Raw genomic sequence first — 54069 nt, 5'->3', positions numbered from 1 at the left:
TGGAGAAAATCGGCGGAAGGTTGTCGCATTCCGCAACGAAGGATGTCGCCGGGCGCACCCAAGAGAACCTTTTTTATAAAGTTGAGCGTGATGCGTTTGTGGGTAACCAGTTGTAGTGGATCAGGATGCGAGTGTGATTGTCGGTCGGCTGGACGCGGGGGGATTTGCGGAGGGCAAAACGAGAAGGAACGGCAGCTGTGGTTCGATCTCCAACAGAGACCTGCGTGCACAATGTGATGCTTTGAAGCGTTGATCGATGATCGAGAGAGTGAATTTACTTCCCGAAAAATGTAGAGGTGCCACCTCTAATACATCAGTTTTCGACACCGGCGATGCATTGGGAAAATACCCTTCCTGGGCGGCTTCGATGCCGCAAATGCTAAATTGCCGCCCAATCAAATAGGCGACGACATGCGGATTTTGATAGCGGCGGTAGGGGTTCAGGAGCTTCAAAATGGGATTCGCAACAACACTCTGGGAATGGTATGGGCAGGGGGAGTACAAGCGGGTGCTCGCCGTTTGTGAAACGTTTCCTGCGCTGGAATTTTTGGCGATGAGTGCCGATGAGCAGCGAGGAGCTATTCCGTCTTGCCCTGCCTGTGAAGCCTGGTCAATGACAATGCTGCCGTTGAACGATACGTTGGTCGTCTGTGGCACAGCAATGCCCAGCGAAGTTGGAAGCAATCTCCACAACCTATGGCAACTCTGCAGCAACCTGCCTGAACACGCTTTTCGTTGTGGCGACTGGGTGTTATTCGATCATCAAGAATGGCAGCCCATTCGTGATTACGCCCAGAAACTGCTGGGTCTAATGGAGTGCCTGGAAATACAGCCTCACCTGGACGACCTGACAGTTGATTGTTGCAACGAGGTAAAGGGGGACATCGTTGCCAATTTTAAGCGTACATAACAGCCGTCAATGCCCAGCCCCGCGCTGGGCTTTTTGCATCTGGCGAAAGCATACGTATAAGAAAGGCGCTCCGTAGAGCGCGTAATAGCTACTTAATCCAGGCTTACTTTAACGGAAAGGTAGCCATGAATGCTGTCCCACTTTCAATGGTTGAACTAACCGAAACCGTGCCGCCGTGTGCCTTCACGATTTCGCGAACAATGAAAAGCCCCAATCCAACGCTGCGACTGTCTTGCGCAAGATTGACACCACGGGTCATCGGACTGAAGACCGTGGCCAGAAAGTCTGGAGGAATCGGTATACCCCAGTTGTGCACCACCAACTCGAAACCTTGCTCCGTAATGGAGGAGGTTACTGTCACCGGGCGATCCACCGCTCCGTACGTAACAGCATTGGAAATAAGGTTGCCTGCAAGCTGCGTAAGCCTGTCGCTGTCAGCCATGCATAGACCCTGGCCATTGATAGAATGCAGAAACTCTCGTTTGGGATAAACGATTCGAAGCTGCTCGACAGCCGAAGCGATCAGCAGGTGTAGGTCGATAGTCGTTTTTGTTACCCCAATACCGCGCCCTATTCTGGCCTGCGTGAAATCCAACAAATCGTTGATAAGCCTGCGTGCCCTTTGCGCCGCTTCCTGAGTGTGCCGAACCAATTGTTGCTGCTTGGGGGACAGATCATTGCGCTCAAGCACCTCGGTGGCCATTGAGATCACTGAGAGGGGATTACGCAGATCGTGACTCACTATCCCAATCATTTGCTCAGAGAACAGAGCACGGTCTTCTGCTGCCGCCTGCTCCCGTTTTACGTCTGTAATGTCATGAAGAATACCGACAAACTGAACGAGCTTGTTATTTGGGTCGAATGCCGCACGCCCAGTGGAGAGTACCGTGCGCTGAACGCCATCAACGCCGTTCAATCTATAAGTGCAGCGATACTCCTGAGCAACCGATCCGAGAGCCGCCGAAAATAACTCGGCCTCTCTTGGGCGGTCATTAGGGTCTATTAGGTCTGAGTACACTGAGGCCGAAACATCCTGGTTTGACGGATAACCGAGCAATTGCGCCACGCTGTTATCGTAACGACGCTCAAGTGTCACCGGGTCGACGTCCCAAACGTGCATTTTGGCCGACTCCAGAGCAACCCGCAGCCTGGCATCGGCAACCGACAAATCCCGCTGAAGCGCCAGGTGAGCTTCGAGCGATTCCTCAGCTTGCCGTTTGGAAATCAGCACTTCCTGCTCGAATCGATGCCGCTCGATCACTACAAAAGCGCAAACCTCATCGAAAATGCCTCCAAGGTGCTCCCGCCTTGTTGCGTTGAGAATCATGGGTAATTTTTTACCCTCAGACGTCGCAAACTCAAGCTTTACCTCGCAGATGGAACGCTGCATCTCAAGCAAAGGCATCCAGTGAGTTTGATGGAAAATCCGTCCTCCGATAGTCAGCAACTCTTGAAGTTTACGTCGGCCAACCAACTGATCTTTGGAGTACCCCAGCCACTCGCAGAAGGTGGCATTTGCCCGAAGGATTAAACCGGCCTTGCTGGTGATAATGAGGGCGCAGGGAGCGTGCTCGTAAAGCAAGTCGGCATCAGGGAGTGGGTCGTCATTAGCCCCCATGAGCAATTCGACCCTGAACGCTTGCAATGAAGCTTTGGATCGCATTGATGCATAGATCAGGAGCACTCAGGTGCGGGCAATGCCCCACGTTTTCTATCACCTCAAGACGATTATCCGGGATCACCTTGTTGAGGTAACGACCGACTTCGACAGGTGCAATGATGTCGTCGGAGGACTGAATAATCAGCGCCGGCGCCAGTAACTTGGCCACGTCATTGCGGTTATCAGATAGGAAAGTCACCCTGGCGAATCGCTTCGCAATATCAGGGTCTGTCTGGCAGAAGCTATTGGTTAATTCGACACCAAGATGGGGCTGTCCAGGCGCGCCCATGATGGCGGGGGCCATGGAACTCGACCAGCCAAGGTAGTTGCTTTCCAACGTCTCCAGAAGTGAGTCGATGTCCTCCCTGCTGAAACCACCAAAATATTCACCATCGTTGATATACGACGGTGAAGGCCCAACCATGACATGCGCCCCAAATAGGTCAGGACGCTTATTGGCGGCGATTACGCCAGCCATAGCGCTGACAGAATGCCCGACAAATATGACCGGGCAGTCCGCAAACTCCTCAATAATCTCCACGATGTCTTGCGCGTACCCTTTTAATGATGAGTACCTCACAACCTCGTAGGCTGAGAGGTCTGACTTCCCACAGCCTACGACGTCGAAAAGAATCGTCCGAAAGTTTTCGCGGAATGCCGGCTCGACCAGTCTCCACATATTTTGATCACACCCAAAACCATGCGCAAACACTAGAGTGGCAGGGCCTGAACCGTGGACGCGTACATTGTTGCGAATTAGGACAGACATTTAAGCCTCCTGCGCTGATCACACATGGAATTTGAAAGGGCGAGTTTAACAGTCTATGTCATTAAGTGCCGTCGTCCGTCTTGCTTGGCAGCAAAAACCTGGACGATAGCAAGTCTCAACGGGCATGGTCCGGAGGCTTATCTGAAGGGGGCGGGCGAGCCCTTGGCTGAACGCTACATCGCTGACGAACTGCCGGTTGCACAGGCGGTCGAAGGCGGCACGCAAGGTAGGCATGCAGCGCCACCCATTTCAATCCTTAGGTCTCGGCGGTGTCCAGTATGTTGATACGCTGCGCAAGGACCGTCATTCGACAAATAAAGGAAATATTCGATTTGCCAAATTGATAGGAGTGTTTGCGGGTGAACGCTACGGTGGATTCGCACTTCGACTCGATCCCAGTCTCCTCCAGTACTTCGCGCTCCATAAAAACAAGCGCCTGGCCATCGATCAGGACCTTGCGGCCCAGGACCAGAAACACACTCGAGTATTGCACGCTGACGATTAAATCAATGAGTTCTACGTAGCCTGACAAGGACTTGCTGGCTTTTGTTCAGCAGCAAGGTTGGTGAAAAAAATGCAGCCTATTAACTTGGCGAATAAAACTAACGTCTCCTCAAGATCCGGGTCTTCAAACAAGATTGAGCGTGAGTCCAGCGCGCATAAAGCGCCAAAGAGGCGTCCATCAGGAAGGAAGATAGGCGCGCCTGCATAACTTTCCAGTCCGTATTGCTTGACGACATGGCGATCTGAATATCTGTGATCGCCACTGATTTTTGGAATGAAGAGGGCTTTGGGGTTTCTTCTCAGCTCGCTGCAGAGGGTGATTTCCAACTCCAGGGTATTTCCAGCCTCTATCCCTAAATGCGTTGGGTCGCACACTGAGCAAACTATCCAGTCCTTTTCCGTGAATTTGGCAATGCCTGCAAATCGCATCCCTGTCAGGCGCGTAACAAGCTGCAAAATAGTGCTCGTGGCCTCCAGTTCAGCTATTTCAGAGCGTTCATCTGCGCTCAGCACAGAGTGCAAGGCAATCTCATGAGAAGCCATTTTTATCCTCTGCTGTCTGTCGCTGAGCGTGTCACTGTTGATTTGTGAATCTGTGCCATGAACCCTGCACTGTGCTTGATCCAGCTTTTAAGTCCGGAATCGGAGAACCAAGTCGTTCAAGTTCACGGCTAGACGTGATAATTCATTGCTTGCAGTCAACGTCTGGCGAGTGCCCTCAGTGCTTTGAATTGCCAAGTCACGAATGCTTATAAGACTGCGATCTACGTCACGTGCAACGTGAGCTTGTTCCTCGGAAGCGGTCGCGATCTGAATATTGCGGTCGTTGATTTCCAGCACGGAATCAATAATTTGGCGCAGCGATTGGCCTGCTTGCTCTGCCGTATCTCGCGTGGTGTAAACCTCAGAAGTGCTCTTGTGCATCAACTCCACTGCGGCTGAAGAACCGGCTTGAATGGTGGATATCATCTGTTCAATTTCCTGGGTCGAAGTTTGGGTGCGGTGCGCCAACGCCCGAACCTCATCGGCCACCACTGCAAAACCACGGCCCTGTTCACCCGCACGTGCCGCTTCAATTGCTGCATTCAACGCCAGGAGATTCGTTTGCTCGGCAATCGCCCTGATCACACTCAGCACTTTGGTGATGTCTTGAGCCTGGCCTGCGAGTTCTTTCACCTGGTCTGAGGAGACTTCGACCAGTTCCGTCAGTCCGCGCATGGCCGTTAACGTTTCAGTCACTTTTTGATTGCCCAGATCAGCCGCCAAGCTGGACTGCATGGCCGCTTCAGATGTGGAGTTGGCATTGCGCGCGACCTCTTCGACGGCGACGCTCATTTCGGTCACTGCTGTGGCCGCTTGCTCGATTTCGCTGTTTTGCTGCTGAAGGGTGCGATCGGCACTTTCTGTGATCGAAGTCATTTCGACAGCTGCGGTACTCAATTGAGCAGACGCTCCCGAGATTTCTAAAATCGTGCTTCTGAGATTTTTCTGCATCCGATTGAGTGCATGCATCAAGCGCGAGGCTTCGTCTGAACCTGTCACTTCAAGGTCGTGGGTGAGGTCGCCAGACGCGATATCTTCCGCCAACTTCAGCGAGGCGCTGATGGGGCTGACGATGCTTTTAGTGAACAGGGTCGCCAGGACGATGGTTAAGATAAATGCGACTACCAGTACCGAAATCAAGACGTTAACGCTATGGGTATATACATCTGTCGCGTCTTGCCCCGACACCACCGCCTGACGCGCATTTTGCTCACGAAGAATGGTTAGCTGCTCCTGATAGGCGCCTGCTCGCTGTGCCTGCTCTGTGTTCGCAAAAAGAACAGCTTGGTCATGATCAGCAATATCGAGGGCAAGTACGTTCTTGAGGCCGTCGATGTAGACATTCATAGCTTGGCTTGTCTTCGAAAACTGCAGTTCATCCTGCTGGCCAGAAATCAGGTGTTCACGGTAAAACTCGGTCTTCGACTGGAGCGTCTGTATGGCGCCTTCGACCAATGACAGCGATTTATCATGCACATCCTTGGTCGTGCTCGACAGCATGCGGATACTTTCAAGGCGAGCATGGAGCAGGGCGATTTGAATGTCGTCAATGACCTGGATGCTGGGCAATGAGTTTTGCTCGATGTCCTGCTCTGCATTACGCAGGTGATCTATCTGCAGATACGAGAAGCCCGCCAAGCTGATGAGCAGGAGTGTGATTAGCCCAAAGCAGACGAAAGCCCTGCGCGCGATATTCAAGGATCTTAATTTCATATAGGCCTCCGAAGGCCGGGATTTATTGGCGTGGCAATCCACGTCATTTTGTTGAGCGCGAACAAAACAGACTGTTCATGCAGCACAGTGACTCTCGGCTGCAGCTTGGGGGGGCAGACGTAAATCCAGGAATACAAAAGAATGAATCGAGATAATAGGCGCGCTAAATAATTGCGCGCTTATGAGTTTGAGGTGCTCATGCCGTAAGTGGGCCGGAGGGGAGTTTTCGATTAATCCAAGCGGGGGTGTGCCGCAACGACGGGCTCACCGTTGCAGGCTTCGCGCATTGAACTACGCTTGCCGGGAGCGCTCTGACTTCGATCATTTTGGTAACTGATAGGGCATCATGGACAAGCGGCTTGCGGGTCTGTCAATACTGCTGACCCTCGGGTGGGTCGTCACGGTGGCGGCCGTCATGTGGTATTTCTACGACAATTAATCTGAAGGCCGAATCGATTCAGGCCTTTTAATCCTGACGTTCCCCAGGGCCGTATCGCCTTTGCACCCCGCGAAGACTTCTGATGGCATATCCCTGATGCAGTCACAACCTTACCCGTGGAATGGCTCGGGCTGCTCAACCGTGACCCTGAACTGCTTAACAGAGCGCTTTCTGGGTTACCCGAAGATATGCCTGTGCGCAGGATGCTGATCGACTTAGCGCTTGGCGGGGTTGGCCATGCCACCCATCATCTTGACGAATCTTCCTTCTTAGGCAGCGTTGACGAGGCGACCTCAGCGCTGGAGCGTGCCAGACGACTCATAGCAGAAGCCCCTGATCCCGAAGCGCTGGCGTATCTGACATCTGAAGTGCAGCATTTCGACCGCCTCATCGCGGACTGGAAAGCCTATTCGGAAAATCCCGTAGGCGGCTTCCCCGAATGGTGCGCGAAACTGGGACGAGACTACACAGATTCCGCCAAGGTCTACTACGAGAGATGAGGCGGCGACAGATCCAGCGCGCATCAGGTTTCCTCAAGAGCGAGTAGGTTTTCATAGCAGTTTGAGAGCGGCGAAGGATCACATCTGAATGTGGCATCGGTGTTCCTCCCTGAGGCGAACAGCGTAGCAGGGAGCTTCTTCGGTGTGGCGCCGTAGGTTGCCGCAGACACCGCAAAGAAATTGAACACGCCCTGCCAAGCGCAGGGCGTGTCTGACACTACTTGCCTAGCTTTTTACGAACGTCAGTCACCATCGGGCCTACGGCCTTAACCGCGTCTTTGAGCTGTTGCTCTGTTACCCCGAACGCCTTCGTCCAGTGCTTTAGCTCCCAAGGTTCTGATGTGTTCACTCGAGCACGATCTTGAGGCCCACGGTTTTTCAGATCATCAGACATACTCCACTCCCTGCGGGTTGGCCTGGAGGGCCCAGGCGACTCTCGATAGAGCATGGGAAAGTATGGGTAGTTCGATTGAGGTTACAGGAGGGTAAATTGCATTCGGCTGGACGCCGCAGGAGGGCAATTGCGGAACAGGTGTGTCAATTGCGGAAAAAAGAAAAGGCCTGCATGAGTTTCCTCATGCAAGCCCTTGATATCTATGGTGCCCGAACCCGGAATCGAACCGGGACGCCCTTACGAGCGGGGGATTTTAAGTCCCATGCGTCTACCAGTTTCGCCATTCGGGCGGTAGCGCGGTGCAGCAGGGTTGGGAATATATAGACCCAGGCGCTTGGATGCAAGGTCGAACGTTGTGTTTGTTGCATTCGCGCAAAGTTGAAAAAGCTTGCCAGATCAGTGCCCTACACGAGAAACCTGCCGTCGAGGTGAGGGTTTTGACACGCCACGACATGCTCCTGTCACTATCCGACGCAGCCCTGAATTAGAGTGCGCCTGCGCATTCCTGTCAGGTCGGCTCATGAAATTTGCATCTGATCCCATTGTCACTCAACAGTTTGAGCAACGCATACGGTTATTAAAACCGGTCGACTATCGAGCTGCGGCATCGTGCTGACGGTTTTGCCGAGATGGATTTCGAGGGTGTGGTTCTGGCGATAGGCGACGAGCGCTTGGTCCGCTTGCATCACAACGGATTGGCCGTCACTGCGAGTAACTGCTCGGCGATCCCGGCATTTCAAGTGGAGGAGGTCGAAGCTGTCCTGCTGCGGGTCAGCAGCACGCAAGTGGCCATGCCCGTGACAATCATGCCATGGGCAATACTTGCGCACTGCTGCAGGAACCCGACGGGAACCTGGTGAATATCTTCTCAATACCCGAACAGCTCAGACAAAGTGCTGCCCGCTGAACCCGCGTGGCAAGCGCTGCAACCCGGGCAGGTCGGTCAGGCGTTGCGTCCACGCACTGCGCCAGTCGCTGGCAGCGTGGGTCTGGGTTTTGCGCGCGGAGCGGCGGGCGGCATTGCGTTGTGTGCGGCGCGCTTCTTTGTAGGCTTCAGTATTGCGGCAGGTGCGGCATTTGACTCGGTTCAGTTCGGTGCTGGACGTAAGATTGCTGCCGTGATGGCCGCAGGCTAGATGCCCGGCGACCTTGAAGTGAGTGACCATGTAAGCGTCTCCTTCTTATGGGGGTACGCGCATCCCAGACCAGCAGGTGCACGTGAGCAGGGCGGGGCAATTAACCCCGGCGCCTCAGGGTTTTGACTCCAGGCGCGGCGCGGCGTTCGGTTTTGTTCCGCGGCGGGTTCGCGTTACCCTGTGAGGCCAACAATCATAAAAAGGAATGGATGATGACTGTCGACGTGTTGCCGCTGGAAGGCAGTTGCCGTTGTAACCGGGTGCGCTTCAGCGTGAGCCTGCCCCCAGTGATTACCATGGCTTGCCATTGCAGCGGCTGCCGGAAAATGACCTCAAGCGCGTTCTCCCTCAGCGCCTTGATCCCTGCCAGTGGCTTTACCGTGACCCAGGGTTGCCCAGTCATAGGCGGCTTGCACGGTGTGGACCGTCACTATTGCTGCCCGCATTGCATGAGCTGGCTGTTTACCCGTCCCCATGGCATTGACGAATTCGTCAATGTGCGCGCGACGTTGTTGGATGACGCCCACGACTACGTGCCGTTCATGGAAACCTGGACCAGCGAAAAGCTGCCCTGGGCCTCCACGCCTGCCGTCGAAAGCTTTGCGCAATTGCCAGCGCCGCAGGACTTTCCACGCTTGATGCAGGCCTATGCCGCGTTCAGCGCACGCTGAGTTCAGTCAATCAGTGCCAGCAGGTCGGTGTCGCCTACATCCACGCCCGCTTGGGTCAGCAGTGTGGTTGCCTGGCCTCGGTGGTGGGTCTGGTGATTGAAAAAATGCACCAGCAAGCCAAAGAACGGCTTGTGGTTCGCGGCGCCGCGCATGTTGTGATAACGCAGGTGCTGGTCCAGGTCGGAATCGCGCAGGCTGTGCGCCCACTCGATGATGAGCTGATCCAGCCATGCGCGATGGGCTGACAGCACGCGCAGATCGGCAAAGGCCAGCTGCTTGAGGTCGGTGGGTGTGGCAATCGCACTTAAGGGGGCCAGCGCCGAAAAGCCCGCGGGATGCTGGGCAAAACGTTTGAGCCAGACGGTATCCCCCAGCGCGAGGTGATTCAGCGTGCCGAGGATTGAGCCAAAAAACGCCTGTCGATCCGCCGCCAGCTCCGCGTCCGTCAGCGTGCTGGCGGCGTCGTAGAGTTTGCGGTTCATCCACTGGTTGTAGTTGGCCATCAACACGATGTGCTCGATACGGTTCACGGGTGCTCTCTCTCAACAGCGCAGTGGCGTCATCATAGAGCGTGCCTGCCCGGCGGTCATGGTGTTCCAGCAGCGGCGGGCTATGGTTGTTGAATGCCAACACTGCGCCCTGGGAGGGTAAGACCATGAACACCAGCGATCTATTGGAACAATTGCTGCGCGGGCAGTCAGGCAGCGCCTCCTCGGGCGGTGGCCTGGGCGGCCTGTTGGGCGGTTTGCTCAAAAACACCAGCGCCGGCAATGCCTCGGGAGGCGGTGGGTTGGGTGGATTGTTGGGTGGCCTCGGTGGGCTGCTGCGCGGCGCGCCCGCCAGCGGTACGACGCAGGCGCGTTCCGGCGGGATGAATTACGCGGCATTGGCGTCTCTCGGGATGGCCGCGTTTCAGGCGTATCAGGCCTGGCAACGACAGCAGGCGTCTGCACCCCAGCAAGCCATTCAGACGGTTGACCAGCTCGACGGCCCTGAGGCCGAGGCCCACAGCCATGCACTGTTGCGTGCATTGATTGCGGCCGCCAAGGCGGATGGCAAGATCGATGCGCAGGAGCAACAGATGATCAGCGCCGAGATTGGCCGCCACACCGACGACTCGCAACTGCAGCAATGGCTCGACGCCGAAGTGGCCAAGCCGCTGAATGCTGCGGATTTTGCCGAGTATGCGCGTGACCCGGCGGTGGCTTCGGAGATCTACCTGGCCAGCGTGATGCTGGTCAATGATCAGCAGCAGGAAGAGCGTAGCTACCTGGATGAACTGGCAGGGCAGTTGCAGATCGATCCTGATCTGCAACTGCACCTGGAACAGCAGGCCAAGGCTTAGAAACGTAGGGTGGCACCGGTCGTCAACCACTGATCGCGCGCGCCGCTCAGGCTCTGCCCGACGACGACATCCACATCCACCAACGCGCCGAGATGGAAGCGGGGCCCGGCCTGCCACGCCTGGTCGCCGCCTTCCTGGCCGTAGCGCTCACCGATCAGTGTCAAAGCATGCGCAAGCTCATATTCGAACCCCGTGCCCCAGGTCAGGCGGTGGTGTTGTTCGCCGCCGTTGTAGGCATGTGTCCAGCCGCCATTGAGGTTCAGGCGCAGCGCTTCGACAGGTTGCCAGGTCAATGGCACATTCAGGTCCGCGCCGTCGAACGCGTGCTGGCGGTCCAAGGCAAAATGCGACGTTGCCGAAACCGCCAGCTGTAGCCCAAGGTCCTCGCGTGACCACACCTGCGCCTTCACTTGCGGGCTGACCTGCGTTTGGGCATCACCGGCCTGGCTGGCGCGCGACAGTGCGGCGCTCCATTGCACCGAGGGCAGTGCACTGAAGGTACAGGCCGGGTTCAAGGTTTCGCTGTGGCTGTTGCCTTGGTGCCGATTGGCGGTGTACCAGGCGTCCACATTGCATTCGCCCGGAGCGTTGACCGCGCCGTCATCAACCACATAGGCACCACCGGCCGCGTGAGCTTTGGAAAGCAGCGCGATGAGCAGGACAAGGCCCAGGGTCACGCCGATAAACGTCAGGTTACGTTGCAGTGCACGCCGCTTGGCCGGCGGCAGCAGCAACAGGGTATGGCGAGCGCCGCGATAGTGACGTGCGCGATATTTGGCAAACCCGTCTTGGCGATGAGGGGTGTGTTTTTTGTGCATGATGCACCTCGCTTGAATTCAGCTTTCTACGGTCAGCACCGAAATGCCGCTGGCTTTGGCCTGGCAGACCAGCTCCGAGGTGTCGTCACCACCCGGCAGGGCGATGACCACGTCGGGGCGGCTGTCGGTCAGCATGAAATGGTTGCGTTGGCGTTCCGCCTGCTTGCCATGGCGTTGCCAATTGGGCGGGTAACGCACCACGTCGATGCCGATTTCCCGCGCCCATTCCTCAACGTCACTGCCCAGGAATTGGTTGCCGCCGTGAATCAATACCTGCACCGGGCGCAGGCGGTGGTAAGCGTCCAGCACTTGGCGGGACTTTTTGGTGTCGGCGTAATGACGACCTGCACAGATCAAGACGCGCATGGTGAGAATCCTTGTGTTGCACGGTGGCCGCCGGGCGACGGCCACCGTTTTCAGAGGCGGGGGATCAGTACCACTGCTTGAAGCGGCGGATGTAGATCGTTTTCATCAGTTGAGCCACGCAGCAGTAGGCCAACAGCGTGCCGACCAGCCATGGGAAGTACGCCAGCGGCAGCGGCTGCAGGCCGACCAGTGTGCCCAGCGGCGAGAACGGCACGTAGATCCCCAGGCCGATGACGATGGCGGTCATCATCAACACCGGCCAGGCGGCCGTGCTCTGGAAGAACGGGATCTTGCGAGTCCGCAACATGTGCACGACCAGGGTTTGCGAGAGCAGCCCCTCGATAAACCAGCCGGACTGGAACAGGGTCTGCATTTCCACACTGTTGGCGCTGAACACGTACCACATCAGCGCAAAGGTGGTGATGTCGAAGATCGACGAGGTCGGCCCGATCCAGATCATGAAGCGGCCGATGTTTTTCGCATCCCACTTGCGCGGTTTGGCCAGGTATTCCTTGTCCATCTTGTCCCACGGCAGGGCCAGCTGGGAGATGTCGTACATCAGGTTTTGCAGCAGCAGGTGGATCGCCAGCATCGGCATGAACGGAATGAACGCACTGGCTACCAGCACCGAGAACACGTTGCCGAAGTTGGAACTGGCGGTCATGTTCAGGTACTTCATGATGTTGCCGAAGGTTTCGCGGCCCTTGAGCACGCCTTCTTCCAGCACCATCAGGCTCTTTTCCAGCAGGATGATGTCGGCCGATTCCTTGGCGATGTCGGTGCCGCTGTCCACCGAGATGCCCACGTCGGCGTCGCGCAGCGCTGGTGCATCGTTGATGCCGTCGCCGAGGAAACCCACAGTGTGGCCGTTGGCTTGCAGCGCTTTGAGCACCCGGGATTTCTGCAGCGGCGTCAGCTTGGCAAACACGCTGCGTTCTTCCACGCGGCGCAGCAGCGTCGCGTCGTCCATCGCTTCAATTTCCACGCCCAACAGTGGTTGACCAGGTTCCAGGCCGACCTGGCGGCAGATCTTGCTGGTGACCACCGCGTTGTCGCCGGTCAGCACCTTTACCGCCACGCCAATTTGCTGCAGCGCTGCAATCGCCGGGCCCGCAGTTTCCTTCGGTGGGTCCAGGAAAGTCAGGAAGCCCTGGATCACCAGGTTGCGCTCATCAATCGTGGTGTACTGCTGGCGAGCCAGCGATTTAGGGATGTTGCGGGTGGCGACCACCAGTACACGAAAGCCATCCTCGTTGTAGTCATTGGCCAGTGCCAGCAGCTCGTCACGGCGACGATCATCCAGCGGCACTGCAGCGCCATCTTCCATGACGTGGGTGGAAATGCTCAGCATCTCTTCCACCGCGCCTTTGCACACCAGCAACTGGTCGCCGGCAGCGTCCTTGACCACGATCGACAGGCGACGGCGCACGAAGTCGAACGGCAATTCATCGACCTTGCTGTAGGCAAATGGCCGCTGGAACTTGGGATTGTGTTCCGAGAACTGCACCACGGCCTGGTCCATCAGGTTTTTCATGCCGCTTTGGTGGTAGCTGTTCAGCCAGGCCAGGGACAGCACCGCATCATCACGTTGGCCAAAGGCGTTGACGTGGTGTTCGAGGATGATCTTGTCCTGGGTCAGGGTGCCGGTCTTGTCGGTGCACAGCACATCCATCGAGCCGAAGTTCTGGATCGCATTCAGGCGCTTGACCACCACTTTGCGCTTGGCCATGGCGGTCGCGCCCTTGGCCAGGTTGGCGCTGACGATCATCGGCAGCATTTCCGGGGTCAGGCCCACGGCTACCGCCAGAGCAAACAGGAACGCGTCGCCCCAGTCGCCTTTGGAGAAGCCATTAAGCAGGAACACGATCGGCACCATCACCAGCATGAAGCGAATCAACAGCCAGCTGACGCTGTTGACCCCACGGTCGAACGCGGTTTGCACCCGCGAGCCGACAATCGCCTTGGCCAGCGAGCCAAAGTAAGTGCGCGGCCCGGTGGCAACCACCACGGCCTTGGCGCGTCCGCTGACCACGTTGGTGCCCATGAAGCAGATGTTGGGCAGGTCCAGCAGGTTGCCCTGGTCGGCCGCGAGCGAAGAGGCGGATTTTTGCGTGACGTCACCGAGCGTGTCGTACTTTTCGACCGGCAAGGCTTCACCGGTCAGCACGGCCTGGCTGATAAACAGATCGCGGGATTCGATCAGGCGCACATCGGCAGGGATCATGTCGCCGGCCGACAGTTGCACGATATCGCCAGCGACCAGGTCGCGCATCGGCACTTCGCGCAGCGTCGGCTGGGCGCCGACTTGCTCACGCCGCAGCACAGTGGCAGTGGTGCGCACCATGGCCTTGAGTGCTTCGGCGGATTTGGCCGAGCGGTGTTCCTGCCAGAAGCGCAGCAGGCTGCTGAGCAGCACCATGGTCATGATGATGATGACTTTGGTCAGGTCGACTTCTTCACCCGCCTGTAACGGCAGCCAATAGTCGGTGACAAAGCTGATGCCCGCCAGGGTCAGCAACACGTAGATGAAGGGATTGTTCAGCGCCTGCAGGAACTGGACGATGGCGTGAGGCGGCTTGTCGTGGGCCACTTCGTTGTAGCCTTCGCGTTGCAGACGCGCCGAGGCGTCCAGTTCGGTCAGGCCATCCTGGGTGGCTCGCACGTTGGCGAGGGTGGCCTGCAGGCCGTTCTGGGCTTCGCGGGCGGCGCGCATCGACAGTTTGGTGTCGGTGTCGGTGCCATTTTTCTTGTGCAGAGGCGTGTTTTTTACGGCGCTCATTGTCTGTACTCCTGTCGCCAATTCTCGACAAAACATACCCGGTACTTACCTGAAGACAGGCGAGCGAAAGCATGCCGAGCCGCAAACTTCGCGATCGGTTTAAATAAGGTGTTCACATAACTTCTACAGCGCCCGCCAAACGCGCGTTAGTTAACTTACGCGCAGCGGGCTACTACTGGACGTGTTCATAAAGAACTCCAGAACATTAATTAGAAAGTTGCTGTTTCCAGCCGGGTTAAGCGCTGCGAGTGCTCAGGTAAAGTCCGAACATCAGGCTCGCTTGAGCCAGCATGGAAACCTGGGGTCTCTGCGGGTCTTGAGGGTCGGCATGGTCCCAATGCTGCAGCAGTTGGCCGCTGGCAGGGCACAGATGCCAGTGCGCCAACACAGGGGCCGGACGCGCCTGGTCTTTGCTGGCTTGAGGGGAGGGTGCAGCAAACGTGGCCCGGGTAGGCGAAAAGCCTACGGGCTCGCGGCACAGCTTGGCGCGCAGGGCAGCGGCCAGCGTACGTACATCGGGCAAAGCAATGAGTTGGAAGGTCATAACACACCTCGGGACCGGACGGGCGACCGGTGAGGCAGTTACGGTGGAGCATCAAGCTCTAGCGCAGCTTACCGGACCTGGAAGGCGAGTCCTGTCATATTCTGGGTTTGGCGCCCGATGCCCGCTAAAGCGGTGCTCGGACAGCGACTAGATACTGTGTCCATTGGCTTCTTTTGTGAGGTTTAAAAAAGGCCCCAGTTGCGGGCACGGGCAATCTACTCAGACGGTTACAAAATGTCAACGCATGATTAATTAAATGCGCCCGTGTTCAGAGTTTATTCAGACAAGGGGCACGGTTAGTTGTGGGCTATATAACTTCATACACCCCGTGCAGCCAGAACCGCCAGATAGATCAACACTAAACCACACGCGCCGTAACTGACGCGCTGCCACAGCGGCGAGGCATTTTTGCGTAACAGATTGACCAGCGCCGCAATCAGAAAACACGACAGCACCGACGCCAGCATGAAACCTGCAAAAAACATCAAGGTTTGCCCAGCGCTGGGCGTAGCGCCGACGATCCCGGACAAGGCGCTGCCCAACGCGCCCCAGTACACAATGTTCTTCGGGTTAGCCAGGGACATGGCCGCGCCAACCGCCAGTGCGTTCCGACCGGAGTGGGCCGGCCCGCTGTCTGCTGCGGGCAGGTGCCAGGCGTCGATCAGACTGCGCACGCCGAGCCACGCCAGGTACACCGCGCACACTATCGTCAGCGGAACGCGCACGGCTTCGTGTTCAATCAGCAGGGCGATGCCGGTGAGGCCGATCACCGCCCAGGCGGCGTCGCCCACCAGTGAACCGATTTGCACCAGCAAGGCAGAGGTGAACCCATGGAGCAAGCCACGGCGCAGGGTTTCTGCCAGCACCGCGCCGGGCGAGAGGCAAAACACAAAACCGAATACCAGCGCGTAAAAAAAGATCGTCACCATGCCCGCTTTCCTTCAACAGAGGCGCGCAGTGTGCGGCTGTGTGGCCCAGGCGTCTTGAACCAGATTGCGCTTTCAGCGTTTCAACAGGCTTTGATAGCGGCCTGGAGTGATGCCATAGGCGGCGCGAAAGTGCCGGTTGAGATGGCTTTGATCAGCAAACCCCAGCTCATGCGCGACGTCGCTGGCCGAGGCGCCGCGGCGCAAGAGTCCCTTGGCACGACAGGTACGCAATTGCATCGCCCACTGCCTGGGGCTCAGCCCGGTTTCTTTCTGGAAGGTGCGCAACAGGTGGAATTTGGACAGGCCCAGCTCATCGCCCAACTGGTCCAGCGGCAGCGCTTGGCTCAGTTGCTCGGCGAGCAGCTCCTGGGCCCGGTGGATCATGCCTTTGCCGCCCGTGGCAGCGCCGGGCAGGCGCACACCGCTGGCACCGACCACTTCACCCAGCAGCAGAACCAAGGCGTCTTCGTTAATCTCGCGGAGCAATGGGTCGTCGTTCAAGGCACCCTTGACCGCCGCAGCCAGGCGCTGTGCCAAGTCTGGCTGGAAGCACAGCGAGCGATCAAACTCCAACTGGGCCAGCCCCAGGTCAGCCGCCAACGCGTCGGCCGCGACGTACAGGCTGACAAAATGCCAGGGCGCACCATCAGCTGCGCCGCCCCCTTGAATCTGCCCAGGGTTGTACAACGTAATGCTGCCGGGCCCGGCCTGGAACTCACGGCGATCGAGCCAAACGCTTTCCTCGCCGACCAGGTTCACGCCGATCACGCATTCATCATGGCTATGGCGGGCAAAGGTCAGGCCGGTGCAGCGTGTATGGGTGACTTCGTAGTTGCCCAGCCAGGCGTGTTGCATGGCGCTCATCGGGTCGGCTCGATAGAAAAACAGCCGTGAGCATACGCTGACAAAGGTGTTCAGATCGACCATTGGCTGCGACGCGCGCCTAAGATGCGCACTGTGAGCCGGTCGCTATTCGGGGGCTGAGCTCACTGGCCAGGATGACGGTTCAGTAAGCTCTGCACCTTCCAAAAACAGGTTCAGGGTTTTAAATACTTCATTGACGCAAACGTGGAAGCGAGCTTTTTATAAATACGCTCGTCATCACTATCGATATCGCCATCCCCGTCGGCATCCAGTGCACCCTTGATGGTGCGGTAACTGCCCAGGTAGTCAGGGTTGCTGGCGACGACAATGACGTCGGGACGGTTAAGGTCGCGATTGCCTTTTCGGTAATGCAGGATGCTGACATCGGTTGCCGGGCTGTCGCTGAAGCCCATCAAAATACGGTCATAGAGCCTCTTGCTCTCATCCCTAGGGCTCAAGGTGGCCATGGCAGTGATGAGGTTCGCGGCAGCCAGGTAGTAGGAGGCATCCTCCTCGTCATGGTCGCCATCCCCATCTGCGTCATTGGTGGGTGACGAGGCGTCGTACGTCCAATTGTCGTTCGTTGAATACAGGGTGATGCGGCTATTGGGGTTGCTTAAATCACTGTTGCCTTCGTCAAAGCGAGACATCACCACTTCAGGATTGCCTGCGCCGTCGGTGTCTCTGAATTCGTAGAGCTGTTTGTGTTTCATGTCGGTGTCCCTTTTGTTCAGTGCGAAGTCCCTCTGGCAATTGAATTTAGGCACCTGTCCTTTGAGCGTCTACTGTGAGAGTTGACAGGTGTTTACTCATCCAGTGACGGTTCACGGCGCAGGTCTTCAGAGACTCAGGCGCAAGGCGAGCGCCGCCAGGGTGATCAACAGCACCGGCAAGGTCAGCACAATTCCGACCTTGAAATAGTAGCCCCACGTGATGGTGATGCCTTTGCGCGCAAGAATATGCAGCCACAACAACGTGGCCAGGCTGCCGATCGGAGTGATTTTCGGGCCCAGGTCGCTGCCGATCACGTTGGCGTAAACCATGGCGTCCTTGACCACGCCCACGGCATGGCTGGATTCGATGGACAGCGCGCCGATCAACACCGTCGGCAGGTTGTTCATCGCCGACGAGAGCAATGCCGTCAGCACCCCGGTGCCCATCGCCGCGCCCCATACGCCATACGTGGCGAAGGTGTCGAGCCAGGTTGCCAGGTAGGTGGTCAAACCCGCGTTGCGCAAGCCGTAGACCACCAGGTACATGCCCAGGGAAAACACCACGATCTGCCACGGGGCTTCTTTCAGCACTTTGCGCGTAGAAATTTTGTGGCCTTTGGCGGCGATCACCAGCAGTAACACGGCGCACACGGCGGAGATCGCACTGATCGGAATGCCCAGCGGCTCCAGGGCAAAACAGCCGACCAACAAAATACCGAGTACCCACCACCCGGCACGAAAGGTCGCACGGTCGTGGACGGCGCTGGCCGGGTCGTCAAGGTCGGCGGGGTCGTAGGCCTGCGGAATATCGCGGCGAAAAAACCACAGCAGCACCGCCAGTGTCGCTGCAACGCTGACGAAGTTGACCGGCACCATGACTGCTGCGTATTCGTTGAAGCCGATCTTGAAATAATCTGCAGAAACAATGTTCACCAGGTTCGACACCACCAACGGCAAGCTCGCCGTGTCTGCGATAAACCCGGCGCCCATCACGAAGGCCAGGGTGGCCGCCGGGGAAAAGCGCAACGCCAGCAGCATCGACATCACGATGGGTGTGAGGATCAACGCCGCGCCGTCATTGGCAAACAATGCCGACACCAGGGCGCCGAGCAGCACCATATAGGCGAACAGGCGCCGACCACGCCCACGACCCCAGCGCGCAACATGCAGCGCGGTCCAGGCAAAGAACCCGGCTTCATCGAGCAACAGGCTGATGATAATCAGCGCGACAAAAGTGCCGGTGGCGTTCCAGATGATGTGCCACACCACCGGGATGTCAGCCAGGCTGATGACCCCGCACGCCAGGGCCAGAATCGCGCCCATGGTTGCGCTCCAGCCGACCCCAAGGCCCTTGGGCTGCCAGATGACCAGAACGATGGTGAAGATAAAAATCGCAATTGCGACAAGCATGAATAAACGCTCCGATGGCTCAGCAGCAGGTGCTGGCCCGTTGTGGTCTGTCGCCCATTGCATCAAGACGCTGCGCGTCGTTTTGCAACCATGGCTGGTTAGCTTGCAAGGTAATGTCCAGCACTTGGGTCACCCACTCGGGCAGTGCCGGATTGATGCGGTAGTAGATCCATTGACCCTGGCGACGGTCCAGCAACAGCCCGCCACTGCGCAGTTGCGCCAGATGGCGGGAGATTTTCGGTTGACTGTCGCCAAGAGCATGGATCAGTTCGCACACGCAAAGTTCGCCCTCGCGCAGGATCAATAACGTCAACCGTACGCGGGTGGCATCGGCCAGGCATTTGAACAGCTCGGGCGCAGAGAGGGGAGCGGACATGATCGAGGTCTTCGTATGGATGGCCGGGTGAATATATGGATAGCCATATATGTAGGTCAAATCCTGAATTCCATTGACGTGGATCAAATGCCCGACAATCCGCCACAAGTGACTGAAATTAAAATGAAACACGAATGTCCTAAAGTGCCTGCCCATTGCTGATGAAGGAAGAACTCGCGTGACCCGTGCCACTCGCAACCTGCGCAAAACCCTCGATTCTGTCGCGGACAATAATGAAACTGCGGCGTTTGACCTGATGCGCGCCGTCGAAAAACTCGGCGATGAAGTGCTGCGCCAACGCCTGCTCAATACCATCCACCGGCTCAACCAGGATGCCCATGAGTTGCGCGAAGCGCGTGATTCGGTGGAGCAGGTCTCGGTCAAGCTCGCCTGAGCACGATCGTTCAAGACAAGCCCCGTATCACGCTGGCATGCTTGTCGACTGTCTGTCGATGAGCCGTCTCCATGCCTACAGCCTTACCTCATTACGCCTTCGGTCGCGGCGCCCTTGCCGTTATTCCACTGTCTCTGGCCTGTGCCCCCTGGGGATTGTTGGCCGGCTCCATGGCGATTGATGCGCAATTTACTCCGCTGCAAGCTCAGGGTTTGTCCGCCATTGTGTTCGCCGGTGCCGCGCAGTTGGTGGCGATCGGCATGGTCAAGAGCGGTGCCAGCCTGATCTCGATTGTGCTGACCACCTTGCTGCTCACATCCCAGCATTTGCTTTACGGCATGCACATGCGCCCGACGCTCTCGTCGCTCAATGTACGGTGGCGCATGAGCCTGGGCTTTTTGCTGACTGACGAGTTTTTCGCGCTGGTCAACCACTATGACCGTCAGACCTTCAATCGCTGGTATGCGCTGGGCGTCGGCCTGACGTTCTACATCATCTGGAACCTCTTCACCCTGGCGGGCATCGTGCTTGGCAAAAGCATTCCGGGGCTTGATCAGCTGGGGCTGGAGTTTTCCATTGCTGCGACTTTTATCGCCTTGATCACGCCGGTGGTGCGCGATGTGCCCACGGTGGTCTGCGTGGCGGTCTCGCTGCTGTGTTCGGTATGGCTGAGTTACTTGCACTGGGAGTCGGCGGTGGTGGTGTCGGGCGTGCTGGGGATGGGCGCAGGGTTTGCCTGCAAGCGGCTGGGAGTAGGGCAGCGATGATCTACATCATGATTGTGGCCATGGGCCTGGTGGTATTTCTCAACCGCTACTTGTTTATCGAGCCGCGTCTGCCGGTGCGCCTCAATCGCGGCGCGCGCGAGTTTCTCGGGTTTGCAGTGCCGGGAATGCTGACGGCGATTTGCGGGCCGATCATTTTTCTCGCCGAGCATAAGCTCAACCTGAGTCCGGCCAATCCTTACTTGCTGGCGGGGATCTGTGCGGTGGCGTTGATGTTCTGGACGCGTAGCGTGTTGATCACGGTGCTGTTGAGCATGGGGCTGTTCTATTTGTTTCGTTGGTGGCTCTGATGCGCAGGTGAGTTGCTGGAGGTCATCCACCGACACCCAGGCAAAAAAAAGCCCGCGGGAGGGCGGGCAGAAGGGAGACTTCTTAAAAATGAGCCTGCCAACTATAGGCAGCGCGAGCGCCCTTCACAGTGAAACTAAATTCATTCGGCCGCAGGTTTTGGTGGCTTCTTGGCCTTGGCCTCCGCCGCCAGGCATTCCAGGGCGAACTGCTCGGTATAGGTCATGTGGATCGGCGTGCTTTCACCTTTTACCGTGCGTTCGCCATCAAGGATGTAGCGGATGCGCTTGTCGGTGACGCCGATGCGCTTGGCGATCCACGTCGGCGTCTGGCCGATGCGACTGATCAGCTTATCGGCGTAGTCGGTGGAGGGGTTATAGCGTTCGGCGTTGGGCGTCATCGGGGTTCCAGGGGCAAGCGGGGGCATAAGTAGGCGACAGCGTGACGTAATAATCCTTGAGTGTCGCCTGCTAATGGTAGAGTCGCGTTTTTTTCCAAGGAGACGATGGCATGCGAAAGCTGGTAATTGGCGCATTGGCACTGGCAGTACTGTCCGGTTGCGCGGGCTCGAAAATGAACGACGCGCGCACCGGCATGCCTTACAAAACGCTGGCCTCGGACAAGACGCCGTTGGTGGTCGCCCAATGCATTCAGTTCGGCTGGCAGGACGAGGCGGTATTTGGCGTTGACGCCGGAGGCTTCAAGGAGCCGATCGAAGCAGGCGGTTTTACCGTGTACACCACCGGCGGCGATTATTTTGTCGACGTGCGCAGTGCCGGCGCCGGTTCCAGCGTCAATTACTTTGCCGTTGCCGACACGATGCCTGCCAAGCGCCGACTGGCCGCGCTCGCGACCTGCCTGTAATCCTTTGCCTAAGTGATATTCGGAAAAGCCTGGCGGGACAGCCGACGGACATTGGCTTATCATTCCCCCGCTCGCTCGACGTGATGGCTCTTTACCAGTACACGGACGTCGAGGCCGCAACGTCGGGCGGGCCTCGTTTCTCCTAGCGTGGCATGTAGCCCAAGTGCCAGCGCCGCGGAATCTTCAGCGACACGACGCCCAGCAACGCGGCGAGCGCGCCACTGACCAGCAGCGCCTTCAGGCCGAGCTGGTGCTCCAGCACCGCGCCGATCACCGCGCCCACGAACATGCCGACCCACGGAATCAGTTGCACCCTCCAGCCATTGCGCCGTTCTCCCAGCATCCAGCGGCCCAGCCCGCGGCCGAAGCGCGAGAGGGCGCCCGTCACATAAGTCAGGCCCACCGGCAAACCGTTTACCTCTTCCACAGCGGCATTGAGCATACCCATCGCCACAATCGCTGCCAGCAGCGCAGGCAAGGTGTCGTCGAAGGGCCACACCGCGCCACCGCACAGCAAAGCCGCAATGCACAGCAGCAAGGGCAGCGCGTGCCGACGGCTGAGGCGGCTGATCACCACTCCCAGGGCGTTGCCGGCGACAAATGTTGCTACCAGCAACAACAAGCGTCCGGTAAGGCCCAGGTCGCCTGCGCTGATTGCCACGGCCAGGCGCGTGGTGTTACCGCTCATGAACGAAACAAAATCGCCGCTGGCCATAAAGCCTATCGCATCGGTCATGCCGGCCAGCACGGATAGGCTGGCAACCAGCATCAAGCCGACCCGCCCACGCCAGCGTTGGCGGTGGGCGAGTGCGGCGTTGGCGTAGGGTTTGCGCGATGAAGGCAGCATGGCCCCATGTTCCTCGGTGAGATTATTCGGCCACCACCGTAGGACGCTTTGGTTGCGCGCGCAATGACCTCAGACACACTCCAGTCGCCAGCCCTGACGCTGCCAGGTCAAAAGGTGCGTCGGCTTGACGGCTTGCACGAACGTCTCGTCATGGGACACCACCACCATCGCCCCAGTAAAACCTTGCAACGCCTGCTCAAAGGCCAGCACGGATTCAAGGTCCAGATGGTTGGTCGGCTCGTCCAGCAACAGCAGTTGCGCCGGCACCTCGCGCCACAAGGCAATCGCCATCGCCGCCTTTAAGCGTTCGCCGCCGCTCAATTGGCGGGTGGGTTGAGTCACCCGCAAGGCATCCAGTTGCAGCAACGCCAAACGCGTGCGCAGCTCGGCTTCGGCCAGAGGGGTGTCGAGCAGGTTGAGCTGTTCGACGATGCTACGGTTGCCATCCAGCAGTGCCAGGTGCTGGTCGATATAGGCACTGGCCACATGCACGGTGCATTCGCCACTGACCACCGGCCATTGGCCCGCAAGCACCTTGAGCAACGTGGATTTGCCGCACCCGTTCGGCCCGCGCACGGCCATACGCACCGGGCCCGCCAGGTTGAGCGTGACGTAGCTGCAGTCATGGTGCGGATCAAGCCATGGCAGTTGAGCGTTTTCCACGCTCAGAACCTGGCGGCCATTGGGCAATACTGAACCGGGCAGCGCCAGCAGCGTGGGCGATTGATCCTCCACACGCTCATGGGCTTGGCGTACCTGCGCATCGAGCGCGTGTTTATACGCGTGATGCGCGCTGCGCACGCTGCTGACGATCTCCTTGGCAGCGCCCTTCCAGCGGGCTTTGGTGAACCCGGTGACATTGGCGGTTTCTGCGTGCTTACGTGCGCGGGCGGCGTTGCGCTGCAGGTTGTCATGATCTTTCTGCAGACGTTTGCGTTCGCGGCTGCGCGCCAGGCGGGCGTGTTCCAGGGCGGCCACGGCCGCGTGCTGTTCGCTGTCGCGTTGCAAGCGATAGGCATCGTAGTTGCCGCCATACACCTGCGCGCCAAGCGGCGACAGCTCGATGATGCGCGCCATTGCATTGAGCAGTTGCCGGTCATGGCTGACCACCACCAGGCCGCCGGGCCAGGCTGCCAGCGTGCGCAGCAGCCAGTCACGGCCGGCGCTGTCGAGGTGGTTGGTTGGCTCATCGAGAATCAGCAACTGCGGCGCGGCCAGCAGCGCGCCGATCACCGCAACCCTGGCCAGTTGGCCGCCACTGAGTTGATCGGCTGGCGTGGCAGCGTCGAGTCGATGCAACCCGGCTGCACCCAGCGCGGTGCGCAGGCGTTCGGCAAGGTCCCACCGATCATCGACCAGCGCCAGATCATCCGCGCGGGCCTCACCGTGGGCCAGTCGCTCAAGGGCGGCCAACACCTGCGCGGTGCCGGTGACATCGGCGACGGTTTCGCCCGGTTGAACCGCCAGCGCCTGCGGCACATATGCCACGCTGGCCGAGCTTTTCAACGTGCCGGCAGTGGGCGTCAGCAAACCGGCGAGCAGCTTGGCGAGCAGGCTTTTGCCCCGGCCATTACGCCCGACAATCCCGGTGGGTGTGTGATCGATCGACAGGTTGAGGTCGTTCAGCAGGGTTTCGCCATCGGCGAACTGCAAGGACACGTGTTGCAATGAAACGAGTACGGGCGGCCATTTGACGTCAGTCATCAGCACCTCCAAAAAAATGTCGGACAGGCCAACAAGCGCGCCAGGCGGCTCGTTGCAGATACATTTTGGAAGGCTTAGTTGTTCACGTCGGCGTGCATCCCGTGATTCAGAAGAGGCGCAAAGGCTAACCCACCTTGGCGTTTTTCGGCAAGTCCGCGGCCAATTGCTCGAGGAACATTGCCAGCGCAACTTCTTCGGCTTTCAAGCCTTTGCGCACCCGGGGCTTGGGCAGCTTGGACAATTCGCCCAGGCTGAAATGCTCCAGCACAGCAGGGTGGATATAGCACTTGCGGCACACCGCCGGGGTATTGCCCAGTTGTTTGGCGACGTCCTTGACCATGGCGACCACATGCCGCTTGGCATCCGATTCCGGTTGCCACTCCAGTTCGCGCAATACCGCCAAGGCCAGGGCGGTGCCTGCCCAGGTGCGGTAATCCTTGGCCGTGAAGTCGGCGCCGGTGAGGCTGTGCAGGTAAGCGTTGACGTCGTGGGAGCTGACGGTATGCCGCTCACCGTCTTCATCCAGGTACTGAAACAGATTTTGCCCTGGCAATTCCAGGCAACGCTTGACCACCGTGGCCAGGCGCCGGTCCTTGACGCTGACCTGATGCTCGACGCCGCTCTTGCCGCGAAACTGGAACAGTATCTCGCTGCCTTTGATGTCGACATGGCGGGTGCGCAGCGTGGTCAGGCCGTAGGATTTATTGTCCCGTGCGTACTGGGTGTTGCCCACGCGAATCAGCGTGGCATCGAGCAGCATCACCACGGTGGCCAGGACTTTTTCGCGGGTGAAACCCGGCGCGGCAATTTGTGCTTCCAGTTGCGCGCGCAGTTTCGGCAATGCATTGCCGAACTGTTGCAGGCGCGAATACTTGTCGGTGTCGCGCACCTCACGCCAGCGCGGGTGGTAGCGGTATTGCTTGCGGCCACGGGCATCGCGGCCGGTGGCTTGCAAGTGGCCGCGCGGGTCGGCGCAGATCCACACGTCGGTGTAGGCCGGTGGCACAGCCAATGAGTTCAAGCGTTTGATTTCGTCGGCATCGGTGATGCGCTCACCGTTGGCGTCGAAATACTGAAACTTGCCGCGCAGCTTCTTGCGGCGGATACCCGGTTGGGTATCGTCAACGTAATGCAGATCGCGGGGCAGGTCGGCAAGCAACGCGGAGTCGGGCATGGTGCAAATTCCTTGGCAGTAATCAGGCCGGTATGTCTGATTGACCGCAGGGTTTTGCGCTCGTGCCAAATTCTTAAGCCAGCACCGCCACCGCCTTGATTTGCGCCCACAGCGCCTGGCCGGGACACAGCTGCAACTGGTCGCGGGAAAACCGCGTGATGCGCGCCAGCAACGGCGTGCCGCCGGCGTCGAGGCGCACCAGCACATGGGCGTTGTTGTCGGCAGAGATCTCCCCGGTCACCGTCACCGGCAAGCGATTGAGGATACTGCTGGGTTCCTGCGCCTGCAGGCTGAGGCTGACATCCCGTGCCTGTACCTTGATGCGCAACTGTTTGCCCAGTGCCAACGGCGCATGGGCAACGCGCATCGATAACGCACTGTCGGGCAATTGCAGCGTCAGCAGTTGATAGTGCGCGTCGTAGGCGCTGACGCTGCCATTGATCACTACCCCGGCATCGTCACCCAGGGCCATGGGCAAATCGAGCCGCGCCAGGGTTTCACCGATGGGGCCGCTGGCCAGCACCTGGCCGTCACTGAGTAACACGATGTGATCGGCCAGCCGCGCCACTTCGTCCTGGGCATGGCTGACGTACAGCACGGGGATATCGAGCTCATCGTGCAGGCGTTCGAGGTACGGCAAAATTTCACTTTTGCGTTTGCTGTCCAGCGCCGCCAAGGGTTCATCCATCAACAGCAATTGGGGACTGGTGAGCAGCGCGCGGGCGATGCCGATGCGTTGGCGTTCACCCCCGGACAAATGCTGCGGGTGGCGGTCGAGCAAATGAGCAATGCCCAGCAGTTCGGTGGCGTGAGCCAGGTCCACGCGCCGCTGCTGACGAGCAATACGCTTGAAGCCGAATTCCAGGTTGGCCCGCACCGACAGATGTGGAAACAGGCTCGCCTCCTGGAACACATAACCCAAGGCACGTTTGTGCGGTGGCACAAACAGCCCGTTGCGGCTGTCTTGCCAGACTTGATCGTTGATCTGCACAAAGCCGTCTTCGGCACGCTCCAGCCCGGCGATACAGCGCAGGCAGGTGGTCTTGCCCGAGCCGGAATGCCCGTACAACGCGGTGACGCCACGGCCGGGCAATTTCAAATCCGCTTCAAGCGCAAAGCCTGGGTAGTTCAGTTTCAGGCGTACCTCAATCATCGCGATCAGCTCCAGCCCATCTTGGTTTTACGGCTGGAGTAAAGCGCCAGCAACACGAGGAAGGCGAACACCACCATGGAGCCGGCCAGCCAGTGCGCCTGGGCGTATTCCATGGCTTCGACGTGGTCGTAGATCTGCACCGAGACCACGCGGGTTTTGTTGGGGATATTGCCGCCGATCATCAGCACCACGCCGAATTCACCGACGGTGTGCGCAAAGCCGAGAATCGACGCGGTGATAAACCCCGGGCGGGCCAGGGGCAGGATCACCGTGAAAAAGGTGTCCCACGGATTGGCGCGCAAGGTCGCGGCCACTTCCAGTGGGCGGGTACCGATAGCGCCGAAGGCGTTTTGCAACGGCTGCACCACAAACGGCATGGAGTAGATCACCGAGCCCAGTACCAGCCCTGTGAAGCTGAAGGTCAGGGTGCCCAGGCCCAGCCATTGGGTGAATTGGCCGAAATACCCATTGGGCCCCATGGTCAACAGCAGGTAAAACCCGATGACCGTTGGCGGTAATACCAACGGCAGGGCGACGATTGCGCCGATGGGGCCGCGCCACCAGGTACGGGTGCGCGACAGCCACAGGGCAATCGGAGTGCCGATGACCAGCAGGATCACAGTGGTCAGTGACGCCAGTTTGACCGTCAACCAGATCGCGGAAAAATCGGCACTCGACAGCGGCATTTACTGGGCCAGCTCATAACCGTAGGACTTGATCACCGCAGCGGCTTTCGGGCCCTTGAGGTAGTCGACCAGGGCTTTGGCCGCGGCACTGTCCTTGCCTTTGGTGAGGATCACCGCGTCTTGCTTGATCGGATCGTGCAGCGAGGCGGGCACGATCCACGCCGAACCGCTGGTGACCTTGCCGTCCTTGTAGATCTGCGACAGGGCGACGAAGCCCAGTTCAGCGTTGCCGGTGGAAACGAACTGGAAGGCTTGGGTGATGTTCTGCCCGGTGACCAGCTTGTCTGCGACCTGCTCGCTCAGACCTTCCTTGGCCAGCACTTGAGTGGCGGCGAGGCCATAGGGTGCAGTTTTGGGGTCGGCGATGGACAAGTGCTGGTACTGGTTTTTCTTCAGCACCTCGCCTTTGGCATCGACGTAGCCTTCCTTGGCCGACCACAGCGCCAGGGTGCCGACCGCGTAGGTGAAGCGCGAACCTTTGACGGTCGCGCCTTCGTCATCGAGCTTTTTAGGCGTGGTGTCATCTGCGCTGAGGAACACTTCGAACGGCGCGCCGTTCTTGATCTGCGTATAGAACTGGCCAGTAGCGCCATAGGCCGCAACCAGTTTGTGGCCGGTGTCTTTCTCGAAGTCGGCGGCGATCGCCTGGATCGGCGCGGTGAAGTTGGCAGCCACGGCCACCTGCACTTCGTCGGCCTGCGCCGAGCCCAGGGCGAAGGCAGCGATCAGGGAGGCGAGGGCTGTGGGGGCCAGACGTGAGGCGCGGATCATCATGAAGCAGCTCCTTTGAGGATGTACGGCTTGTTATAGATAGAAGGCTTTATCGCTATGTAGAGGAATATATAGCGGTTAGCCATCGCCGGTACAGCGTAAAGTTGCCCGCGGCATCAGTTGTGCTTGAGCTTTGCCAGCGCCTGCGCGGCCAGCTCGCGAGTCAGGTCGTAAGTAGATGCATCTTTGCACAAGCGCAGAGCCTGGCCCGACCACAGGTTGCTGAAACCCGCCTCGTCCTTGGCCTTGAGCGGCATCAGGGCACCACCGGACGTGGGGAAGGCAGGCGCCGCCGGATTGATCGCACCCAGTTCACGCATCACGCGGTTGACGATGCCGCGCGCCGGGCGGCCGGTGAACAGGTTGGTCAGTGCGGTTTCGCTGGCCTGGGCTTGACGCAACGCAGAGTAGTGGGAGGCGCTGACGTTGGCTTCGGGTGTAAACAGGTAGGCGGTGCCGATTTGTACGGCTGATGCGCCCAGAGCAAGGGCCGCGACAATGCCGCGCGCATCAGCAATACCGCCGGCCGCAATCACGGGCACGCTGACGGCGTCGACGATCTGCGGTACCAGCGCCATCAAGCCGATCTGGGTATTGAGATCGTCGCTGAGAAACAAGCCGCGATGCCCGCCGGCCTCAATCCCCATCGCGATGATTGCATCGCACCCATGCTGTTCCAGCCAGACCGCTTCTTCCACGGTGGTGGCGGATGACAGCACCTTGGCGCCGGTGGCTTTTACCCGGTCGAGCAAGGTTTTTTCCGGCAGGCCAAAGTGAAAGCTCACCACCTCGGGGCGAAACGCCTCGACCACCTGGCAGGCGGCCTCGTTAAAGGGCGCGCGGTTGGAAACGGGTGTTGGCGCATCGAAATCGGCGCCCAGTTCGCGGTAGAAGGGTTGCAACAAGTCCTTCCAGCGACGGTCGCCGGCCTCGTCGGCGTCGGGCGGTCGATGGCAGAAGAAATTCACGTTGATGGGGCGCGTACCAGCCTGGCGGATCGTGCTCAAGGCTTCGCGCAGTTGCTCGATGGTCAGCGCTGCGGCGGGCATCGAGCCCAGCGCACCCGCTTCATTGGCGGCAATCACCATGGCGGCGGTCGTAGCGCCGGCCATGGGGGCCTGGATGATGGGCAATTGAATGCCCAGCAGGTCGATGATGCGCGAGTCTGGCCAGGTGCTCATGGGATGCGTCTCCAGCGTGAGTAGGACTTTGCGCTGTTTTAACAGGGCCATTGGCACCCGGCCAGTCCGTATTATTCACTGGACGAGGGCAGGGTTTCGTGCAGCGCCATCAGTCGATGGCATGCCCCAGCACCGCGTGAATGCGCTCGGCAATATGGGCCGCATGGGTTTCCAGGGCAAAGTGGCCGGTGTCCAGTAGTTCAACCACCGCGTTGGCGTTGTCGCCCTTGTAGGCATGGGCGCCAGGCGGGATGAAAAACGGATCGTTCTGGCCCCAGATCACCAGCGTCGGCACTTGGCTGGCTTTGAAAAATGCCTGGAACGCCGGGTACAGCGTGAGGTTATTGCGGTAGTCGAGAAACAGGTCCAGCTGGATTTCGTCGTTACCCGGGCGTTGCATCAACAGCACGTCCAGCATGTAGGACTCCGGTGCGACCAACTCCGGCTGACTTACCCCATGCAAGTACTGGTAGCGCGTGCCTTCCAGGCTGATGACCGCGTTGCGGATCACCTCGCGATTGGCTGCGCTCGCGTCCGCCCAGTAGGCGCGAATCGGCGCCCAGGCATCGCCCAGCCCTTCCAGATACGCGTTGCCGTTTTGCGAGACCAGCGCGCTGACCCGTTCCGGATGCGCCACCGCCAGTCGCAGGCCCACGGGTGCACCGTAATCGAATACGTACAGGGCGTAGCGGCTCAGTTTCAGCGCATCGACGAAATGTCCGACGCTGATCGCCAGGTTATCGAAGCTGTACTGGTAATCGCGCTCGACGGGCACCTCGGTGAAGCCGAAACCGGGCAAATCGGGGGCGATGACCCGAAAGCGCGTAGCGAGCAGCGGAATGAGGTCGCGGTACATGTGCGACGAGCTGGGGAACCCGTGCAACAGCAACATGACCGGCGCCGAAGGATCGCCGGCTTCACGGTAGAACATGCGCACACCATCGACATCAACGTGCTGGTAGCGAACGACGGGGGTTGCGATAGACATGATGAGGACACCTATGTAACTGGATTGGTTGGTAATACAGGTTACTTATTTAAAAGTTGCGCCCAAATATGTAACCTGTCAAACCAATTATTACGGTTATCTTTTTTCATGCTGTAACTATCCAGGGGTAAAAATAGCGGTTACGATTGCGCGGTGCTCGAGAGGACAAATCATGGCCACCCTTACGCCCCATGCGCCACCATCACAACCCTATGTACTGGCCGATGAGCCGGTGCTGGACATGCTCAATACCCTGGCGAATATCGACGGCCAGCCGGTGGATTTCTGGCATACCGACGCCGACGTTGCGCATTGGCTGGTGCGCCTGGAGTGGGTAGCGCAAGCGAGCATTCCCACATTCGAAGAAGGTGCTTTGCTGGGGGCTGCACGCCAACTGCGCGAGGTAGTCCGTGAACTGGTGGCTGCGCGCAAGAACGGTGAGACGGGCGACCCTGCGGTGCTCAACGGTTTTTTACGCAAAGCGGTCAGCTATCCGCAGTTGGTCTGGCCTGCGTGCGGGCAGCCTCAACTGGAGCGCCAGCGCAAGCAACAGACGGCGGAGCAGTTTTTGTCGCCGATTGCCGAAGCAGCGGCTCAGTTATTGGTGGCCGGCGATTTCAGCTTGATTCGCCGCTGCGAGCATCCCGAATGCGTCCTGTGGTTTTATGACCGGACCAAAGCGCACAAGCGCCGTTGGTGCAGCATGGCGTTGTGTGGCAACCGGCATAAGGTCGCGCAGTTTCGTAAACGCAAGGCCTTGTAAACGCACACTGGCGCTATAAAAGGAGAGGGCGGTGCAGGCATTTTCGGGTGACCGGTCTCAACCTGCGCGCACGTAATGCGGATGAAGGTCCGGCCTCCGGCGCACAACGTCGGACCGGTGTGCTGCTGTTTTGTGCGCTGAGTCTTTACTGACTCTCCCGCTCCAGCAGCTGCCGTTTGCGCTCAACCCCCCAACGGTACCCGGAGAGCTCGCCATTGCTGCGTACGACGCGATGGCAGGGGATCGCCACTGCCAGGTGATTGGCGCCACAAGCCTGGGCCACCGCGCGAAAGGACGTAGGCGCGCCGATACGCTGGGCGATCTGCGCGTAGCTGGCCGTGCTGCCCACCGGAATGTCGCGCAGTGCCTGCCACACACGCTCCTGAAAGGCGGTGCCGCGCAAGTCCAGGGGCAAATTCAGGCCCAGCGCCGGTGCTTCGACAAAGCCCACGACCTGGGCGATCAATTGCTCGAAATGCCGATCCGCGCCGACCAAATCGGCCTTGGGAAATTGATCCTGCAGGTCGCGCACCAGCGTGTCCGGATCGTCTCCCAGCAAAATCGCACACACGCCCCGTTGGCTCTGCGCCACCAGAATGGCCCCCAGCGAGCACTGGCCCACGGCAAAATGGATCTCGCTGTTAGTGCCGCCGGCCTTGTAATCGCTGGGTTTCATGCCGAGTAACTGATCGGCGAATTCATAAAAGCGGCTGTTTGAATTAAAGCCTGCGCCGTACACCGCGTCCGTCACGGAATGCTCGCCCTTGAGGCCAACGCGTACTTTGCGTGAGCGAAGGGCGCTGGCGTAGCCCTTGGGCGTCAGGCCGGTGATGGCTTTGAAGACACGATGGAAATGGAACGAACTCAAGCCGGCCAGGCGCGCAAGTACGTCCAGGCTGGGCGGTGTTTCGGCCTGCTCTATATGCCTGCAAGCATCGGCGACTATTTGCGCGTGGTGCGCGGCCAATTGGGTCTGGTCGCCCGCGGCGCGTTTACTCGGCCTATAACCCGCCGCTTCGGCCTGGGCGGGGGAGTCAAAAAATTCGACGTTCTCCGGCCGTGGCAAGCGCGAGGCGCTGCTGGGGCGGCAATAAACGCCGGTGGTCTTTACGCCGTAGACAAACAGCGCGTCGGCCTTGGCGTCGCGGGCAACGATGGCGGCCCAGCGAGGGTCTTGTTGGTTGTTCATGGCCTGCACTCTTGACGGGTCACGGGCAGATTAACCGCGCGAGTTGCGCTCGGCACTCCGAAGCTTGCGGTCAAATCAACCGGCCGTGCGGAAAGTCAGGTTGATACGTTGTGGTCCCATCACCGGATGCACACCTTCCTTGATCGGCATCACCCCATGAAAACGCAAGCGATCGACGCCACCCCAGACCACGACATCGCCGTGAAACAGCGAGATTTTCTGCGTGCGGTTGCCACGCTCATGGCCACCGAACAGGAAAACAGCCGGCAGCCCGAGGGACACGGACGCCACCGGGGCGCTATAGCAACGTTCGTTTTTGTCCTGGTGCAGCGACATTTTGGCCCCGGGCACATAACGGTTGATCAGGCAGGCATCCGGGGAAAAGTCATTGAAGCCGGCTTCTGCGGCCGCCAGCTTGGCAAGCTCGCGCAAAGCGTCCGGCATTGCCGGCCAGGGTTGCCGGCTGCGCGGATCAACCGGGCTGTATCGATAGCCAGAGCTGTCGGTGGTCCAGCCCAGTGCGCCGCAACTGCTCAGGGCGGCCGACATGGTAAATCCGCCGGGTGTGACCATCTGCCGAAACGGGGATTGAGCCAGTACGCGCCGCAACTCAGGTAGCAGGCGATCAATCCAGGGCAGGGCGTAGCCCCTCAGCACGTAAGACTCTTCGCCGATCTGCTCGCGCCCGGCCGGTTGTTGCAGCGCATCGTCGGCGAACAGATCCGCCGTGGGGCCGGACATGGCTTACAGCGCCTTGCTCACAGTGATGTCGGTGATTTCGTCACTGGCATCGTGGATTTTCGCCAGCGCCTGCTGGGCTTCTTCGACACTGTTGGTGTGCAATTGCGCGAACTCAAAGCGACGTTCGCCGTTGAGTTTGTACTTGATGACGTATTTGGTTGTGGTAGTCACAGTGTTTTCCTGTCGAGTGTTCGGGTCAGCTCAGTTTGGTACTGGTGCGGCGAACGATGCGAATTTTGTGCGACAACGCGGGCTTGCGCGTAACGCTGATGGCGCGGCGTGTCACTACATCCAGGGTGATGTTCCAGAAACCGGTGCTGGGGGCGGTGATTTTTGCCGGGAACTTGTCGAATGCGCCGCCGTGATAGGTGTGGCGGCCGCCGTTCTTGAAGCTGCGAAAATTGGCGTCGCTCATCAGGCGAATGTTGCACGTCTGTGAGCATTCAATGACAACGATGTCGCCCTCGTTGAGGTGCTCGCGCTGGTGGATGAATTTCATGGGGTGTCTCCAGAAGGGCTTTTTCTGAAAAATCAGAATGATACGTAGGTTAAGATAGAGTTTATCAGCCCCAGCGCGTTTATTATCGGGTCGTCGTCGACGACTTCGACAATTTAAAACAGTTATTTCCCGAGTTTTTAGAGATAAATCCTACATTGGCGGGAGAAATTTACTCTCTACGCTGTCGTAGGATCTTTATCGGAGGTTTAAGTATGAAGTGGAGTGTGTTGGTTCTGGCCTTGGCCTTAGGTGGGTGTGCTTCGGTTGCAGATATCAAGCAGACCCCGCCAACATTGGTGGTCATTTCAGGTAAAAAACCGCCGGAATACGCCGCGTGTGTCGTGCGCAAGCTCGCCGCCACCCGCAGACCGCCGCAGATCGAGCCTCACAAGGACGGTGTACAGGTGATTGTGCCGCAGAAATTCTCGGCTGACCCGTCGGCGATCTTCGAGATTGAAGAGCGCTCCAGCGGCAGCAGTATCAAACTTTACGAAAGCATGTCGAACGTGCCCATTCGACCTGGTGATGTGAAAAAAGCCGCAGAGGATTGCATCTCCGGCTGAGCCCCAGCCTCATTGGGCGCTTGAATCCGATAAAAAGCCTGACGCTGCACTGCAGCGTCAGGTTTTTTTTGCAGTCATTTTGGGTGTTTTCGCAAAAGGTCCATTCCCCGACCGTTTGTAAGCTTATGCGCTTGCGATCTAAACCTATAACTCTAAAAATGGAGCCGTGATGAGCGTGTTGATCGGGCAAGGCATCCGTTAAACTGTTGGGCATTCAATGCAAAAAATGCCGCGCAACCTCATGGATGCGCGGCATTTGTCTTTTTCTGGAAAACCGTCATGAAGCGTGAACACGTCAAAGCCCGCCAGGCCGAGGGTCAGATTTCGGCCACCCATGTCATTCAGAACCCTGCCGATCTTGGCGAGTGGATCGTGTTTTTCAAGAAAAGCGACGGACGCAGTTTTTTTCTGGTGGACGAGCAGGACGAAGTCGAGTCATTCGCGCGCCTGGATGACCTCATCGAGCTTCTGCGCGGGCTGGGCATCAAGTTCGCCGAAATTCACCTGTAGCCGTTGGCTATTTGCACACGACCACTACGCTTCGGCTCTTGAAGTTGCCTACATCTTTGCCCAGGGTCTTGTCGTCTTCCTTGAGCGAGGGCGTGCCTTCGGTGCCGACCATACGGTAGCCGGTGCCCGCGCAGGAGGCGTCGGCTTTCTCGTAGCAGCTGGCCCACGAGTTGGCTTCGCCCGAGCAGTCGATGGTCAGGCCCTGTTCGCCATTTTTCAGAAAGGTGTCGGAGGTGGTGGTGCAGCCGGTCATCAGCGCCAGGGCCGCAGTCAGTGCCAGAATCTTGTTCATAAGTTGAGTCGTCGTCGAGGGTGTTGGAGGGAGCGCTGACACTGTCGTGGGGCGTTCGCAGCAGATTATAGCGAACTGCCACCTAGGTACAGACAAACACAAAAAAGCCCCGTCAAACGGGGCTTTTTGCGCAAGTCGCTCTGGCTTACTTGCCTTTGGGTCTTTTGCTCGATGCATGGCCGGCTTCGTCCACAAACACTTCGGCTACCGCAATAGCCTGACTTTCAGTCGGGAATACCCCGGCAACGCTGTCACCGTGAAAGTTGATCAAGTGCCAGCCGTCTGCTCGCTGTGTGATCAGGTAGCCGTTTACGCCTTTTGGTTCTGACATCTATTAACAATCTCGTGGTCTGGTTCAAGCGGCTCATGATAGCGCCAAATGCCGGGGGAAAGCGCAAGTTGTTGCAGGTCAGTGTGACGCGCGGCAAAGCGTGCTAAAACAGTTACACCCTTTTAATCATTGGGGGATGGCATGTTTTGCCGAACCGCTGGGCACGCTCTTGGCAGGATCAGCGGAACTTACGCCGACATTTTTTCTCTATGATGACATCGCAACGCCAGCAGGACCCATTGTAAGGTGACTGCGGCCTCATTAGACTGCGCCGAATTCCGTACGCACAGCCCTTTGTAAGGACTCATATGATCAAGAAATGCTTGTTCCCAGCAGCCGGTTACGGCACTCGCTTCTTGCCAGCGACCAAAGCCATGCCCAAAGAGATGCTGCCGGTGGTGAACAAGCCACTGATTCAGTACGGCGTCGAAGAGGCATTGGATGCCGGTCTGAACGAAATCTCCATCGTCACCGGCCGTGGTAAGCGCGCACTCGAAGACCACTTCGACATCAGCTACGAGCTGGAAAACCAGATCAAGGGCACCGACAAGGAAAAATACCTGGTCGGTATCCGCAAATTGCTCGACGAGTGCTCGTTCTCCTACACCCGCCAAACCCAGATGAAAGGCCTCGGCCACGCGATCCTTACCGGCCGCCCGCTGATCGGTGACGAACCGTTCGCCGTGGTACTGGCGGACGACCTGTGCGTCAACCTGGAAGGCGACGGCGTACTGACTCAAATGGTCAAGCTGTACCAGAAATACCGCTGCACCATCGTTGCGGTGATGGAAGTCAATCCGGCCGAAACCAACAAGTACGGCGTGATCGCCGGTGACGACATTGGTGATGGCCTGATCCGCGTACGCGACATGGTTGAGAAGCCAGCGCCGGAAGACGCGCCGTCGAACCTTGCGATCATCGGCCGTTACATCCTGACGCCGGACATCTTCAAGCTGATCGAAGAAACCGAGCCGGGCAAGGGTGGCGAGATCCAGATCACCGACGCCCTGTTGAAGCAAGCCAAAGACGGCTGCGTGATTGCCTACAAGTTCAAAGGTCAGCGTTTTGACTGCGGTGGCGCTGAAGGCTACATCGAGGCGACCAACTTCTGCTACGAGCACTTCTACAAGACTGGCAAGGCTTACTGATTCACGCTTGCTGAGTGTTTTAAGAGAAAGCCACCCACGGGTGGCTTTTTCGTTTTTCAGCCCCATCTAAATCGGTATGCTGATGACCTGCCGAGGAGAGTGAAATGGCCTACGATTTTGACCTGTATGTAATTGGCGCCGGTTCTGGCGGTGTTCGCGCGGCGCGTTTTGCCGCTGGCTTTGGCGCCAAGGTGGCCGTGGCGGAAAGCCGCTACCTGGGCGGCACGTGCGTTAACGTCGGTTGCGTGCCCAAAAAACTGTTGGTGTACGGTGCGCATTTCGCCGAAGACTTCGAGCAAGCGAGCGGTTTCGGCTGGTCGCTGGGGGAGGCTGACTTTGATTGGGCGACCCTGATCGCCAACAAGGATCGCGAAATCAACCGCCTCAATGGCATCTATCGCAACTTGCTGGTCAACAGCGGTGTGACCCTGCATGAAGGGCATGCGCGTCTGGTGGATCCGCACCAGGTAGAGATCAACGGCGAACGTTTCACCGCCAAGCACATCCTGATCGCGACAGGTGGCTGGCCACAGATTCCAGAGATTCCAGGGCGCGAACACGCCATTGGTTCCAATGAAGCATTCTTCCTTAAGGCGCTCCCCAAGCGTGTACTGGTGGTCGGCGGTGGTTATATTGCCGTTGAGTTCGCGGGCATTTTCCATGGTTTGGGCGCGCAGACTACGCTGCTGTATCGCGGCGATCTGTTCCTGCGCGGTTTCGACGGTTCAGTGCGTACCCATCTGAAGGAAGAGCTGACCAAGCGCGGCCTCGACCTGCAGTTCAACGCTGACATCGAGCGTATCGACAAGCAAGCCGATGGCAGCCTCAAGGCCACCCTGAAAGACGGCCGCGTGCTGGAGGCCGATTGCGTGTTCTACGCCACTGGCCGCCGCCCGATGTTGGACAACCTGGGCCTTGAAAATACCGGCGTCAAGCTGGACGAGCGCGGCTTCGTTGAGGTGGATGACCTGTACCAGACCGCTGAGTCGTCGATCCTGGCGATCGGCGATGTGATCGGTCGCGTGCAATTGACGCCGGTGGCTCTGGCTGAAGGCATGGCGGTGGCACGTCGTCTGTTCAAGCCCGAGCAATACCGCCCGGTGGATTACGCGATGATCCCGACAGCGGTGTTCAGCCTCCCAAACATTGGTACTGTCGGCCTGACTGAAGAAGAAGCGAAGAAGAACGGCCACAAGGTGCAGATTTTCGAAAGCCGCTTCCGACCCATGAAGCTGACGTTGACCGATTGCCAGGAAAAAACCTTGATGAAGCTGGTGGTCGACGCCGACACCGACAAGGTATTGGGTTGCCACATGGTCGGCCCGGATGCCGGCGAGATCGTGCAAGGCCTGGCGATCGCGCTCAAGGCGGGCGCGACCAAGCAGCATTTCGATGAGACCATCGGCGTGCACCCTACGGCGGCGGAAGAGTTCGTCACCATGCGCACGCCTGTGGCTGACTGATCAGGCTTGCGGTGTTGCCTCTGGCGCCGTTGCAACGACGGCCGCCAAGCGCAATGCCTCGATACTGGCCTGGGCCTTGATAAGGTCCAGTTCCAGATTTTTGTTGGCAAGCTGGTGTTCGGTCAGCGCTTCCTGGCGCGATTGGCTCTCCAGTACCGCCACCCGCAGGCGTTCCTGAAGCAGGGTGCGTTCGCTTTCAATCAGGTTTACCTGTTCGCTAAGTTTTTGCTGCAGGGCCTGGTCTTTGCGGGTTTGCGCTTGCAGCGCGCTCAGTTCCTTCAGGGTTACACGGTGTTCGATCAATAACCGCTCATTGTCGCGATGCAACTGCGTGATTTCATCCTGGCGCACCATGGCGCTTTGCTGGGCCTGACGCAGTTCCGCCTGCACTTGTTGCAGTTGGCCTTCATGGCGTCGCTGTTCCTGCTCGCGCTGCTCCTTGATTGCATTGCGGTAATGCTCCAACGCCTCGCGCGCGTGCAGGTGCTTTTCTTCCAGTGATCGAATCTGTTCGTCCTTGTCGGTAATCCTCAGCTCGTAATCGCTGCACGCCTGGCTGAGCCCGGCGTTGCGGGTTTGCTCGGTCTGCAGACTGGTATTGGCGGTCTGTAGGGCGGCGCTTTCGTCTGCCAATGCGGCGGCCTGGATATCAAATTGTTGCTTGAGCTCGGCGTGAGCCGCCTCCAGCGTCTCTACCTGGGCGAGCAGGGCGGCTTTGTGCTGTTCGAACTGCGCCAAGGCCAGGTCGATAGGTTCCTGAGCCTTCTCTTTCAAGCGCAAGGCCAGCCGTGCAACCAGTTCGCCAAGCTCGTCGTCGATTGGCGCCTCGGTGATCGTCAGCCGGCTTTCGCTATCGTCCAATTCCTTCAAGTAGCGATGAATTGTGGTTTTCGAGCCGGTGTTTCCCATCTCGATGCGCACCGCGTCGATGCTGGGGTTTTCGCCGCGGGCAAGGATCGCCAAGCGTGCCGTTTGAACTACTGCTTTGTTTATGCCGCCGCGAGCCATGGAGTCTCCGTCGATTTCGTACTGTGGTACAGAGTATGTATATACATACTGTAACATAAATAAAAACACGTTTAAATTCATGATTTAACAGATGGGATATTGGCGTATTATCCCGTGTCATAACGGTTTTAAACGCGGATCCACCTTGCAGCAGTACGAATAGGCCTTTCATGAGCGAACTGGATCGATACCTCAACGCCGCCACGCGCGATAACACGCGCCGTAGTTACCGGGCGGCCATTGAGCACTTCGAGGTGAGTTGGGGCGGTTTCCTGCCGGCGACCAGCGACAGCGTCGCGCGCTACCTGGTGGCGCATGCCGGCGTGCTGGCGGTGAACACCTTGAAGTTGCGGCTTTCGGCACTGGCGCAATGGCATAGCAGCCAGGGGTTTCCCGACCCGACCAAGGCGCCGGTGGTGCGCAAGGTGCTCAAAGGCATTCGCGCGGTGCACCCGGCGCAGGAGAAACAGGCCGAGCCCCTGCAACTCAAGCATCTTGAGCAGGTGGTTGCATCGCTGGAGGCAGAAGCGCGGCAGGCGAGCAGCGACGAGGACATGCCTCGCTTGCTGCGCGCCAAGCGCGACACTGCGCTGATCCTGCTGGGCTTCTGGAGAGGGTTTCGCAGCGACGAGTTGTGCCGCCTGCACATCGAACACGTGCAGGCCGTGCCCGGTGCTGGCATCAGCCTGTACCTGCCACGCAGCAAAAGTGATCGAGACAACCTCGGCAAAACCTACCAGACCCCGGCACTACTGCGTCTGTGCCCGGTACAGGCCTACAGCGACTGGCTCAGTGCTTCGGGGTTGGTGCGTGGCCCGGTGTTTCGTGGGATTGATCGCTGGGGCAACCTGGGCGAGGAGGGCTTGCACCCCAACAGCGTGATCCCGCTGCTGCGCCAGGCGCTGGAGCGCGCGGGTATCCCGGCTGATCAATACACCAGCCACTCCCTGCGCCGAGGCTTCGCCACCTGGGCTCATCGCAGTGGCTGGGACTTGAAGTCGCTGATGAGTTATGTCGGTTGGAACGACATGAAATCCGCCATGCGCTATGTTGAAGCGACGCCCTTTCTTGGCATGACGTTGGCGACTCAACCGTTGATTTGAGATTTCTTCTATTAATACGGTCACCTGATAGGCAAAACCAATCGTCGGCATCAGGTTTGCCAATGAGCCAACGGCCAGGAGAGTGGGTAGGATTCACCCCATCAACTTCTTAACCCCTGACGGAGAGTCAACGATGCCTATCATCAACAGCCAAGTAAAACCGTTCAAAGCAACTGCTTACAAAAACGGTAACTTCGTAGACGTGTCGGACGCTGACCTGAAAGGCAAATGGTCCGTAGTGTTCTTCTACCCAGCCGACTTCACCTTCGTTTGCCCAACCGAGCTGGAAGACCTGGCTGATAACTACGCCGAATTCCAGAAACTGGGCGTCGAAATCTACAGCGTTTCCACCGACACCCACTTTGCCCACGCTGCCTGGCACAACACTTCGCCAGCCATCGGCAAAATCCAGTACACCATGATCGGCGACCCAACCCTGACCATCTCCCGCAACTTCGACGTACTGATCGAAGAAGCTGGCCTGGCAGACCGCGGCACCTTCGTGATCGACCCAGAAGGCAAGATCAAGATCGTTGAACTGAACGACGGTGGTGTTGGCCGTGACGCTTCCGAGCTGCTGCGCAAAATCAAAGCTGCTCAATACGTAGCTGCCCACCCAGGCGAAGTATGCCCAGCCAAGTGGAAAGAAGGCGAAGCGACGTTGGCTCCGTCCCTGGACCTGGTCGGCAAGATCTAAGTCTGTGAAGCACCAAGGGCGGAACTCCGCACTTAAGTAAGCCGCAACCGCCCTCAAAACGCCCGGGCGAGATTCGCTCGGGCGTTTTTTTGTCTGCAATAAACCGAATTAATAGGAAATCGCCCGTATGTTGGACGCCAATCTTAAAGCTCAGTTGAAGTCATACCTGGAACGGGTCACCCAGCCGATCGAGATCGTCGCCTCCCTCGACGACGGTGCGAAATCCCAGGAAATGCTTGCCCTTTTGCAAGACGTAACCAGCCTCACCATGCTGATTACTCTGAAAACCGATGGCGATGATGCGCGCAAGCCGTCGTTCTCCATCAATCGCCCGGGTGCCGATATCAGCCTGCGTTTCGCCGGCATCCCCATGGGCCATGAATTCACTTCGCTGGTGCTGGCCCTGCTGCAAGTCGGTGGCCACCCGTCGAAGGCGAGTGTCGAAGTGATTGAACAGATTCGCGCCCTCAAAGGCGAGTTCAGCTTCGAGACGTACTTCTCGCTGTCCTGCCAGAACTGCCCCGACGTGGTCCAGGCACTGAACCTGATGGCCGTGCTCAACCCGAACATCCGCCATGTCGCCATCGACGGTGCGCTGTTCCAGGCTGAAGTCGATGAGCGCCAGATCATGGCGGTACCGAGCGTGTACCTCAATGGCGTTAACTTTGGTCAGGGCCGCATGGGCCTGGAAGAAATCCTCGCCAAGCTCGACACCAGCGGCATCGAAAAAGCAGCAGAAAAAATCAGCGCCAAAGACGCCTTTGATGTTCTGGTAGTCGGCGGTGGGCCAGCCGGTTCGGCGGCCGCTATATACGCCGCACGTAAGGGCATCCGCACGGGTGTGGCGGCTGAACGCTTCGGCGGGCAAGTGCTGGACACCATGTCCATCGAGAACTTCATCTCAGTGCAGGAGACCGAAGGGCCTAAGCTGGCCAGCGCCCTGGAAGCCCACGTGCGTCAGTACGACGTGGACATCATGAACCTGCAGCGTGCCAGCAGCTTGATCCCTGCAAAAAACGCCGGTGACTTGCACGAGATTCGCTTCGAAAGTGGTGCGACCCTCAAGTCCAAGACCGTGATCCTGGCCACTGGCGCCCGGTGGCGCGAAATGGGTGTGCCGGGCGAGCAGGAATACAAAGCCAAAGGCGTGTGCTTCTGCCCGCACTGCGATGGTCCGCTGTTCAAAGGCAAGCGCGTGGCCGTGATCGGCGGTGGTAACTCTGGCGTGGAAGCGGCTATCGACCTGGCGGGTATCGTCAGCCACGTGACCTTGCTTGAATTTGACAGCAAGCTGCGCGCCGATGCCGTGTTGCAGCGCAAGCTCTACAGCCTGCCGAACGTCGACGTAATCACCAGTGCGCTGACCAGTGAAGTAAAAGGTGATGGTCAGAAAGTCACTGGCCTGGCGTACAAGGACCGCGACAGTGGCGAGTTCAAGACCCTCGACCTGGAAGGCATCTTTGTCCAGATCGGCTTGTTGCCCAACACTGACTGGCTCAAAGGCACAGTGGAGCTGACCCCACGTGGCGAGATCATTGTCGATGCGCGTGGTGAAACTTCGCTGCCAGGTGTATTCGCCGCCGGTGACGTCACCACCGTACCGTACAAGCAAATCGTGATTGCGGTAGGCGAGGGCGCCAAGGCTTCCCTGAGCGCGTTTGATCACCTGATCCGCACTTCCGCACCTGCGTAAAGTCGGACCCGGAAATGAAAAACCCCATGAGTGATCATGGGGTTTTTTTATTGCGCGAGGCTTTTACATCGGCGCTGGCTGAATAATCTCGACCCAGTACGCATCCGGGTCCTTGATGAAGGCCAGGCTTTTCATGCGGCCGTCGGTCAGGCGCTTCTGGAAGTCACAGCCCAGGGCTTCGAAGCGTTCGCACGCAGCGACAATGTCCGGCACCGAAATGCAGATGTGGCCAAAGCCACGCGGGTCGGTGTTGCCGTTGTGGTATGCGAAGTCGGCATCGTTTTCGGTGCCGTGGTTGTGGGTCAGTTCCAGGATGCCCGGGATCGACTTCATCCACTGGGTGCGTTCAGCGGCGTCGGCCGGGATCTGAGCCTTGTCCACCAGGGCCAGGAAGTACAGGCTGAATTCGGCTTCCGGGAAGTCGCGCTTTTCAACCAGGGAAAAACCCAGGACGCGGGTGTAGAAATCCAGCGACTTGGTGATGTCTTTGACCCGCAGCATGGTGTGGTTGAACACGAAGTTCGTGGTGGCGGTGTCAGGCTGGGCGGTGACGCCCGGGAAAGTGTTCAGTTCGTGCAGGCTCATGGGCCCTCCAGAAAAAAATGGGGCAAACGCGACTTGAAATGATCGGCGCGGTCCGTTGGCTTGCGGCAAGCGTCCATGCAGCCGAGCCATGATACGCAAGGGCCGCCCACTGCGCCAAATGAAAAAGGTCACGCAGCGCTTGCGACCAGCGGGTGCCGGGGCTCAAACTTTGACGCTTGAACCTTGGGCGTTTTTTGTAATGATCGAATTTCGTAAATCGCTGTTGAGCTCGTTGTGTCTACTGCTGGGCAGCCCGTTCGTACTGGCGGCCGACCCGGAAATTCACTGGCCCAGTGGCTGGCAGGTCGAGGAAGTGGAGCCGGACGGCGAAGCCCCGGTAAAACCCCAGGCCGTGTCTCGCCAGCGCGCGATCAAAAATGACGAAAATGGCAATACCTTGATGGTCATGGAGTTGACCGGCACGCCGATCGAGGCGGGTCATAAAGTTAATCTTCAAGGCGTGTTGCTGGAAATGCGTAAATCCATCCAGAAAGACTTTGCCGGCAGCGGTTATCAAAGCGTGTGCACCAAGATGCACCCAACCACATTGAGCCGTCTTGATGCATTGGAAACAACTTGCGTGATTACCGAGAATGGGCGGCACGTGTTGTCGCAAACATTAGTCGGTGCGGTAGATACTGACAAAGCCTATGTTTTTTCATACGCCGGCCAAGCCGAAGCCTATGAGGCCAGCCAGGGCGAAGTCGGATCGGTACGCGACAGCCTGAAACTTTGAATGTGCCGGGTTGATCGAATTTGAACAAAGTGAAATGTTAGTTAAGTTCGTTTTCGAATCCTTAAACAAAAAAAGCCCCGCATCAGCGGGGCTTTTTGTTAGTGCAGTGCGATCAGCCGCGAAGCCAGGAATCTACAGTGGCGGCGCCATACTGTTCTTTCCAGGCTTTGAGGCCGCGGTGGTTGCCGCCTTTAGTCTCGATCAGCTCGCCGGTGTGCGGGTTATGGTACACCTTGACCACGCGTGCGCGGCGCTGTTTAGGGGCGGCGGCCGTTGCAGCACCGGCCTTGGCAGGGTGAGGGTCAAGGATCGCGATGATGTCGCGCAGGCCTTTGCCGTAGTGCTTCATCAAGCCTTGCAGCTTTTCTTCGAATTCGATTTCTTTCTTCAGGCCGGCGTCGTTCTTCAGGGATTCCAGCTGGGCCAGCTGCTCTTGAAGGGCTTTTTCTGCTGCGCGAAATTCGGCGAGTCTGGACAAAATCTGTACTCCAATAATGTAGTTTGCTGATATCAACTGCAGACAAAGCTATAAGCCAAGCGCTTATAAGGTGACTCAAAGAAAGAGGCCTTTCTGCGAGTTCAGCACAGGCAGGAAAAATTGTAGTAGTTAATGCCCCACGAGTAAATCACGTCGTTTACCTAAATAAGATTATTTCATCAAGCGTAATGAGTGGCTATTCAATGGCTGGCCAGCGACTTAATGAATTCGTCACCGGGCAGTGGCCGGCCAAACAGGTAACCCTGCAGAAAATCCACACCGTGGGCCGCCAGATATTCACATTGCTCTGCTGTTTCCACGCCCTCGGCCACGATGCCCAGGTCCAGCTTGCCGGAGAGTTCGATGATGCTGTCGAGGATATGCCGTGAAAGTGCATCAGCGCCAATCATGGCGACAAAGCTTTGATCGATTTTCAAGTAATCGACATTAAAGTTGCGCAAGTAACCGAGGCTGGAGTGCCCGGTACCGAAGTCATCAATGGCAATCATCACACCCAGTTGATGCAGGGCGTCGAACAGCTGACGCGTGATATCCGTAGGCTTGATCAGTTCACGCTCGGTCAACTCCAGCACCAGCGTCACTTGGCCTGGGGCGAACGCGGCGAGAAACGTTCGACAATCTTCCACCAGGTCCAGATCCTCACAGTGGCGTGCCGTGATATTCACGCCAATATGAAAGCCCGGACGCCAGCGCGCGGCATGCGGGGCCAGCTGCGCCGCCGTCTGGTGCAGCAAGGCGCGGGTCATCGGCACGATCAGGCCGGAATGCTCCGCCAACGGGATAAACAGGTCGGGACGCACCAGGCCTTCTTTCGGGTGCTGCCAACGCATCAGCACTTCACAGCCGGCCCATTCACGCGTGTCGCCGCGGACCACGGGTTGAAAGTACGGAATGAACTCGTTGGCACCCAAGGCGCGTTGCAGTTCATGGGTGGGCGCAGACGAGCGCTTTTGCAGCCAGTGCGCAAGCACGCCCGACAGTACGCCAAAAAACACCAGCAGGCTGAACAGTGCCGGATAGCGCGCTTCCATGTACCGCCACACTTCACCGGCCGGCATGCCGGCGTCGACACTGTAGTGATAGCGCTGCGAGGCCAGGTGGTGATGGGCCACCTCGAACACCGGCACGGGCGTGTTGTGCACCTTGCCGTCGGCATCCAGCCAGTTGGGGCCCACTTGCAACACCAGGTGTGCGTAACGGCTGATCAAGCGCAAGGCGTTGGTCAGGTGATAACCATCAATCGAGGCGAACGCCGCCTTGTCGCCTTCGACCAGCCGGTTAACCAGCAGCGCGGTATCGGGTGTGACCGGATTGCCATTCATCAACCACAGACTCCCGTCCACGTAATCATCCGGGTTGACCGCCGACTGGTAGTGATCGCCGAACAGCGAGCTGCAATAGATGTTTTTTTGCCAGGACAACGTTGTTGCGCGCACAAAGGGCCGGCGCGTGACTTGTTCACGCAGCGCCAGCTGCGCGCCGTTGTCGCACGGCTGACCCGCCAGTGGCAGCAAGGCCTGGGCGGCGAGGGTGGTGTTATCGAGCATCAGGTCAAACTGGCGCACGGCTTCACGGGCGGTTTGCGCAGTGCTTTGTTGCAGGGTGCGTTCGGCTTGCCAGTGCAGAATGACCATCCCCAGCGCGATTGGCAGCAGGCCACTGAGGGTGGTAATCAAATAGCGGGTGGCGCGTTTTCGCGGGCCGTTTACGGTCAGGGGCATGGAGAGACGGCCTGTCGCAGAATGGGAAAAGCCCCGAAGGGCTAATCAGATACATCAAATGATAGATGGCGCGTGCGAAATAAGCTCGCTGTACCTGGCGGTCAGGTGAGTCAGCCCCGCTGGAAGTTCAGCGTCTGCGCCAATTGGATAAACGCCAGGGTCGCAGGTGTCGCCTGACGTTGGTCGAGCACCGCCAGGCCAATGTCCCGGCCCACCCGTGGCGACAGCGGGCGCACCTGGTAACGTGCGTCTGGCGTCTGCGGCAAGGACGCCTGCGCCACCACACTCACGCCGTCGCCGCGGCTTACTGCCGCAAGCGTACTGAGCAGTTGCGAGCAGCGGTAACGCACATTCGGGGTTAGTCGCGCGCTGCTGAACAATCGCGAGACCAGCTCCTGCGAGCCGGCGTCGGTGAGAATGAACGGGTCGTCACACAGCGCCTTCAAGGTCACGCACGGCTGCGCTGCCAGCGGGTGCGCAGCGGGCAGCAGGGCGACCATCTGGTCGTTGAACAGCGCAAACGTATCGAAGCGCTCCTGCTCCAGCACCACAAATCCCACGTCGATACGCCGCTCGTCCAGCCACTGGATCACTTGGCGGTCCGGGCCTTCGTCCACGTGCACCTCAATGCCCGGGTGCTGACGCCTGAATGGCTCGAGAATGCGCGGCAGCAGACGATTGGACGAAGTCGGGCCAAAGGAGCCGATGCGCAGCGTGCCGCGCTTCATGCCCCGCGCATCCGAGGCTTCCTGTTGCAGGGTGTCGGCCACGCCCAGCAAGGTGCGCGCACGCATCAGCAATTGCTGGCCGATATCACTGAGTTCGACCTGGGACTGATGGCGCCGGAACAGTTCGACGCCCAGTTCCTGCTCAAGGGCCTTGATGGCATGCGACACGGCTGACTGGCTGATGCCCAGGAGGTGAGCGGTGTGGGTGAAGCTTTGCAGCTCGGCCACGCGCGAGAAGATTTGCAGCTGCGTAAGGGTCATGAGCAATTACTCATTTTACGATGATCAGTCATTAGTCACAGGATATCCCAATCCTGACATCCACTGAGCCTCACCGATGACGCCCTCTCCCGATCGCCTGACTTACCTCAAACTTGCTGCTGTCACCATGATCTGGGGCGCGACCTTTGTGGCCGGCCGCTACCTGGCGGCCAACGTGGAGCCGCTGCTGGCGGCCACGCTGCGTTTTGTGTTGGCCAGCGCAGCGCTGCTGGGCTTCATGGCCCTGGCACGCGTGCGCCTGGCGCGGCCCAGCGCCAGGCAACTCGCGCAGTTGGCAATGCTGGGGTTCTGCGGAATCTTTTTCTACAACCTGTGTTTCTTCTACGGTCTGCATTACATCAATGCGTCGCGGGCGTCGCTGATCGTGGCCTTGAACCCGGCGGTGATCGGCCTGGGTTCGTGGTGGCTGTTCAAGGAGCGGCTAGGCACGGCCAGATGCCTGGGCATTGCCTTGTGCCTGGGCGGCGCGGGTGCGGTCATCATCAGCCGCAATCCCCAAGTGCTGCAGGGTACGGCCAACGCCTGGCTGGGCGATCTGCTGATTTTTGGCTGTGTGTTGGGGTGGGGCGCCTACTCGCTGTTTTCCCGCAGCCTCAACCAGAGCCTGGGGCCATTGCAAACGGTGACCTGGTCGATCTTGCTGGGAACGGCGATGTTGACGGTCACCACACTGGTCGGTGGCAAGCTCACATTAAAAGCCCTAAGCGCGCTCCACTTACCGCAAATGCTCAGCCTGCTGTACCTGGGCGTGTTCGGCTCGGCGCTGGCTTACATCGCCTGGTATGACGGCATTCGCCGTATCGGAGCGACCCGCGCCGGCGTGTTCATCGCACTCAACCCGCTGACGGCAGTGATCTGCGGCGCCATGCTGCTGGATGAGCACCTGAGCACGCCGATGCTGGTGGGCGGGGCGGTGATCCTGCTGGGCATCCATCTGTGCAACAAACCCCTTGCGCAGCCCAAGCCATTGGGGATTTGATAAGAGTGCGGACAAACGCTGTTACGCTGTGTAGAATCGATTTACGCATACAAGAATATGGACTTGCGCTCACGCAAGCCTCGGCCGTCAGAGACTGATGTAACCATGAAGCTACTCGGCTCCCCCCTCATCTTTGGTGATTTCCTCGCGCGCAGTGTGCGAGGCCTGTCCTGTGCGCCACCCTGCAACCTCATCCTTGCTCGCAAATAACCCCGTGTTAATGACAAGAATGATGAGGTGCCACCATGGCAGACCAATACGAAAACCCAATGGGCCTGATGGGCTTTGAATTTATCGAATTCGCATCGCCAACGCCGGGCACCCTGGAGCCGATCTTCGAGATCATGGGCTTCACCAAAGTCGCCTCCCACCGTTCCAAGAACGTGCACCTGTATCGCCAGGGCGAAATCAACCTGATCCTCAACAACCAGCCCGACAGCCTGGCCTCGTACTTTGCGGCCGAACACGGCCCGTCGGTGTGCGGCATGGCGTTCCGCGTCAAGGATTCGCAGCAGGCCTACAACCGCGCGCTCGAACTCGGCGCACAGCCGATCCACATCGAAACCGGCCCGATGGAGCTGAACCTGCCAGCCATCAAGGGCATCGGCGGCGCGCCGCTGTACCTGATCGACCGCTTCGGCGAAGGCAACTCGATCTATGACATCGACTTCGTGTACCTCGAAGGTGTGGACCGCAACCCGGTGGGCGCCGGCCTCAAGGTCATCGACCACCTGACCCACAACGTGTATCGCGGGCGCATGGTCTACTGGGCCAACTTCTACGAGAAGCTGTTCAACTTCCGTGAGGCGCGCTACTTCGATATCAAGGGCGAATACACCGGCCTGACGTCCAAGGCCATGAGCGCTCCGGACGGCATGATCCGCATCCCGCTGAACGAAGAATCGTCCAAGGGCGCGGGCCAGATCGAAGAGTTCCTGATGCAGTTCAACGGCGAAGGCATCCAGCACGTGGCGTTCCTCACCGACGACCTGGTCAAGACCTGGGACGCGCTGAAGAAGATCGGCATGCGCTTCATGACCGCGCCGCCAGACACCTACTACGAAATGCTCGAAGGCCGCCTGCCTAACCACGGCGAGCCGGTGGACCAACTGCAAGCGCGTGGCATTCTGCTCGACGGTTCGTCAATTGCCGGAGACAAGCGCCTGCTGCTGCAAATCTTCTCGGAAACCCTGATGGGCCCGGTGTTCTTCGAATTCATCCAGCGCAAGGGCGATGATGGGTTTGGCGAGGGCAACTTCAAGGCACTGTTCGAGTCGATCGAGCGTGACCAGGTGCGTCGTGGTGTATTGACCGCCGACTAAGCGTAAAAAAGCCCGGCCGAGGTAACCCTCGGCCGGGCTTTTTATGGCCTGCGCATCACGCTTTGCGCTGACGCACCAAGTGCTTGAAGCCCTCGTACACCAGCACCATCACCGCCAGCCAGATCGGGATATAGGTCAGCCACTGGCCGCCCTTGATGCCTTCGCCCAATATCAACGCCACCGCCAGCAGCAACACCGGTTCCACATAGCTGAGCAGCCCGAACAGGCTGAAAGGCAACAGCCGGCTGGCCACGATATAGCTGACCAGCGCCGAGGCACTGATCACGCCCAGCATCGGAATCAATGCATACAGCTTTGGATGAATGTCCATCACGGCAAAACCTTGTTCACCGTGCTGCACAAACCACCAGGCCACGGGCAGCATCAGCGCCATGTCCAGCCACAAGCCGCCCAGGTGATCAGTGGTCAGGTATTTGCGCACCACAAAATAGATCGGGTAACCAATGATCACCACCAGGGTTGCCCAGGAAAAACCACCGGCCTGATACAACTCGTTCAGCACGCCGAGCGCGGCAAAAAATACCGCGATCTGCTGCAGACGCGACAAGCGTTCGCCGTACACCAGGCGCCCGGTCAGCACCATGGTCAGCGGCAGCAGGAAGTAGCCGACCGACACATCCAGGCTGCGCCCATTGAGCGGTGCCCACATAAATAGCCACAGTTGCACGCCGAGCAAGGCCGACGACAGCAGCACGCCGCCGATCAGCCGCGGCCTGGCCGCCAGCATTCGCACCAGCTCCCAGACCCGCCGCCATTCGCCGCTGATGATCATGAACACGGTCATGCACGGCACGGTCAGCAACATGCGCCAGCCGAAAATTTCCAGGCCGCTCAATGGCGTGAGCAGCGAGGTGAAGTAATACATCACGGCAAACAACACCGAGGCCAATACCGACAACACAACACCTTTAGACACACTGTCCTCGCGAAAACGAATAGTTATAAATAGGGGGGATATTTCAGGAGAGGATTATGGTGCTTTTGGCGCAAGACGGTTGCGCTGTTTTGGGGCGTTTTGCAGGAAATTTTCTCACCACACCAGGTTCATGCAAGCGCCTGTGACGAGCGGACTTGCCCTGCGCTGGGCTGCAAAGCAGACCCAAAACCAGACCCCGCGCTGTGCCTGACACAACACGGTGTCCTCGATGGTGCCGCTTCGCAGCCCAACGCGGGCAAGCCCGCTCGCCACACACACCTACACCTTGCAGGCGCTACGCGCGTGCCACGCGGCCCGAAACAAAATGCCCCACATCATTGAAGCCCGGCGTGGACGAATGCCCCGGCGTTACCAGTGAATCAATAAAGGCCTCATCTTCAGCGCTGATCTTCACCTCCAGCGCGCCGGTGTAGGCATCCCATTGCGCTTCGGTGCGCGGCCCGACAATTGCCGAGCTCACGGCCGAGTTGTTCAGCACCCAGGCAATCGCAAACTCGACAATGCCGACGCCGCGCCCTTGGGTGTACTGCTGAATCTGTTGGGCGATGCGCAGTGACTCCACGCGCCATTCGGTTTCCAGAATGCGCTTGTCCTGACGCGCTGCACGGCTGCCCGCTTGAGGAGCGACGTCGGGTGCGTACTTGCCGCTGAGCACGCCGCGCGCCAACGGGCTGTAAGGCACCACGCCCAGGCCGTAGGCGGCTGCGGCAGTGAGCTGCTCGACCTCGGCCTGGCGATTGACGATGTTGTACAGCGGCTGGCTGATGATCGGCTGGTCCACGCCCAAACGCTCGGCCACACGAATCACTTCGGCGATGCGCCAGCCCCGGTAGTTGGACAGGCCCCAATAGCGGATCTTGCCCTGGCGGATCAGGTCGCCAATTGCCGACACCGTGACTTCCAGCGGCGTGTCATGGTCTTCGCGGTGCAGGTAATAGATGTCCAGGTAGTCAGTGTCCAGGCGCGTCAAGCTGGCTTCCAGCGCGTTGAAAATGCGCTTGCGGCTCAAGCCGCTGCGGTTCGGCACGCCGTCCGCCGGGCCGATGCCGACCTTGGACGCCACCACCCAGTCCTGGCGATGACGAACGATGGCCTCGCCGACGATTTCTTCGGAACGCCCGCCGGTGTAGACGTCGGCGGTGTCGATGAAATTGATGCCCTGGTCCCAGGCCTTGTCGATGATGCGCAGCGAGTCTTCGGTGTTGGTCTGTTCGCCAAACATCATGGTGCCCAGTGTCAGTGCGCTGACCTTCAACCCGGACTGGCCCAATGTGCGGTAAATCATGCAAAGCTCCTCATGGCAGGGAAACGTGAACCCTGCAATACCAGACTCGAGGGCTCTGGAACAAGCCCGGCGCGCGTTTCTTCATGCACTGAGCAAGGCCTGACAGCGTGTCTGCAGAAATCGGTGCAGCACTTTCACCCGTTCCGACACTTGCAGGCGGTGCGGGCACATCAGGTTGAACGGCGTGGGTTCGCCTTGCCAGTCAGGCAACAACCGCACCAGGCGCCCGGCCTTGATATCGCTGGCGATGTCCAGGTTGGCCTTGTAGGCAATGCCATGGCCTGCCAGCGCCCAGCGCCGCACGATTTCGCCGTCGTCGCTGAGGTAATCGCCCGTCACCTCGACTTCCTGCAGCAGTGCGCCCTGACGAAAGTACCAAGTGTTGTTGGCCTGCCCACGGCGCATGTAGCGCAGCGTGCTGTGCTGCGCCAGGTCTGCCGGCGTGCGCGGTGTGCCATGGCGCGCCAGGTAGTTGGGGCTGGCGCAGGGAATACGGTGGTGGCCCGGCACCACCGGCAGCGCGACCAGGCTGGAGTCGCGTGGCACACCAAAGCGCAGGGCAATGTCGACGGTGTCGCGGAATAAGTCGGCGTTGCTGTCGTTGAGCAACAACTGCAAACGGATGTTCGGGTGTTCGCGCTTGAATTCATCCAGCCAGCCCAGCAGCACATTGCGGCCAAAATCCGAGGGCGCCGCCAATTGCAATAAACCGCTGAGGCTCTGGCCTTGTTGCTTGATCGCCTGCTCGCCTTCCGACAAGGCTTCCAGCGCAACCCGCACGCTGTCCAGGTAGCGCCGGCCTTCTTCGGTCAGGCGCATGCTGCGCGTAGAGCGGGCCAGCAGGCGGATGCCCAGCCGGGTTTCCAGCCGCTTGAGCGCAATGCTCGCTGCAGCCGGTGTGAGGTTGAGGCTGCGCGCCGCCGCTGACAGGCTGCCGGTGTCGGCGGTGCGCACGAACACTTCAAGGTCGAGGGTTGAGCTCATTTGTAAAAATCCTTTAAAGATCTTGTCGTTTTACCGGGATTTTTCGCTGATTGCCAAGCTGAGAAGATCAACGCTCACTTTCTTAGTCAGGTAGTTAACCCATGACATCTTCCCTCAGCGGTAAAACCGTTATCGTCATCGGCGGCAGCAGCGGTATCGGCGCCGCCGTGGCCAAGGCAGCCACGGCACGAGGCGCACAGGTGGTGCTGGCCGGGCGCCGGTTGACCTCCGGTGTCGACAACGGCGTACGCAGCGAGCCGGTCGATGTGACCGACACTGCGTCCTTGCAACGCTTGTTCGAGGCGGTGGGGCGCTTTGACCATCTGGTCTACACCTCTGGGCCGTCGGTGCGGGCCAAACCTTTGCTCGACACTGACCTGGATGAAGCCCAGGACAATTTCAACGTGAAGCTCTGGGGCTCGCTGCGCGCGATTCAACAGGCGCTGCCATTTCTCGACGAGCACGGCAGCATCACGCTGACCTCTGGCCAACTGGGCCGTAAATTGGCGCCCGGCCAGTTCATCAAGACCGGCATCAACGCCGCGACCGAGGCGCTGGGCAAACAGCTGGCGAAGGAGCTGGCACCACGTCGGGTCAATGTGATCAGCCCCGGGGTGATCGACACGCCTGCTTATGCAGGCTTGCCAGAAGAACAGCGCCAGGCGATGTTTGCCAAGGCCGGCGGGGCCTTGCCGGTTGGGCGCGTGGGGCAGGCTGAAGAAGTGGCGGCGGGGTACGTGCTGGCCATGGAAAATGGCTTTGTCACCGGCGCCGTGATCGACATCGACGGCGGCGGACTGTTGTAACCCGGCAACCAAAAGTGGGAGCGGGCTTGCTTGCGAAAGCAGAGTGTCAGTCACTGAATGTATCGACTGAACCACCGCATTCGCGAGCAAGCCCGCTCCCACATTGAACTCATTGCTGCTGGGCGCGCGTTATACCTTCAACGTGCGCGTCATGCGCAGCGCCAACACGCTACCGGCAACGATCACCGCCGCCAGCAAGTACAACGCCACATCCGTGGACCCGGTGGCATCCTTCACAAACCCTACGATATACGGGCTGAGGAAGCCGGCCATCTGGCCCATGGAGTTGATCAGGGCCAAACCACCGGCCGCTGCGCCGGCACTGAGCAGAGCGGTCGGCACCGGCCAGAACATCGGCAGGCCAGTGAGGGCGCCCATGGTGGCGATGGTCAGGCCAAGAATCGCAATCGCCGGAGTGGTGGCGAAATTAACGGCGATCACCAAGCCGATAGCGCCCATCAACATCGGCACCACCAAGTGCCAGCGACGCTCCTTGCGCAAGTCGGCGGAGCGGCCCACCAGCAACATGAACACCGCGGCCAGCAGGTACGGAATCGCGCTGAGCCAGCCAATCACCAGGTTATCGCTGAAGCCCAGGCTCTTGATGATCGACGGCAGCCAGAAGTTGATCGCGTACACGCCGCTCTGGATGCAGAAGTAGATCAGGCCAAACGCCCAGATGGCCGGGTTCTTGAACACCTCGCCGAGCGAATCTGTGGTGGTTTTCGGTTTGTTCGCCAGATCCGTCGCCTGGTCGGCCTCCAGCACTGTACGCTCATGCGGCGTAAGCCACTTGGCATTGGCGAAGCTGTCGCTGAGCAGGAAATAAGCGAGCGCGCCCAGAATCACCGTCGGGATGCCTTGCAACAGGAACATCCACTGCCAGCCGGCCAGGCCACCCTGGCCGGCGGCAAAGTGGTTGAGGATCCAGCCGGAAAACGGGCTGCCAAGCAGGCCGGACACCGG

At 58.9% G+C, this 54069-nt stretch carries 61 protein-coding genes, 1 tRNA gene and 2 pseudogenes (2 of these 64 running past the window's edge); 22 read left to right on the top strand and 42 right to left on the bottom strand.

Annotation, left to right across the window (positions count from 1 at the left end; all coding sequences use genetic code 11):
• Together AACW30_RS15910 and AACW30_RS15905 are read left to right on the top strand one after the other, a co-directional pair.
• A protein-coding gene (locus AACW30_RS15910) for a GNAT family N-acetyltransferase (RefSeq protein ID WP_119740238.1) crosses the window boundary here: on the top strand, positions 1 to 116 show its final stretch. The gene continues 424 nt to the left of window position 1, outside the view; the window shows 116 of its 540 coding nt (coding positions 425-540); its start codon lies beyond the left edge, outside the window; it ends in the stop codon at positions 114 to 116.
• Positions 117 to 454: 338 nt separating this feature from the next.
• Entirely contained in the window at positions 455 to 910 is a 456-nt protein-coding gene (locus AACW30_RS15905) for a hypothetical protein (RefSeq protein WP_200625274.1), read from the top strand.
• A 103-nt stretch (positions 911 to 1013) separates the two neighbouring features.
• Here the strand turns inward: AACW30_RS15905 and AACW30_RS15900 are convergent, their stop codons facing one another.
• Together AACW30_RS15900 and AACW30_RS15895 are read right to left on the bottom strand one after the other, a co-directional pair.
• On the bottom strand, positions 1014 to 2528 hold the full coding sequence (locus AACW30_RS15900; RefSeq protein WP_200625273.1) for a sensor histidine kinase: 1515 nt from the start codon (positions 2526 to 2528) through the stop codon (positions 1014 to 1016).
• Complete coding sequence (locus AACW30_RS15895; protein ID WP_200625272.1) at positions 2518 to 3339, bottom strand: alpha/beta fold hydrolase; 822 nt, start codon at positions 3337 to 3339, stop codon at positions 2518 to 2520. The genes AACW30_RS15900 and AACW30_RS15895 overlap by 11 nt, the downstream gene beginning before the upstream one ends.
• A gap of 232 nt (positions 3340 to 3571) precedes the next feature.
• On the opposite strand from AACW30_RS15895, the gene AACW30_RS15890 reads away from it, so the two are divergent.
• Positions 3572 to 3844 carry a hypothetical protein gene (locus tag AACW30_RS15890; protein WP_339385055.1) on the top strand — a complete coding sequence of 91 codons (273 nt, stop codon included), beginning with the start codon at positions 3572 to 3574 and terminating at the stop codon, positions 3842 to 3844.
• An 11-nt stretch (positions 3845 to 3855) separates the two neighbouring features.
• Here AACW30_RS15890 and AACW30_RS15885 read toward each other — a convergent pair whose 3' ends face one another.
• From AACW30_RS15885 to AACW30_RS31555, 3 genes and pseudogenes are all read right to left on the bottom strand, one after another.
• Positions 3856 to 4386, bottom strand: coding sequence for a GAF domain-containing protein (locus AACW30_RS15885; RefSeq protein ID WP_106579221.1), 531 nt, complete (start codon positions 4384 to 4386; stop codon positions 3856 to 3858).
• 87 nt (positions 4387 to 4473) lie between these two features.
• A pseudogene (locus tag AACW30_RS31560) lies at positions 4474 to 5073 on the bottom strand (methyl-accepting chemotaxis protein); the annotation flags it as partial.
• A 306-nt stretch (positions 5074 to 5379) separates the two neighbouring features.
• Positions 5380 to 6099, bottom strand: a pseudogene (locus AACW30_RS31555) (MCP four helix bundle domain-containing protein); the annotation flags it as partial.
• Between the two features lie 642 nt (positions 6100 to 6741).
• Between AACW30_RS31555 and AACW30_RS15875 the strand changes: the two are divergent.
• Complete coding sequence (locus AACW30_RS15875; RefSeq protein WP_200625270.1) at positions 6742 to 7038, top strand: hypothetical protein; 297 nt, start codon at positions 6742 to 6744, stop codon at positions 7036 to 7038.
• Positions 7039 to 7255: 217 nt separating this feature from the next.
• Here the strand turns inward: AACW30_RS15875 and AACW30_RS15870 are convergent, their stop codons facing one another.
• From AACW30_RS15870 to AACW30_RS15860, 3 genes are all read right to left on the bottom strand, one after another.
• Entirely contained in the window at positions 7256 to 7432 is a 177-nt protein-coding gene (locus AACW30_RS15870) for a DUF3606 domain-containing protein (RefSeq protein WP_200625269.1), read from the bottom strand.
• A gap of 203 nt (positions 7433 to 7635) precedes the next feature.
• A tRNA-Leu gene (locus AACW30_RS15865) sits at positions 7636 to 7722 on the bottom strand.
• Positions 7723 to 8316: 594 nt separating this feature from the next.
• Entirely contained in the window at positions 8317 to 8598 is a 282-nt protein-coding gene (locus AACW30_RS15860; protein ID WP_106579126.1) for a hypothetical protein, read from the bottom strand.
• A gap of 182 nt (positions 8599 to 8780) precedes the next feature.
• On the opposite strand from AACW30_RS15860, the gene AACW30_RS15855 reads away from it, so the two are divergent.
• Entirely contained in the window at positions 8781 to 9239 is a 459-nt protein-coding gene (locus tag AACW30_RS15855) for a GFA family protein (protein ID WP_106579127.1), read from the top strand.
• A gap of 2 nt (positions 9240 to 9241) precedes the next feature.
• On the opposite strand, the gene AACW30_RS15850 is transcribed toward AACW30_RS15855, so the two are convergent.
• Positions 9242 to 9769: a DinB family protein gene (locus AACW30_RS15850; protein WP_106579128.1), complete on the bottom strand. Its 528-nt coding sequence runs from the start codon at positions 9767 to 9769 to the stop codon at positions 9242 to 9244.
• A gap of 125 nt (positions 9770 to 9894) precedes the next feature.
• Here AACW30_RS15850 and AACW30_RS15845 point away from each other — a divergent pair, with 125 nt between their 5' ends.
• Complete coding sequence (locus tag AACW30_RS15845) at positions 9895 to 10584, top strand: tellurite resistance TerB family protein (protein ID WP_200625268.1); 690 nt, start codon at positions 9895 to 9897, stop codon at positions 10582 to 10584.
• Here AACW30_RS15845 and AACW30_RS15840 read toward each other — a convergent pair.
• The 9 genes from AACW30_RS15840 to AACW30_RS15800 form a co-directional block, all read right to left on the bottom strand.
• A complete protein-coding gene (locus AACW30_RS15840; protein WP_200625267.1) occupies positions 10581 to 11402 on the bottom strand; it encodes a hypothetical protein in 822 nt (273 codons plus the stop codon). The two genes, AACW30_RS15845 and AACW30_RS15840, sit on opposite strands and share 4 nt — an antisense overlap.
• Positions 11403 to 11420: 18 nt before the next feature.
• Positions 11421 to 11768, bottom strand: a complete 348-nt coding sequence (locus tag AACW30_RS15835; protein ID WP_106579131.1) for a DUF2493 domain-containing protein — start codon at positions 11766 to 11768, stop codon at positions 11421 to 11423.
• A gap of 64 nt (positions 11769 to 11832) precedes the next feature.
• Positions 11833 to 14547: a magnesium-translocating P-type ATPase gene (gene mgtA, locus AACW30_RS15830; protein ID WP_200625266.1), complete on the bottom strand. Its 2715-nt coding sequence runs from the start codon at positions 14545 to 14547 to the stop codon at positions 11833 to 11835.
• Positions 14548 to 14782: 235 nt separating this feature from the next.
• Positions 14783 to 15091: a hypothetical protein gene (locus AACW30_RS15825; protein ID WP_119740264.1), complete on the bottom strand. Its 309-nt coding sequence runs from the start codon at positions 15089 to 15091 to the stop codon at positions 14783 to 14785.
• 317 nt (positions 15092 to 15408) lie between these two features.
• Entirely contained in the window at positions 15409 to 16020 is a 612-nt protein-coding gene (locus tag AACW30_RS15820; protein WP_200625265.1) for a LysE family transporter, read from the bottom strand.
• A 72-nt stretch (positions 16021 to 16092) separates the two neighbouring features.
• Positions 16093 to 16884, bottom strand: a complete 792-nt coding sequence (locus AACW30_RS15815) for a helix-turn-helix transcriptional regulator (RefSeq protein WP_124417535.1) — start codon at positions 16882 to 16884, stop codon at positions 16093 to 16095.
• A 173-nt stretch (positions 16885 to 17057) separates the two neighbouring features.
• Entirely contained in the window at positions 17058 to 17597 is a 540-nt protein-coding gene (locus AACW30_RS15810) for a hypothetical protein (RefSeq protein ID WP_124417534.1), read from the bottom strand.
• 126 nt (positions 17598 to 17723) lie between these two features.
• Positions 17724 to 19007 (bottom strand): arsenic transporter, encoded by a 1284-nt coding sequence (locus AACW30_RS15805; RefSeq protein ID WP_106579136.1) that lies wholly within the window; start codon positions 19005 to 19007, stop codon positions 17724 to 17726.
• Between the two features lie 19 nt (positions 19008 to 19026).
• Positions 19027 to 19383: a metalloregulator ArsR/SmtB family transcription factor gene (locus tag AACW30_RS15800; protein WP_119740270.1), complete on the bottom strand. Its 357-nt coding sequence runs from the start codon at positions 19381 to 19383 to the stop codon at positions 19027 to 19029.
• Between the two features lie 178 nt (positions 19384 to 19561).
• Between AACW30_RS15800 and AACW30_RS15795 the strand changes: the two genes are divergently transcribed.
• The 3 genes from AACW30_RS15795 to AACW30_RS15785 all read left to right on the top strand — a co-directional run bounded on the left by AACW30_RS15795 (position 19562) and on the right by AACW30_RS15785 (position 20852).
• Entirely contained in the window at positions 19562 to 19777 is a 216-nt protein-coding gene (locus tag AACW30_RS15795) for a hypothetical protein (RefSeq protein ID WP_017138831.1), read from the top strand.
• A 71-nt stretch (positions 19778 to 19848) separates the two neighbouring features.
• A complete protein-coding gene (locus AACW30_RS15790) occupies positions 19849 to 20544 on the top strand; it encodes an AzlC family ABC transporter permease (RefSeq protein WP_106579139.1) in 696 nt (231 codons plus the stop codon).
• Positions 20541 to 20852 (top strand): AzlD domain-containing protein, encoded by a 312-nt coding sequence (locus AACW30_RS15785; RefSeq protein WP_119740272.1) that lies wholly within the window; start codon positions 20541 to 20543, stop codon positions 20850 to 20852. The genes AACW30_RS15790 and AACW30_RS15785 overlap by 4 nt, the downstream gene beginning before the upstream one ends.
• A gap of 140 nt (positions 20853 to 20992) precedes the next feature.
• Here the strand turns inward: AACW30_RS15785 and AACW30_RS15780 are convergent, their stop codons facing one another.
• The gene (locus AACW30_RS15780) at positions 20993 to 21250 is read right to left on the bottom strand and encodes a hypothetical protein (RefSeq protein ID WP_200625264.1); all 258 of its coding nucleotides are present in this window, start codon (positions 21248 to 21250) and stop codon (positions 20993 to 20995) included.
• A gap of 110 nt (positions 21251 to 21360) precedes the next feature.
• Between AACW30_RS15780 and AACW30_RS15775 the strand changes: the two genes are divergently transcribed.
• On the top strand, positions 21361 to 21714 hold the full coding sequence (locus tag AACW30_RS15775; RefSeq protein WP_200625263.1) for a lipoprotein: 354 nt from the start codon (positions 21361 to 21363) through the stop codon (positions 21712 to 21714).
• A gap of 142 nt (positions 21715 to 21856) precedes the next feature.
• Here the strand turns inward: AACW30_RS15775 and AACW30_RS15770 are convergent, their stop codons facing one another.
• The 8 genes from AACW30_RS15770 to AACW30_RS15735 all read right to left on the bottom strand — a co-directional run bounded on the left by AACW30_RS15770 (position 21857) and on the right by AACW30_RS15735 (position 30218).
• Entirely contained in the window at positions 21857 to 22561 is a 705-nt protein-coding gene (locus AACW30_RS15770; protein WP_200625262.1) for a YoaK family protein, read from the bottom strand.
• A 69-nt stretch (positions 22562 to 22630) separates the two neighbouring features.
• The gene (locus AACW30_RS15765) at positions 22631 to 24265 is read right to left on the bottom strand and encodes an ABC-F family ATP-binding cassette domain-containing protein (RefSeq protein WP_200625261.1); all 1635 of its coding nucleotides are present in this window, start codon (positions 24263 to 24265) and stop codon (positions 22631 to 22633) included.
• A gap of 124 nt (positions 24266 to 24389) precedes the next feature.
• Positions 24390 to 25439, bottom strand: coding sequence for a DNA topoisomerase IB (locus AACW30_RS15760; protein ID WP_124417531.1), 1050 nt, complete (start codon positions 25437 to 25439; stop codon positions 24390 to 24392).
• A gap of 73 nt (positions 25440 to 25512) precedes the next feature.
• On the bottom strand, positions 25513 to 26592 hold the full coding sequence (modC, locus tag AACW30_RS15755) for a molybdenum ABC transporter ATP-binding protein (protein WP_200625260.1): 1080 nt from the start codon (positions 26590 to 26592) through the stop codon (positions 25513 to 25515).
• 5 nt (positions 26593 to 26597) lie between these two features.
• Positions 26598 to 27278: a molybdate ABC transporter permease subunit gene (gene modB / locus AACW30_RS15750; RefSeq protein WP_200625259.1), complete on the bottom strand. Its 681-nt coding sequence runs from the start codon at positions 27276 to 27278 to the stop codon at positions 26598 to 26600.
• Positions 27279 to 28052: a molybdate ABC transporter substrate-binding protein gene (gene modA, locus AACW30_RS15745; protein ID WP_106579148.1), complete on the bottom strand. Its 774-nt coding sequence runs from the start codon at positions 28050 to 28052 to the stop codon at positions 27279 to 27281.
• Positions 28053 to 28165: 113 nt separating this feature from the next.
• Complete coding sequence (locus tag AACW30_RS15740) at positions 28166 to 29230, bottom strand: NAD(P)H-dependent flavin oxidoreductase (protein ID WP_200625258.1); 1065 nt, start codon at positions 29228 to 29230, stop codon at positions 28166 to 28168.
• A gap of 109 nt (positions 29231 to 29339) precedes the next feature.
• Positions 29340 to 30218 (bottom strand): alpha/beta fold hydrolase, encoded by an 879-nt coding sequence (locus AACW30_RS15735; RefSeq protein ID WP_179677409.1) that lies wholly within the window; start codon positions 30216 to 30218, stop codon positions 29340 to 29342.
• A 172-nt stretch (positions 30219 to 30390) separates the two neighbouring features.
• Here AACW30_RS15735 and AACW30_RS15730 point away from each other — a divergent pair, with 172 nt between their 5' ends.
• Positions 30391 to 30981 carry a CGNR zinc finger domain-containing protein gene (locus tag AACW30_RS15730; protein ID WP_124417526.1) on the top strand — a complete coding sequence of 197 codons (591 nt, stop codon included), beginning with the start codon at positions 30391 to 30393 and terminating at the stop codon, positions 30979 to 30981.
• 145 nt (positions 30982 to 31126) lie between these two features.
• Here the strand turns inward: AACW30_RS15730 and ada are convergent, their stop codons facing one another.
• The 4 genes from ada to AACW30_RS15710 all read right to left on the bottom strand — a co-directional run bounded on the left by ada (position 31127) and on the right by AACW30_RS15710 (position 33410).
• Positions 31127 to 32170: a bifunctional DNA-binding transcriptional regulator/O6-methylguanine-DNA methyltransferase Ada gene (gene ada / locus AACW30_RS15725; RefSeq protein ID WP_200625257.1), complete on the bottom strand. Its 1044-nt coding sequence runs from the start codon at positions 32168 to 32170 to the stop codon at positions 31127 to 31129.
• 75 nt (positions 32171 to 32245) lie between these two features.
• Positions 32246 to 32911 (bottom strand): DNA oxidative demethylase AlkB, encoded by a 666-nt coding sequence (alkB, locus tag AACW30_RS15720; protein WP_200625256.1) that lies wholly within the window; start codon positions 32909 to 32911, stop codon positions 32246 to 32248.
• A 3-nt stretch (positions 32912 to 32914) separates the two neighbouring features.
• The gene (locus tag AACW30_RS15715) at positions 32915 to 33082 is read right to left on the bottom strand and encodes a hypothetical protein (protein ID WP_164487941.1); all 168 of its coding nucleotides are present in this window, start codon (positions 33080 to 33082) and stop codon (positions 32915 to 32917) included.
• A gap of 25 nt (positions 33083 to 33107) precedes the next feature.
• Positions 33108 to 33410 (bottom strand): DUF1883 domain-containing protein, encoded by a 303-nt coding sequence (locus AACW30_RS15710; RefSeq protein ID WP_003173824.1) that lies wholly within the window; start codon positions 33408 to 33410, stop codon positions 33108 to 33110.
• Positions 33411 to 33622: 212 nt separating this feature from the next.
• On the opposite strand from AACW30_RS15710, the gene AACW30_RS15705 reads away from it, so the two are divergent.
• Entirely contained in the window at positions 33623 to 33973 is a 351-nt protein-coding gene (locus AACW30_RS15705; RefSeq protein ID WP_106579154.1) for a hypothetical protein, read from the top strand.
• A gap of 279 nt (positions 33974 to 34252) precedes the next feature.
• Entirely contained in the window at positions 34253 to 34483 is a 231-nt protein-coding gene (locus AACW30_RS15700; protein WP_200625255.1) for a hypothetical protein, read from the top strand.
• Positions 34484 to 34490: 7 nt separating this feature from the next.
• Here the strand turns inward: AACW30_RS15700 and AACW30_RS15695 are convergent, their stop codons facing one another.
• Together AACW30_RS15695 and AACW30_RS15690 are read right to left on the bottom strand one after the other, a co-directional pair.
• Positions 34491 to 34775 (bottom strand): hypothetical protein, encoded by a 285-nt coding sequence (locus tag AACW30_RS15695; protein WP_200625254.1) that lies wholly within the window; start codon positions 34773 to 34775, stop codon positions 34491 to 34493.
• Between the two features lie 145 nt (positions 34776 to 34920).
• Positions 34921 to 35106, bottom strand: coding sequence for a hypothetical protein (locus tag AACW30_RS15690; RefSeq protein ID WP_028616218.1), 186 nt, complete (start codon positions 35104 to 35106; stop codon positions 34921 to 34923).
• 308 nt (positions 35107 to 35414) lie between these two features.
• On the opposite strand from AACW30_RS15690, the gene galU reads away from it, so the two are divergent.
• A complete protein-coding gene (gene galU, locus AACW30_RS15685) occupies positions 35415 to 36254 on the top strand; it encodes a UTP--glucose-1-phosphate uridylyltransferase GalU (RefSeq protein ID WP_003230743.1) in 840 nt (279 codons plus the stop codon).
• A 104-nt stretch (positions 36255 to 36358) separates the two neighbouring features.
• Positions 36359 to 37717, top strand: coding sequence for a glutathione-disulfide reductase (gene gorA / locus AACW30_RS15680; protein WP_145160883.1), 1359 nt, complete (start codon positions 36359 to 36361; stop codon positions 37715 to 37717).
• On the opposite strand, the gene AACW30_RS15675 is transcribed toward gorA, so the two are convergent.
• The gene (locus tag AACW30_RS15675; protein WP_200625253.1) at positions 37718 to 38725 is read right to left on the bottom strand and encodes a DNA-binding protein; all 1008 of its coding nucleotides are present in this window, start codon (positions 38723 to 38725) and stop codon (positions 37718 to 37720) included. It lies immediately after the preceding gene.
• Between the two features lie 170 nt (positions 38726 to 38895).
• Here AACW30_RS15675 and AACW30_RS15670 point away from each other — a divergent pair, with 170 nt between their 5' ends.
• The 3 genes from AACW30_RS15670 (at position 38896) to ahpF (ending at position 42218) form a co-directional block, all read left to right on the top strand.
• A complete protein-coding gene (locus AACW30_RS15670; RefSeq protein ID WP_200625252.1) occupies positions 38896 to 39828 on the top strand; it encodes a site-specific integrase in 933 nt (310 codons plus the stop codon).
• A gap of 133 nt (positions 39829 to 39961) precedes the next feature.
• Positions 39962 to 40525, top strand: a complete 564-nt coding sequence (ahpC, locus tag AACW30_RS15665; protein WP_053255965.1) for an alkyl hydroperoxide reductase subunit C — start codon at positions 39962 to 39964, stop codon at positions 40523 to 40525.
• A 127-nt stretch (positions 40526 to 40652) separates the two neighbouring features.
• Positions 40653 to 42218 (top strand): alkyl hydroperoxide reductase subunit F, encoded by a 1566-nt coding sequence (ahpF, locus tag AACW30_RS15660; RefSeq protein WP_200625251.1) that lies wholly within the window; start codon positions 40653 to 40655, stop codon positions 42216 to 42218.
• A gap of 63 nt (positions 42219 to 42281) precedes the next feature.
• Here ahpF and gloA read toward each other — a convergent pair whose 3' ends face one another.
• Positions 42282 to 42803 carry a lactoylglutathione lyase gene (gene gloA, locus AACW30_RS15655; RefSeq protein ID WP_106579161.1) on the bottom strand — a complete coding sequence of 174 codons (522 nt, stop codon included), beginning with the start codon at positions 42801 to 42803 and terminating at the stop codon, positions 42282 to 42284.
• 199 nt (positions 42804 to 43002) lie between these two features.
• Here gloA and AACW30_RS15650 point away from each other — a divergent pair, with 199 nt between their 5' ends.
• A complete protein-coding gene (locus AACW30_RS15650; RefSeq protein ID WP_106579223.1) occupies positions 43003 to 43539 on the top strand; it encodes a DUF4946 domain-containing protein in 537 nt (178 codons plus the stop codon).
• A gap of 112 nt (positions 43540 to 43651) precedes the next feature.
• On the opposite strand, the gene AACW30_RS15645 is transcribed toward AACW30_RS15650, so the two are convergent.
• The 3 genes from AACW30_RS15645 to AACW30_RS15635 all read right to left on the bottom strand — a co-directional run bounded on the left by AACW30_RS15645 (position 43652) and on the right by AACW30_RS15635 (position 46748).
• Positions 43652 to 44017 (bottom strand): histone-like nucleoid-structuring protein, MvaT/MvaU family, encoded by a 366-nt coding sequence (locus AACW30_RS15645; RefSeq protein WP_106579162.1) that lies wholly within the window; start codon positions 44015 to 44017, stop codon positions 43652 to 43654.
• A gap of 200 nt (positions 44018 to 44217) precedes the next feature.
• Positions 44218 to 45759 carry an EAL domain-containing protein gene (locus AACW30_RS15640; protein ID WP_200625250.1) on the bottom strand — a complete coding sequence of 514 codons (1542 nt, stop codon included), beginning with the start codon at positions 45757 to 45759 and terminating at the stop codon, positions 44218 to 44220.
• A 110-nt stretch (positions 45760 to 45869) separates the two neighbouring features.
• Positions 45870 to 46748 (bottom strand): LysR family transcriptional regulator, encoded by an 879-nt coding sequence (locus AACW30_RS15635; RefSeq protein ID WP_200625249.1) that lies wholly within the window; start codon positions 46746 to 46748, stop codon positions 45870 to 45872.
• 76 nt (positions 46749 to 46824) lie between these two features.
• Between AACW30_RS15635 and AACW30_RS15630 the strand changes: the two genes are divergently transcribed.
• Entirely contained in the window at positions 46825 to 47748 is a 924-nt protein-coding gene (locus tag AACW30_RS15630; protein WP_200625248.1) for a DMT family transporter, read from the top strand.
• Positions 47749 to 47993: 245 nt separating this feature from the next.
• A complete protein-coding gene (gene hppD / locus AACW30_RS15625; RefSeq protein ID WP_106579166.1) occupies positions 47994 to 49070 on the top strand; it encodes a 4-hydroxyphenylpyruvate dioxygenase in 1077 nt (358 codons plus the stop codon).
• Positions 49071 to 49125: 55 nt separating this feature from the next.
• On the opposite strand, the gene rarD is transcribed toward hppD, so the two are convergent.
• The 3 genes from rarD to AACW30_RS15610 all read right to left on the bottom strand — a co-directional run bounded on the left by rarD (position 49126) and on the right by AACW30_RS15610 (position 52297).
• Positions 49126 to 50007 carry an EamA family transporter RarD gene (rarD, locus tag AACW30_RS15620; protein ID WP_106579167.1) on the bottom strand — a complete coding sequence of 294 codons (882 nt, stop codon included), beginning with the start codon at positions 50005 to 50007 and terminating at the stop codon, positions 49126 to 49128.
• A 295-nt stretch (positions 50008 to 50302) separates the two neighbouring features.
• Entirely contained in the window at positions 50303 to 51313 is a 1011-nt protein-coding gene (locus AACW30_RS15615; protein WP_106579168.1) for an aldo/keto reductase, read from the bottom strand.
• A gap of 81 nt (positions 51314 to 51394) precedes the next feature.
• A complete protein-coding gene (locus AACW30_RS15610; RefSeq protein ID WP_200625247.1) occupies positions 51395 to 52297 on the bottom strand; it encodes a LysR family transcriptional regulator in 903 nt (300 codons plus the stop codon).
• A 101-nt stretch (positions 52298 to 52398) separates the two neighbouring features.
• On the opposite strand from AACW30_RS15610, the gene AACW30_RS15605 reads away from it, so the two are divergent.
• Positions 52399 to 53103: an SDR family oxidoreductase gene (locus AACW30_RS15605; protein WP_119740318.1), complete on the top strand. Its 705-nt coding sequence runs from the start codon at positions 52399 to 52401 to the stop codon at positions 53101 to 53103.
• Between the two features lie 129 nt (positions 53104 to 53232).
• Here the strand turns inward: AACW30_RS15605 and AACW30_RS15600 are convergent, their stop codons facing one another.
• Positions 53233 to 54069, bottom strand: the 3' portion of a protein-coding gene (locus AACW30_RS15600) for an MFS transporter (protein ID WP_200625246.1). Its footprint extends 474 nt past the window's final position; 837 of the gene's 1311 nt are visible here — the last part of the coding sequence; its start codon lies beyond the right edge, outside the window; the stop codon is at positions 53233 to 53235.

Origin of the sequence: Pseudomonas sp. MF6747 (genome assembly GCF_963890955.1) — a bacterium.
Lineage (GTDB): Bacteria > Pseudomonadota > Gammaproteobacteria > Pseudomonadales > Pseudomonadaceae > Aquipseudomonas.
Note: the sequence above shows the minus strand (reverse complement) of the source record. Positions and strands in the feature narration are given on the sequence as shown.

Coding starts and splice junctions, on each gene's coding strand:
- AACW30_RS15905 (WP_200625274.1), top strand. CDS start 455: ATGGGATTCGCAACAACACTCTGGGAATGGTATGGGCAGGGGGAGTAC.
- AACW30_RS15900 (WP_200625273.1), bottom strand. CDS start 2,528: ATGGGGGCTAATGACGACCCACTCCCTGATGCCGACTTGCTTTACGAG.
- AACW30_RS15895 (WP_200625272.1), bottom strand. CDS start 3,339: ATGTCTGTCCTAATTCGCAACAATGTACGCGTCCACGGTTCAGGCCCT.
- AACW30_RS15890 (WP_339385055.1), top strand. CDS start 3,572: ATGCAGCGCCACCCATTTCAATCCTTAGGTCTCGGCGGTGTCCAGTAT.
- AACW30_RS15885 (WP_106579221.1), bottom strand. CDS start 4,386: ATGGCTTCTCATGAGATTGCCTTGCACTCTGTGCTGAGCGCAGATGAA.
- AACW30_RS15875 (WP_200625270.1), top strand. CDS start 6,742: ATGCTGATCGACTTAGCGCTTGGCGGGGTTGGCCATGCCACCCATCAT.
- AACW30_RS15870 (WP_200625269.1), bottom strand. CDS start 7,432: ATGTCTGATGATCTGAAAAACCGTGGGCCTCAAGATCGTGCTCGAGTG.
- AACW30_RS15860 (WP_106579126.1), bottom strand. CDS start 8,598: ATGGTCACTCACTTCAAGGTCGCCGGGCATCTAGCCTGCGGCCATCAC.
- AACW30_RS15855 (WP_106579127.1), top strand. CDS start 8,781: ATGACTGTCGACGTGTTGCCGCTGGAAGGCAGTTGCCGTTGTAACCGG.
- AACW30_RS15845 (WP_200625268.1), top strand. CDS start 9,895: ATGAACACCAGCGATCTATTGGAACAATTGCTGCGCGGGCAGTCAGGC.
- AACW30_RS15840 (WP_200625267.1), bottom strand. CDS start 11,402: ATGCACAAAAAACACACCCCTCATCGCCAAGACGGGTTTGCCAAATAT.
- AACW30_RS15835 (WP_106579131.1), bottom strand. CDS start 11,768: ATGCGCGTCTTGATCTGTGCAGGTCGTCATTACGCCGACACCAAAAAG.
- mgtA (WP_200625266.1), bottom strand. CDS start 14,547: ATGAGCGCCGTAAAAAACACGCCTCTGCACAAGAAAAATGGCACCGAC.
- AACW30_RS15825 (WP_119740264.1), bottom strand. CDS start 15,091: ATGACCTTCCAACTCATTGCTTTGCCCGATGTACGTACGCTGGCCGCT.
- AACW30_RS15820 (WP_200625265.1), bottom strand. CDS start 16,020: ATGGTGACGATCTTTTTTTACGCGCTGGTATTCGGTTTTGTGTTTTGC.
- AACW30_RS15815 (WP_124417535.1), bottom strand. CDS start 16,884: ATGAGCGCCATGCAACACGCCTGGCTGGGCAACTACGAAGTCACCCAT.
- AACW30_RS15810 (WP_124417534.1), bottom strand. CDS start 17,597: ATGAAACACAAACAGCTCTACGAATTCAGAGACACCGACGGCGCAGGC.
- AACW30_RS15805 (WP_106579136.1), bottom strand. CDS start 19,007: ATGCTTGTCGCAATTGCGATTTTTATCTTCACCATCGTTCTGGTCATC.
- AACW30_RS15800 (WP_119740270.1), bottom strand. CDS start 19,383: ATGTCCGCTCCCCTCTCTGCGCCCGAGCTGTTCAAATGCCTGGCCGAT.
- AACW30_RS15790 (WP_106579139.1), top strand. CDS start 19,849: ATGCCTACAGCCTTACCTCATTACGCCTTCGGTCGCGGCGCCCTTGCC.
- AACW30_RS15785 (WP_119740272.1), top strand. CDS start 20,541: ATGATCTACATCATGATTGTGGCCATGGGCCTGGTGGTATTTCTCAAC.
- AACW30_RS15780 (WP_200625264.1), bottom strand. CDS start 21,250: ATGACGCCCAACGCCGAACGCTATAACCCCTCCACCGACTACGCCGAT.
- AACW30_RS15775 (WP_200625263.1), top strand. CDS start 21,361: ATGCGAAAGCTGGTAATTGGCGCATTGGCACTGGCAGTACTGTCCGGT.
- AACW30_RS15770 (WP_200625262.1), bottom strand. CDS start 22,561: ATGCTGCCTTCATCGCGCAAACCCTACGCCAACGCCGCACTCGCCCAC.
- AACW30_RS15765 (WP_200625261.1), bottom strand. CDS start 24,265: ATGACTGACGTCAAATGGCCGCCCGTACTCGTTTCATTGCAACACGTG.
- AACW30_RS15760 (WP_124417531.1), bottom strand. CDS start 25,439: ATGCCCGACTCCGCGTTGCTTGCCGACCTGCCCCGCGATCTGCATTAC.
- modC (WP_200625260.1), bottom strand. CDS start 26,592: ATGATTGAGGTACGCCTGAAACTGAACTACCCAGGCTTTGCGCTTGAA.
- modB (WP_200625259.1), bottom strand. CDS start 27,278: ATGCCGCTGTCGAGTGCCGATTTTTCCGCGATCTGGTTGACGGTCAAA.
- modA (WP_106579148.1), bottom strand. CDS start 28,052: ATGATGATCCGCGCCTCACGTCTGGCCCCCACAGCCCTCGCCTCCCTG.
- AACW30_RS15740 (WP_200625258.1), bottom strand. CDS start 29,230: ATGAGCACCTGGCCAGACTCGCGCATCATCGACCTGCTGGGCATTCAA.
- AACW30_RS15735 (WP_179677409.1), bottom strand. CDS start 30,218: ATGTCTATCGCAACCCCCGTCGTTCGCTACCAGCACGTTGATGTCGAT.
- AACW30_RS15730 (WP_124417526.1), top strand. CDS start 30,391: ATGGCCACCCTTACGCCCCATGCGCCACCATCACAACCCTATGTACTG.
- ada (WP_200625257.1), bottom strand. CDS start 32,170: ATGAACAACCAACAAGACCCTCGCTGGGCCGCCATCGTTGCCCGCGAC.
- alkB (WP_200625256.1), bottom strand. CDS start 32,911: ATGTCCGGCCCCACGGCGGATCTGTTCGCCGACGATGCGCTGCAACAA.
- AACW30_RS15710 (WP_003173824.1), bottom strand. CDS start 33,410: ATGAAATTCATCCACCAGCGCGAGCACCTCAACGAGGGCGACATCGTT.
- AACW30_RS15705 (WP_106579154.1), top strand. CDS start 33,623: ATGAAGTGGAGTGTGTTGGTTCTGGCCTTGGCCTTAGGTGGGTGTGCT.
- AACW30_RS15700 (WP_200625255.1), top strand. CDS start 34,253: ATGAAGCGTGAACACGTCAAAGCCCGCCAGGCCGAGGGTCAGATTTCG.
- AACW30_RS15695 (WP_200625254.1), bottom strand. CDS start 34,775: ATGAACAAGATTCTGGCACTGACTGCGGCCCTGGCGCTGATGACCGGC.
- AACW30_RS15690 (WP_028616218.1), bottom strand. CDS start 35,106: ATGTCAGAACCAAAAGGCGTAAACGGCTACCTGATCACACAGCGAGCA.
- galU (WP_003230743.1), top strand. CDS start 35,415: ATGATCAAGAAATGCTTGTTCCCAGCAGCCGGTTACGGCACTCGCTTC.
- gorA (WP_145160883.1), top strand. CDS start 36,359: ATGGCCTACGATTTTGACCTGTATGTAATTGGCGCCGGTTCTGGCGGT.
- AACW30_RS15675 (WP_200625253.1), bottom strand. CDS start 38,725: ATGGCTCGCGGCGGCATAAACAAAGCAGTAGTTCAAACGGCACGCTTG.
- AACW30_RS15670 (WP_200625252.1), top strand. CDS start 38,896: ATGAGCGAACTGGATCGATACCTCAACGCCGCCACGCGCGATAACACG.
- ahpC (WP_053255965.1), top strand. CDS start 39,962: ATGCCTATCATCAACAGCCAAGTAAAACCGTTCAAAGCAACTGCTTAC.
- ahpF (WP_200625251.1), top strand. CDS start 40,653: ATGTTGGACGCCAATCTTAAAGCTCAGTTGAAGTCATACCTGGAACGG.
- gloA (WP_106579161.1), bottom strand. CDS start 42,803: ATGAGCCTGCACGAACTGAACACTTTCCCGGGCGTCACCGCCCAGCCT.
- AACW30_RS15650 (WP_106579223.1), top strand. CDS start 43,003: ATGATCGAATTTCGTAAATCGCTGTTGAGCTCGTTGTGTCTACTGCTG.
- AACW30_RS15640 (WP_200625250.1), bottom strand. CDS start 45,759: ATGCCCCTGACCGTAAACGGCCCGCGAAAACGCGCCACCCGCTATTTG.
- AACW30_RS15635 (WP_200625249.1), bottom strand. CDS start 46,748: ATGACCCTTACGCAGCTGCAAATCTTCTCGCGCGTGGCCGAGCTGCAA.
- AACW30_RS15630 (WP_200625248.1), top strand. CDS start 46,825: ATGACGCCCTCTCCCGATCGCCTGACTTACCTCAAACTTGCTGCTGTC.
- hppD (WP_106579166.1), top strand. CDS start 47,994: ATGGCAGACCAATACGAAAACCCAATGGGCCTGATGGGCTTTGAATTT.
- AACW30_RS15615 (WP_106579168.1), bottom strand. CDS start 51,313: ATGATTTACCGCACATTGGGCCAGTCCGGGTTGAAGGTCAGCGCACTG.
- AACW30_RS15610 (WP_200625247.1), bottom strand. CDS start 52,297: ATGAGCTCAACCCTCGACCTTGAAGTGTTCGTGCGCACCGCCGACACC.
- AACW30_RS15605 (WP_119740318.1), top strand. CDS start 52,399: ATGACATCTTCCCTCAGCGGTAAAACCGTTATCGTCATCGGCGGCAGC.